We start from the raw sequence: 54,097 nt of genomic DNA on the forward strand, positions 1-54,097 counted from the left end.
CGAGCCAGGTGTGGGGCCGCCCGGCGGCGCGCGGGGGCCGGCCGGGTCGGACCGTCGGTGGGGGGCGACGGCCCGGCCCGGCCTCGGGGAGGCTGGTCCTCGTGGTTCCCGCCGGGGCCGGTGGCCCCCGCGTTCTCCCCGGGTGGTTCGGTCGGCAGGGCGCCCGGTCAGACGCCCAGTTCGTTGTCGAGGATGTCGAACAGGTCCTCGGCGGAGGCTGCTTCGAGTGCGGCCTCCGCGGCGGGCTCCGTCCCGTTCTCCTCGGCCCCCGGACCGTCGGCCCAACGGGCGCTCAGCGCCCGCAGGCGGGCGGCGATCCGGGAGTGCTCGGCGCCGTCGGGGGTGGCGGCGCCGAGCACGGCTTCCAGGCGGGCCAGCTCGTCCTCCAGGCTGGGCGCGCCGGCCGTCCCGACCAGTTCGCCACGGAGGTACGCGGCGACGGCGGCCGAGGTCGGCTGGTCGTAGATCAGCGTGGACGGGAGCCGCACCCCGCAGGCCGACCCGAGGCGGTTGCGGAGTTCGACCGCGGCCAGCGAGTCGAAGCCCAGCTCGGAGAAGCCGCGTTCGGCGTCGACCGCCTCCGGGCCCGCGTGGCCGAGGACCGCGGCGACGTGCGTCCGGACCAGGGTGAGCAGCAGTGCGAGCTGCTCCTCCCCGTCGAGCGCCGACAGCCGCTGGACGAGGTCCTCCGCCCCGCCCTGCCGACCGCTCCCGGCCGCCCGGCGGTCGCGCCGCACCGGCACCCGGACCAGTTCGCGCAGCAGGTGCGGAACGCCCTCCGCCGCGGCCCGCGCCCGGATCGGGGCGGTGTCGAGGCGGACCGGGAGCAGCACGGCGTCGTCGGAGCGCAGGGCCGCGTCGAAGAGCGCGAGGCCCTCCGCCACCGTGAGTGCGGTGACCCCCGAGCGCGACATCCGCGCCCGGTCGGTCTCGCCCAGGCCCTCGCCCATGCCGTCGCCCGACTCCCACAGGCCCCAGGCCAGCGAGACCGCGGGGCGGCCGGCCGCCCTGCGGTGCTGCGCGAGGGCGTCCAGGTAGGCGTTGGCCGCGGCGTAGTTGGCCTGGCCGGCGCTGCCGACGGTGCCGGCCAGCGAGGAGAAGAGGACGAAGGTGCGGACCGGGTGAGCAGCCGTCAGCTCGTCCAGCAGGGCGGCGGCGTCGAGCTTGGGCCGCAGCACCGCGTCGTAGCGCTCCGGCGTCAGGGACGCGAAGGTGCCGTCGTCCAGGACGCCCGCCGTGTGCAGGACCCCGGACAGCGGGTGCGCGTCGGGGACGGCGTCCAGCGCCTCGGCCAGGGCCGCCCGGTCGGTGACGTCGCAGGCCCGGACGGTGACGCTCTTGGCGCCCAGCTCCAGCAGTTCGTCGCGGAGCGCCGGAACCCCGGCCGCCCGCTCCCCGCGCCGGCTGAGCAGCAGCAGGTGCCGCACGCCGTGCCCGGAGACCAGGTGGCGGGCCAGGACGGTGCCCAGGCCGCCGGTGCCGCCGGTGATCAGCACCGTCCCGTCGGGGTCGAACGCCGGCTCGGAGTCGCCCGTGGCCGCGTCGGCCGCCGGCGGTTCCGCCCGGACCAGGCGCGGGACCAGCAGCGAGCCGTCGCGGACCGCCACCTCCGGTGCGCCGAGGGCCACGGCCGCGGGCAGCGGCCCGAAGCCGTCCGCCGGGTCGGCGTCGACGATGGTCAGCCGCTCCGGGTACTCCTCCTGGACCGAGCGCAGCAGGCCCCACAGCGGTGCGTGGGCGAGGTCCGGCACGGCGTCCCCGGCGGCGGCGGCGACCGCGCCCCCGGTGAGGACGACCAGGCGGGCGCCGTCGAGCCGGTCCTCGGCGAGGAGCCGGCCGAGCAGCTCGGCGGTGCGACGGACGACGGCCCGCGGCTCGCCGGCAGCGGTGCCCTGGTCGTGCACGACGATCACCTCGGGCGCGGTGGCGCCCTCGTCCAGTGCCCGGACCAGCTCGGCGGCGTCGGCCCAGACGCCGGCCCCGGCCCCGAGCGCCCCGGCACCGGGTTCGCCGGCGCCGAGGACGGCCCAGCGGAGGTCCGGGACGGTGGCGGGGGCGGCGGCCGTCCGCCACGAGATCCGGTACATCGCGCCGGCGGCGTCCCCGGCCGGGGCGAGCTGCTCGGCCGGAACGGCGCGGGCCACCAGGGAGCGCACCGAGACGACCGGCGCGCCGGACGGGTCGGCGGCGTCGACGGCGACCACCTCGGGCCCGGCGACCCGCAGCCGGACCCGCAGCGCCGTGGCACCCGCCGAGAACAGCGTCACGCCGTTCCACGAGAACGGGAGCCGCGGGCCCGAGGCCGGATCGTCGTCGTCCGCGGCGGCACCCGGCAGCAGCGTGGCGTGCAGGGCCGCGTCGAGCAGGGCCGGGTGCAGGCCGAAGGCCGCACCGTCCGTGTGGGCCTGCTCGGGCAGCTCGACCTCCGCGAAGACGTCGTCGCCGCTGCGCCAGGCCCTGCGCAGGCCCTGGAAGACCGGGCCGTAGCCGTAGCCCTGCCCGGCCAGTTCGTCGTAGGCGTCCGCCACGGGGAGCTCCTCGGCACCCGCGGGCGGCCAGACCGTCAGGTCCGCGCCCTCCTCGGCCGGCTGGTCGCCGGGCAGCAGGACGCCGCTCGCGTGGACGGTCCACTCGCCGTCCGGGCCGGCGCCCTCGGGCCGCGCGTGCACGCGGACCGGCCGCTGCCCGTCCTCGTCCGGCGCGCCGACGGCCACCTGGACCTGGACCGCGCCCTGTTCGGGCAGGACCAGCGGGGCGGTCAGCGTCAGCTCCTCCAGGCGGCCGGAGCCGACCTGGTCACCGGCCCGGACGGCCAGCTCCACGAACGCGGCGCCCGGCAGCAGGACGGTGCCGGCCACCGCGTGGTCGGCGAGCCAGGGCTGCGCGGCCACGGAGAGTCGGCCGGTGAGCACCACCCCGTCGGAGTCGGGGAGTTCGACGGCGGCACCGAGCAACGGGTGCGCGGTGGGGCGCAGGCCCAGGGCGGAGGCGTCCACCGCGGCGGGCGCCGCGTCGAGCCAGTAGCGCTCGTGCTGGAAGGCGTACGTCGGCAGGTCGGTGCGGCGGGCGCCGGACCCCTGGAAGAGGCCTTCGCCGTCGAGCCCCCAGCCGCTGACGTAGGCGTCCGCGACGGCGGCGAGGAACGTGCGGACCTCGTCGCGGCCCTTGCGCAGGGCGGGCACGAGCAGGGCGTCGTCGGGCTCGGCCAGGCAGGCGTGGGCCATGCCGGTGAGGATCCCGTCCGGGCCCAGCTCCAGGAAGCGGGTCACGCCCGCCTCTTCGAGGGCGCGGACGCCGTCGGCGAAGCGCACGGCCTGGCGGACGTGGCGGACCCAGTACTCGGGGTCGCACAGGTCCTCGCCGGCGGCGATCCGGCCGGTGACGTTGGAGACCACGGAGACCTTGGGCTCGGCGAAGGAAAGGCCCCGGACCACGGCCCGGAACTCCTCCAGCATCGGCTCCATCAGCGGCGAGTGGAACGCGTGCGAGACGGTGAGCCGGACGGAGGCGATACCGCGCTCCTCCAGCTTCTCCACGATCTTGCGGACCGCCTTCTCGGCGCCCGAAACCACCACGGAGGCGGGGCCGTTGACGGCCGCGATGCCCGCCTGGGCCTCGTGGCCCTTCAGCAGCGGCAGCACGTCGGCCTCGGAGGCGCGGACGGCGACCATCACACCGCCGGACGGCAGCGCCTGCATCAGCCGGCCGCGCGCGGCGACCAGCTTGCAGGCGTCAGCCAGCGACAGCACCCCGGCCGCGTGGGCGGCCGCGATCTCACCCACCGAGTGGCCGGCCAGGAAGTCCGCCCGGACACCGAGCGACTCGACGAGACGGAACAGCGCCACCTCGACGGCGAACAACGCCGACTGCGTGTACACCGTGTCGTCCAGCGAACCACCCTCGCCCGCGATCACCCCGCGCAGCGAAACACCCAACTCGGCGTCCAGCAGCGCACACACCTCGTCCAGCGCGGACGCGAACACCGGGAACACCTCGGCGAGTTCACGCCCCATGCCGACGCGCTGCGCACCCTGGCCGGTGAACAGGAACGCCGTCCGGCCGCCACCGGTCCGGCCCCTGACCGCCAGGTCCGAGGGCTTGCCCTCGCCCACCGCGGCCAGGCCCGCCAGCATCTCCGCCCGCGTCGAACCCAGCACCACCGCGCGGTGGGCGTGCGTGGTGCGCGAGGTCAGGGAGGAGTAGCCGAGGTCCAACAGCCGCGAGGGGTTGGCGGCGACGAACGCCCAGAGCCGCTCGGCCTGGGCCCGCAGCGCCTCCTCGGTACGGCCGGAGACCGCGAGCGGCACCGGAGCGCCGTCGGGCCACTGTCCCTCGGCGGCCCCGGCCTCCTCGGCCGGGGCCTCCTCCAGGATCACGTGCGCGTTGGTCCCGCTGATGCCGAACGAGGAGACACCCGCCCGGCGCGGCACGCCGTCCTTCCGTTCCCACGGCTGCGCCTGCGTCAGCAGCTCGACGTCGCCCGCCGTCCAGTCCACGTGCGAGGAGGGCGCGTCCACGTGCAGGGTCTTCGGCAGCACCTCGTGGCGCATCGCCTCGACCATCTTGATGATGCCCGCGACACCGGCCGCAGCCTGGGTGTGGCCCAGGTTCGACTTCACCGAGCCCAGCCAGAGCGGGCTGCCCTCGGGACGGCCCTGACCGTACGTCGCGAGCAGCGCCTGCGCCTCGATCGGGTCGCCCAGCGTGGTGCCCGTGCCGTGCGCCTCGACGGCGTCCACGTCCGCGGTGGACAGGCCCGCGTCGGCCAGTGCCGCCCGGATCACCCGCTGCTGCGACGGACCGTTCGGCGCCGTCAGGCCGTTGCTCGCACCGTCCTGGTTCACCGCCGAGCCCCGCACCACCGCGAGGACGGGGTGGCCGTTGCGCCGGGCGGCGGAGAGCCGCTCCACCAGGAGCACGCCGACGCCCTCGCCCCAGCCGGTGCCGTCCGCCGCCTCGGCGAACGGCTTGCACCGGCCGTTCGCGGCGAGGCCGCGCTGGCGCGTGAAGTCGATGAACGTGTCCGGGGTCGCCATCACGGTGACGCCGCCCGCCAGCGCGAGGTCGCACTCGCCCCGGCGCAGCGCCTGGATCGCCCAGTGCAGGGCCACCAGCGAGGACGAGCACGCGGTGTCGACCGAGACCGCCGGGCCCTCCAGGCCCAGGCTGTAGGAGACCCGGCCGGAGACCACGCTGCCCAGGCTGCCGTTGCCGAGGTAGCCGCTGACGTCCTCGGGGACGGCGCCGAGCCGGGTGGCGTAGTCGTGGTACATCACGCCGGCGAAGACGCCGGTCCGGCTGCCCTTGAGCGAGGACGGGTCGACGCCGGCCCGCTCGATGGCCTCCCAGGACCCCTCCAGCAGCAGTCGCTGCTGCGGGTCGAGGGCCAGCGCCTCACGCGGGCTGATGCCGAAGAACTCGGCGTCGAAGTCGGCCGCGTCGTAGAGGAAGCCGCCCTCGCGGCTGATGGTCCTGCCGGGCTTTCCCGGCTCGGGGTCGTAGATGGCGTCGGTGTCCCAGCCGCGGTTCTCGGGGAATCCGCCGATGCCGTCGCGGCCGGCGGCCAGCAGCTCCCACAGCTCCTCGGGCGAACGGACGTCGCCGGGGAACCGGCAGCTCATGCCGACGATCGCGATCGGCTCGTCGTCGTTCAGCACCACCGCCGGGCCGGCCTCGGGACCGGACTCCTCCTCGGCGCCGACGAGTTCGTCCCGCAGGAAGCGGGCCAGGACGTCGGAGGCCGGGTAGTCGAAGACGAGCGTGGCGGGCAGCCGCAGGCCGGTCTCCTGGTTGAGCCGGTTGCGCAGGCTGACGGCCGCGAGGGAGTCGAAGCCGAGCTCCTTGAAGGCACGCTGCGGCTCCACGGCGTCCTTGCCGCCGTGGCCGAGGACGCCCGCGACCTCGGCGCGGACCAGGTCGAGCAGGAAGGCGTCCCGTTCGTCCGCCGCCAGGCGGAGCAGCCGGCCGCGCAGGCCGTCGGACGCGTCGGCTCCGGCGGCGGCCCGGCGGGTGGCCACGGGGACCAGGCCGCGCAGCATCGCCGGGACCGGCTCGGCCGAACGCCGGACGGCGGCGAAGTCCCAGTGGACCGGAAGCAGCACCGGCTCGTCGGACGACAGCGCCGCGTCGAAGAGCGCCACGCCCTCGTCCTCGCCGAGCGCGAGGACGCCCGCCGCGGCGATGCGGTCGATGTCGGCCTGGGAGAGGTTGCCGCCCATGCCGGTGCCGGTGTCCCACAGACCCCAGGCCAGCGAGAGGGCCGGCAGGCCCTCCGACCGGCGCCGGCGGGCGAGGGTGTCCAGGTAGGCGTTGGCCGCGGCGTAGTTGCCCTGACCGGCGCCGTCCAGCGTGCCCGCGACGGAGGAGAAGAGGACGAAGGCCTTGAGGTCGAGGTCCCGGGTCAGCTCGTGCAGGTGCCGGGCGGCGTCCGCCTTCGGCCGCAGCACCGCGTCCACCCGCTCCGGCGTGAGGGAGGTGATGGTTCCGTCGTCGACGATGCCGGCGGTGTGGATGACGGCGCTCAGCGGGTGGGCCTCGCCGATGCGGTCGAGGACGGCGGCCAGGGCCTCACGCTCGGCGACGTCGGCGGCTTCCAGCCGGACGGATTCGGCGCCCAGGGTGAGGAGTTCGTCCCGCAGGCCGCTTGCGCCGGGGGCACTGCCACCGCGGCGGCTGACCAGGACGAGGTGGCGGACGCCGTGCGCGGTGACCAGGTGGCGGGCGATGACGGCGCCGAGGCCGCCGGTGCCGCCGGTGACGAGCACGGTTCCGGTGCCGTCGAACGGCGAGCCGGTACCGGTCTCGGCGCGGACCACGCGCGGAGCGAAGACCGCGCCGTCGCTCAGGGCGAGTTCGGGCTCGCCGGAGGCGACGGCGGCGGGCAGCAGGGACGTGTCTGCGTCGGTCGGCTCAACCAGGACGAACCGGCCGGGCTCCTCCGCCTGCGCGGAGCGCACCAGACCGGCCACGGCGCCGCCGGCCGGCGAACCGGCCTGCGTCAGCACGACCAGCTTCGAGTCCTCGAAGCGGTCGTCGGCCAGCCAGGACTGGAGCGTCGCCAGGACACGGTTGACGGCCTCCCGCACGTCACCGTCGCCCACCGGCAGCACCACCACGTCCGCACCCGCCGCGGACCCGAGGTCCGCAACCGGCTCCACACCGGACACCCCGGCGCCCAACGCCACCCAGCGGCCCTCCCGCACCACACCCGCGTCCACCGCGAGCTGCGTCCGGTCCAGCCGGAACAGCGCGTCGCGCGCGGCGGTCGGGGCGGCGGAGAGCTGCTCGGGGGTGACGACGCGTACGGCGAGGGAGTCGACGGAGGCGACGGGCGCGCCGCTCGGGTCGGCGAGCTCCAGCGAGAGCGCGTCCGTGCCCCGGGCCGTGAGGCGGACCCGCAGCGCGGCGGCCCCGGTGGCGTGCAGGCGCACGCCGCTCCAGGCGAAGGGCAGGCGCAGCTCGGTGTCCGGCGTCTCGGCGCCCTGGCCCGCGGCGTGCAGGGCCGCGTCGAGCAGCGCCGGGTGCAGGCCGAAGCGGGGGGCCTGGTCCCGGACCTCCTCGGGCAGGGCGACCTCGGCGAAGACGTCGTCGCCGCGCCGCCAGGCGGCCCGCAGGCCCTGGAAGGCGGGCCCGTAGCCGTAGCCCTGCTCGGTCATCCGCTGGTAGGCGTCCGACACGTCGATCTCGACGGCGCCCTTCGGCGGCCAGGCGGTCAGGTCGAAGGACGGCCCGCCCTGGCCCGGGAGCAGCGTGCCGGTGGCGTGGACGGTCCAGGGGCGCTCGCCCGCGGCGCCGTCGGCCGACCGGTCGTCGGGGCGGGCGTGGATGCGGACGGGCCGGCCGCCGCCCTCGCCGGGGGCGCCGACGGACACCTGGAGCTGCACGCCGCCGCGCGGGGGCAGGACCAGCGGCGCGGTCAGGGTCAGTTCGTCCAGCAGGCCGTAGCCGACCTGGTCGCCGGCCCGGATCGCCATCTCGACGAACGCGGTGCCGGGCAGCAGCACCGTGCCGCCCGCGGCGTGGTCGGCGAGCCACGGCTGGGTCTCCACGCCGAGCAGTCCGGTGAGCAGCGCCTCGTCCGCGCCGGCGATGGCGACGGCGGCGCCGAGCAGCGGGTGGTCGGCCGCCGCCAGGCCGAGCGCGGCCGGGTCGCCGGTGTCGGCCACGGACTCGGGCCAGTAGCGCTCGTGCTGGAAGGCGTAGGTCGGCAGGTCCACCCGGCGGGCGCCGCGGCCGGCGTGGAACGCCTGCCAGTCCACCGGGACGCCCAGGGTGTGGGCCCGGCCGAGCGCCCGGGTGAAGTCCTCGACGGGGGCGCCCTGCCCCGGCGGGGCGATCACGGCGGTGGGGACGTCGGCGGTGGCCGCCGCCAGGACGGTGTCGGCCGACAGCGGGGCCGGGCCGGCGTCGACGAAGAGCGTGTGGCCGTTCTCCACCAGGGTCCGTACCGCGTGGGCGAACTCCTCGTCCGTCCGGGTGAGGTGGAGCTGGACGGCGGCCGAGCCGCCGGACGCGGCCGGCGGCTCGGCGGTGGCGTCCGCGGCGAGCCGCGCCGCCTCCTCCGGCGCGAGCGCACCGGCCAGCTGGGCGGCGGCGATCGCGCCGCTGCCGTGGCCGATCACGGCGGTGGGGCGCAGGCCGTGCGCGCGCCACAGGGCGGCGAGCGCGACCTGGACGGCGTAGGCACCGGCCCGGGCGACGTCGGGGCGGTCCGGGGTCGGCGCCGTCCGGGCTCCCGCGACCACCGCGGTGAGGTCCCAGCCGGTGTGGGTGCGCAGCGCGGCGGCCACCGTCCGCAGCCGCTCGGCGAAGAGCGGGGAGGCGGCGGCCAGCGCGCGGGCGACCGGCGCCCAGGCGGCGGGCCCGGCGCCGGGGGCGCCGGCGTGGTCGGGCAGCACGAGGACGGTACGGGGCTCCCGGCCCGCCACGCCCCGGGTCAGGGCCGCGGACTCCTCGCCGTCGGCGAGGGCGCGCAGGCCGGCCCGCAGGGCCGCGTCGTCGGCGGCGGTCAGCACGGCCCGGTGTTCGAGGGCCGCGCGGGACAGGGCCAGGGAGGAGGCGGTGTCCGGCAGGGCGCGGGCGTCGGCCGCCTCCTCCAGGTGGTGCAGGAGGCGCTCCGCCTGGGCGCGGAGGGCGGGTTCGTCCCGGGCGGAGAGCACGAACGGCAGCGCGGCGGAGCCGTCGGCCGTCCAGGCCCGGGGCTCGTCGGTGCCGGCGGCCCCCGCGTCGTCGCGGGCCGGGGCGTCCTGGACGGCGGCGTCCTCCTCGGCCGGCGCCTCCTCGATGATCACGTGCGCGTTGGTGCCGCTGATGCCGAAGGACGAGATGCCGGCCCGGCGGAGCCCGCCGTCCGCCTTCTCCCACGACCGGGACTCGGCCAGCAGCTCGACGGCGCCCGCCTCCCACTCCACCTGGGAGGTCGGCGCGTCCACGTGCAGGGTCTTCGGCAGCACGCCGTGGCGCATCGCCTGGACCATCTTGATGATGCCCGCGGCGCCCGCCGCCGCCTGGGTGTGGCCCATGTTGGACTTGATCGAGCCGAGCCAGAGCGGCCGGCCCTCCGGCCGCTCCCGGCCGTAGGTGGCGAGCAGCGCCTGCGCCTCGATCGGGTCGCCGAGGCGGGTGCCGGTGCCGTGCGCCTCCACCACGTCGACCTCGGCCGCGGAGAGCCGGGCGTTGGCCAGCGCGGCGCGGATGACGCGCTGCTGGGAGGGGCCGTTGGGCGCGGTGAGACCGTTGCTGGCGCCGTCCTGGTTGAGGGCGGAGCCGCGCACCACGGCCAGCACCCGGTGCCCGTTGCGGCGCGCGTCGGAGAGGCGCTCCAGGACGAGCATGCCCACGCCCTCCGACCAGCCGGTGCCGTCGGCGGCCTCGGCGAAGGACTTGCAGCGGCCGTCGGGCGCGAGGCCGCGCTGGCGGCTGAACTCGACGAACGTGCGCGGCGTCGACATCACCGTCACACCGCCGGCCAGGGCCAGCGTGGAGGTGCCCTGCCGCAGCGACTGGGCCGCCAGGTGGACCGCCACCAGGGAGGACGAGCAGGCGGTGTCGATCGAGATGGCCTGGCCCTCCAGGCCCAGGCTGTACGACACCCGCCCCGACACGACGCTGCTGTCGGTGCCGACGACCAGGAAGCCCTCCGCGCCCTCGGCGACCGTGCCGGGCCGCGCGTGGTAGTCGGCGGCCATGACGCCGACGAACACCGAGGTCTGGCTGCCGCGCAGCGTGTGCACGTCGATCCCGGCGTGCTCGAAGGCCTCCCAGGACGCCTCCAGCACCATCCGCTGCTGCGGGTCGGTGGCGGACGCCTCGTGCGGGCTCATGCTGAAGAACGGCGCGTCGAACAGCGGGGCGTCGTGCAGGAACCCGCCCTCCTTGGCGTACGTCTTGCCCGACCGCGAGGCGTCGGTGTCGAAGACGCCTTCGAGGTCCCAGCCCCGGTCCTCGGGGAACCCGGTGACGGCGTCCCGGCCCTCGGCCACCAGCCGCCACAGGTCGTCCGCGTTCTCGACCCCGCCGGGGAAGCGGCAGCTCATCCCGACGATGGCGATCGGCTCCTGCGCCGCGGCGGTGACCTGGTCGTGCCGCCGGCGCAGCCGCTCGTTCTCCAGCAGCGACTTGCGCAGCGCGTCGGCTATCTGCTCGACAGAAGTACTCACAGTCCTATGCCTTCCTCGGTCACTCGGAGTCGCTGCGCCGGGCCGCCTCGGCCAACAGGGCCTCGACGTCCATCGCCATGATCGATTCGCTCTGGTCCGCCTGTGCGGCGTCGTCCTGCTGCTGCGCGGTCCCGCCGGGGGCGGCGAGCGCGAGCAGCGAGTCGAGCAGTCCGGCCTCCCGGACACGGGCGAGCGAGAGGGTGCCGATCGCCTGGCGGAAGGCCTCCTCGTCCAGCTCCGTGCCGGAGCCGGCGGCCACCTCGGGGATGTCCGGGAGCAGTTCGGTGAGCAGGTACTTCGAGAGCGCCACCGGGCTCGGGTAGTCGAAGATCAGCGTCGCGGGCAGGCGCTGCCCGGTGGCCTTGTTGAGCCGGTTGCGCAGTTCGACGGCCGTGAGCGAGTCGAAGCCGACCTCCTGGAAGGAGCGCGCCGGGTCCACCGTGGCGGCGTTGGTGTGGCCCAGGACGGCGGCCACGTGCGCGCAGATCAGGTTCTGGAGCAGGTGGAGCTGTTCGTCCTGCGAGAGGCCCGCGAGCTGGGACTCCAGGCTCTCGTCCGCCGCGGGCGCGGCGGCCGGACCGGCCTTCGCCGCCCGGGGCGCGCGGGGCTCGGCCGTCGGGACCAGGGTGCGCAGCATGGCGGGGACCCCGCCGGTGCGGGCCCGCAGACCCGCCGGGTCCAGCTTGACGGGCAGCAGCACCGCCTCGTCGGCGCCGACCGAGGCGTCGAACAGGGCGAGGCTCTCCTCGGCCGAAAGGCCCACCACGCCGGAGGAGTTGATCCGCTGGACGTCGGTGCGGCTGAGGTTGCCGCCCATGCCGGTGCCGGTGTCCCACAGACCCCAGGCCAGCGAGAGGGCCGGCAGGCCGTCCAGCCAGCGCTGGCGGGCGAGGGCGTCCAGGTAGGCGTTGGCCGCGGCGTAGTTGCCCTGACCGGCGCCGTCCAGCGTGCCCGCCACCGACGAGAACAGGACGAACGCGCGCAGCGGGAGGTCTCGGGTCAGCTCGTGCAGGTGCCAGGCCGCGTCGGCCTTCGGCCGCAGCACCGCGTCCACCCGCTCCGGGGTCAGCGAGCCGATCGTGCCGTCGTCCACCACACCGGCCGTGTGCACCACACCGGCCAGCGGACGCTCCTGCGGAACCCGGCCCAGCACATCCGCCAGCGCCGCACGGTCGGCGACGTCCGCCGCCTCCACCAGCACCGACTCCGCACCCAGACCCAGCAGCTCGTCCCGCAGCTCCACCGCACCCGGCGCCGCCTCACCACGACGGCTCACCAGCACCAGACTCCGCACACCGTGCCCGGTCACCAGATGCCGGGCCACCACCGCACCCAGACCACCCGTACCACCGGTCACCAGCACCGTCCCGCCGCCGTCGAACGGCGACCCCGACCCGGCCTCGGCCCGCGCCAACCTCGGCACGAACACCCCGCCCTCACGCAGGGCCAGTTCGGGCTCGCCGGAGGCCACGGCGGCGGGCAGCAGGCGCAGCGAGGAGTCGCCGCCGGCCAGCTCCACCAGTACGAACCGCTCCGGGTTCTCGGCCTGCGCCGACCGGACCAGACCGGCGACCGCGCCGCCGGCCAGCGAACCGGCGTCCGTCAGCACCACCAGCCGCGACGACTCGAACCGGTCGTCCGCCAGCCAGGCCCGGAGCACCTCCAGCACGCGGGAGGTCTCCGCCCGCACCCCGGCGGGGCTGTCGTCCGGCCCGCCGGACGGCAGCAGCACGACCTTCGCGCCGGTGACCGCGCCGAGCTCCGGGGCCGCTTCCAGGCCCCACTGGGACGCCCAGGCGTCCGCCTCGGGACCGACCACGGCCCAGCGGCCCTCCATCGGCACCGCGGGGTCCAGCGGGTCGGCCACCCACTCCGTCCGGTACACCGTCCGGCTGTCGCCGCCGCGCGCCGCCTCGATCTGCTCGACCGACACCGGCCGGGCCACCATCGAGCCCACCGTCATCACGGGCAGGCCCGCGCTGTCGGCGATGACCAGCGACGACTCGTTCGGCGCCGAGGAGGAGACCTTCACCCGCAGCCCGGTGACGCCCGGCGTGAGCAGGGAGACGTCGGACCAGGCGAAGGGCAGCGAGGCCCCGTCGGTGCCGCGCGGGGAGTTGTCGAGCAGCTCGGTGGCGTGCAGCGCGGAGTCGAGCAGCGCGGGGTGCAGGCCGAAGGCGGCCGCGTCCACGTGCGCCTCCTCCGGGAGGGCGATCTCGGCGAAGATCTCGCCGTTGCGCTTCCAGGCGGCCCGCAGCCCCTGGAAGACCGGGCCGTAGACCAGGCCGTCGCCGGCCAGTTCGGCGTAGAGGCCGTCCAGGTCGACCGCCTCGGCGCCCTTCGGCGGCCAGACCCCCAGGCCCGCGCCCGCCTCGGGCGAGGCGTTGGTCAGCGTGCCGGTGGCGTGCTTCAGCCACAGGCGCTCACCCGTCGCCTCCTCCGGCCGGGAGTAGACCGAGAACGGGCGTCGGCCCGCCTCCTCCGGGTCGCCGACGACGACCCGCAGCTGGCAGCCGGCGCGCTCCGGGAAGACCAGCGGCGCCTGGAGGGTCAGCTCCTCCAGGAAGCCGTGACCGGAGTGCAGGCCCGCGTGGACGGCCAGGTCGACGAACGCGGTGCCCGGCAGCAGGACGGCGCCGGCGACCGCGTGGTCGGCCAGCCACGGGTGCGAGTCGAGACCGACCCGGCCCGTGAACAGGTAGCCGTCGGAGTCCGGGAGTTCGACGGCGGCACCGAGGAAGGGGTGCTCCGTCGCGGCCTGTCCCAGGGACGCGGCGTCCCCGGCGGCGGCCACCGCGTCGAGCCAGTAGTGCTCGTGCTGGAAGGCGTAGGTCGGCAGGTCGGTGCGGCGGGCGCCGGTTCCCTGGAAGACGGCCGTCCAGTCGACGTCCGCGCCGGCCTCGAACACGGCGGCGAGGGCGGCCAGCAGGGCCGGGACCTCGTCGCGGCCCTTGCGCAGGGCGGGCACGAGCAGGGCGTCGTCGGCCTCGGCCAGGCAGGCGTGGGCCATGCCGGTGAGGATCCCGTCCGGGCCCAGCTCCAGGAAGCGGGTCACGCCCTCCTCTTCGAGGGCGCGGACGCCGTCGGCGAAGCGCACGGCCTGGCGGACGTGGCGCACCCAGTACTCCGGGTCGCGCAGCTCCTCCCCGGCGGCGATCTTGCCGGTGACGTTGGAGACGACCGCCAGCTTGGGCTCGGCGAACTCCAGACCGGTGACGACCGCCCGGAACTCCTCCAGCATCGGCTCCATCAGCGGCGAGTGGAACGCGTGCGAGACGGTCAGCCGGACGGAGGCGATGGCGCGCTCCTCCAGCTTCGCCACGATCTTGCGCACCGCCTTCTCGGCGCCCGAAACCACCACGGAGGCGGGGCCGTTGACGGCCGCGATGCCCGCCTGGGCCTCGTGGCCCTTCAGCAGCGGCAGCACATCGGCCTCGGAGGCGCGGACGGCGACCATCACGCCGCCGGCCGGCAGCGCCTGCATCAACCGGCCGCGCGCGGCGACCAGCTTGCAGGCGTCCGCCAGCGACAGCACCCCGGCCGCGTGGGCGGCCGCGATCTCGCCGACCGAGTGGCCGGCCAGGAAGTCCGCCCGGACACCGAGCGACTCGACGAGACGGAACAGCGCCACCTCGACGGCGAACAGCGCCGACTGGGTGTACACCGTGTCGTCCAGCGAGCCGCCGTGGCCCGCGATCACCCCGCGCAGCGAGACGCCGAGCTCGGCGTCCAGCAGCCCGCACACCTCGTCCAGCGCGGACGCGAACACCGGGAACACCTCGGCGAGTTCACGCCCCATACCGACGCGCTGCGCACCCTGCCCGGTGAACAGGAACGCCGTCCGGCCCTCGGAGCGGACAGCTCCGGCCCCGGCGCCGTTGCCGGCGGCGAGCTCCGCCAGGCTGCCCAGGAACTCCTCGCGCGTCGAGCCGAAGACCACCGCACGCCGGGCGTGCGCGGTACGCGTGGTCAGCGACGAGTAGCCGAGGTCCAGCAGGCGGGAGGCGTCGGCGGAGACGAACGCGTGCAGCCGCTCGGCCTGGGCGCGCAGCGCGGCCTCCGTGCGGCCGGAGACCGCGAGCGGCACCGGTGCACCCGACGGCCAGCCCGCAACCGGCTCCTCGACGACGTCCTCCGCCGCCGGGGCCTCCTCCAGGATCACGTGGGCGTTGGTGCCGGAGATGCCGAACGAGGAGACACCCGCACGGCGCGGCACGCCGTCCGTCCGCTCCCAGGCCCGGGCCTCGGCCAGCAGCTCGACGTCGCCCGCCGTCCAGTCCACGTGCGAGGACGGCGCGTCCACGTGCAGGGTCTTCGGCAGCACCTCGTGGCGCATCGCCTGCACCATCTTGATGATGCCCGCGACGCCGGCCGCGGCCTGGGTGTGGCCCAGGTTCGACTTCACCGAGCCCAGCCAGAGCGGGCTGCCCTCGGGGCGGCCCTGGCCGTAGGTGGCGATCAGCGCCTGCGCCTCGATCGGGTCGCCCAGCGTGGTGCCCGTGCCGTGCGCCTCGACGGCGTCCACGTCCGTGGTCGCGAGACCCGCGTCGGCCAGCGCCGCCCGGATCACCCGCTGCTGCGACGGACCGTTCGGCGCCGTCAGGCCGTTGCTCGCACCGTCCTGGTTGATCGCCGAACCCCGGACCACGGCCAGCACCTCGTGCCCGAGCCGGCGCGCGTCCGACAGCCGCTCGACGAGCAGCACGCCGACGCCCTCGCCCCAGCCGGTGCCGTCCGCGGCCTCCGCGAACGCCTTGCAGCGGCCGTCCTTGGCGAGGCCCCGCTGGCGGCTGAAGTCGGTGAAGGTCTCGGGGGTCGCCATGACGGTGACGCCGCCCGCGAGGGCCAGCGTGCACTCGCCCCGGCGCAGCGCCTGGATCGCCCAGTGCAGGGCGACCAGCGAGGAGGAGCAGGCGGTGTCGACGGAGACCGCCGGACCCTCCAGGCCCAGGCTGTAGGCGACGCGGCCGGAGACCACGCTGCCCAGGCTGCCGTTGCCCAGGTACGTCTCCAGGTCCTCGGGGACGGCCCCGAGACGGGAGGCGTAGTCGTGGTACATCACGCCGGCGAAGACACCGGTCCGGCTGCCCTTGAGCGAGGACGGGTCGATGCCGGCCCGCTCGATCGCCTCCCAGGACGCCTCCAGCAGCAGTCGCTGCTGCGGGTCGGTGGCCATCGCCTCGCGCGGGCTGATGCCGAAGAACTCGGCGTCGAAGTCGGCGGCGTCGTGCAGGAAGCCGCCCTCGTTGGAGTAGGTCTTGCCCGGCTTGCCCGGCTCGGGGTCGAAGATGCCCTTGTTGTCCCAGCCGCGGTTCTCGGGGAACCGGGTGATGCCGTCGCGGCCTGCGGCCAGCAGCTCCCACAGCTCCTCGGGCGAACGGACGTCGCCGGGGAACCGGCAGCTCATGCCGACGATCGCGATCGGCTCGTCGTTGTTGAGGACCACGGCGGGGGCCGCCTCGACGGCCGGCGTGTCGGCCCCGACCACGGTCTCCTTGATGTGGTCCGCGAGCGCCTGGGGCGTCGGGTAGTCGAAGACGAGCGTGGCGGGCAGCCGCAGGCCGGTCTCCTGGTTGAGCCGGTTGCGCAGATCGACCGCCGAGAGGGAGTCGAAACCGATCTCGGTGAAGGCGCGCTTGCTGTCGATGGCCGCGCCGCTCTCGTGGTGCAGGACGGCGGCGACGTGCGTGCGCACCAGGTCGAGCAGGACCCGGGTGCGCTCGTCCGCGGAGAGCCCGGCGAGCCGCTGGGCGATCGGGGACTCGGCCCGCTCGGTGCCGCTCTTCTCGGCGGCGCGGCGGGCCGTCGTCCGGACGAGGTCGCGCAGGACGGCCGGGACGCCGTCGGCGCGGGCCCGCAGGTCCGCCTGGTCGAGGCGGACGGGAAGGAGCACGGGCTCGTCGGTGGCCAGCGCGGCGTCGAACAGGGCGAGGCTGTCCTCGGCCGAGAGGCCCACCATCCCGGAGGAGTTGAGGCGCTCGATGTCGGTGCGGCTGAGGTTGCCGCCCATGCCGGTGCCGGTGTCCCAGAGACCCCAGGCCAGCGAGTGGGCCGGCAGGCCCTCCGACCGGCGCTGCCGGGCGAGGGTGTCCAGGTAGGCGTTGGCCGCGGCGTAGTTGCCCTGACCGGCGCCGTCCAGCGTGCCCGCGGCGGAGGAGAAGAGGACGAAGGCCTTGAGGTCGAGGTCCCGGGTCAGCTCGTGCAGGTGCCGGGCCGCGTCGGCCTTCGGCCGCAGCACCGCGTCCACCCGCTCCGGGGTCAGCGAGCCGATCGTGCCGTCGTCCACCACACCGGCCGTGTGCACCACACCGGCCAGCGGACGCTCCTGCGGAACCCGGCCCAGCACACCCGCCAGCGCCGCACGGTCGGCGACGTCCGCCGCCTCCACCAGCACCGACTCCGCACCCAGACCCAGCAGCTCGTCCCGCAGCTCCACCGCACCCGGCGCCGCCTCACCACGACGGCTCACCAGCACCAGACTCCGCACACCGTGCCCGGTCACCAGATGCCGGGCCACCACCGCACCCAGACCACCCGTACCACCGGTCACCAGCACCGTCCCGGCACCGTCGAACGGCGACCCCGACCCGGCCTCGGCCCGCGCCAACCGCGGCACGAACACCCCGCCCTCACGCAGCACCAGCTCCGGCTCACCCGACGCCACCGCGGCCGCCAACAGCGTCGCGTCACCGCCGGCCAGCTCCACCAGCACCAACCGCCCGGGCTCCTCGGCCTGCGCCGACCGGACCAGACCGGCCACCGCGCCGCCGGCCAGCGAACCGGCCTCCGTCAGCACCACCAGCCGCGACGACTCGAACCCGCCGTCCGCCAGCCAGGACTGAACCGTCGCCAGCACACCGGAGACGGCCTCCCGCACGTCACCGTCGCCCACCGGCAGCACCACCACGTCCGCACCCGCCGCGGACCCGAGGTCCGCAACCGGCTCCACACCGGACACCCCGGCGCCGAGCGCCACCCAACGACCCTCCCGCACCGCACCCGCGTCCACCGCGAGCTCCTTGAGGGAGAGGCGGTAGAGCGGGCCGGCGCCGGTCGAGGAGAGCTGGGCGGAGGAGACCGGTCGGGCCAGCACCGAGCCGACCGACATGACCGGCCGGCCCGTGCCGTCGGCGATCAGCAGCGAGGACTTCTCCCGGCCGTCGACCGCGATGCGCACCCGGAGCCTGTCCGCGCCCACCGCGTGCAGGGTGACGTCGTTCCAGGCGAAGGGCAGCAGGGTCGCGTCCTCGTCGGTCGCGGCCTCGGGGAACGCCAGGTCGGCGGCCTGGAGGGCGGCGTCGAGGAGCGCCGGGTGCAGCCCGAACGCGGCCGCGACGGGCTGCTCGCCCTCGGGCAGGGCGATCTCGGCGAAGATCTCGTCGCCGCGCCGCCAGGCGGCCCGCAGCCCCTGGAAGACCGGGCCGTAGTCGTAGCCCTGCTCGGCCATCCGGGCGTAGGCGCCGGAGAGGTCGAGCGCGGTGGCCTCCTGCGGCGGCCAGGCGGTGAGCTCCGCCGGGGCGGCCGGGCCGGCCTCCGGGGCGAGGACGCCCTGGGCGTGCTGGGTCCAGGACGCGTCGAAGGAGGCGTCGTCGCCGGCCCGGGAGTGGATCGCCAGGGTGCGGCGGCCCGTGTCGTCGGCCGCGCCGACCACGATGCCGACCGCGACGCCGCCGACCTCCGGGAGGATGAGCGGGGCCTGCAGGGTCAGCTCCTCCAGGGCCTGGCAGCCGACCTGGTCACCGGCTCGGACGGCCAGCTCCACGAAGGCCGTGCCCGGCAGCAGGACCTGCCCGCGGATGGCGTGGTCGGCGAGCCAGGGGGTGTTGCGCAGGTCCAGGCGGCCGGTGAGCACGACGCCGTCGGTGCCGGGCAGCTGGACGCCCGCGCCGAGCAGCGGGTGGTCGACGGCGAGCTGGCCGACGGAGGCCGGGTCGGTCTGGGACGTGCCCGCGTCGAGCCAGTAGCGGCGGCGCTGGAAGGCGTACGTCGGCAGGTCGAGGGCCGGGGAGAGGGCGCCGGGGAAGAACGGCGTCCAGTCCACCGCGTTCCCGCGGGTGTGGACGTGGGCGAGTGCGGTGAGCAGCTCGCGCTCCTCCGGGCGGTCCCGGCGCAGGACCGGGGCGAGGAGGGCCTCGTCGGGGTGCTGGAGGCAGGGCTGCGCCATGGCGGTGAGCACGCCGTCGGGGCCGAGTTCGAGGTAGGTGGTGACACCCGCCTCCTCCAGCGCGCGGACGCCGTCGGCGAAGCGCACGGCCTCGCGGACGTGGCGCACCCAGTACTCGGGGTCGCGCAGCTCCTCGCCGGTCGCGAGCTTGCCGGTGACGTTGGAGACGACGGAGATCTGCGGCTCGCCGAAGCGCACGGCCCGCACCACCCGCCGGAACTCCTCCAGCATCGGCTCCATCAGCGGCGAGTGGAACGCGTGGGAGACCGTCAGCCGCTTTCCGCTGATGCCCCGGTCCGCCAGCGCGGTGACGATCTCGTCCACCGCGGCCCCGGCACCCGAGATCACCACGGAGGCCGGGCCGTTGACCGCGGCGATCCCGGCCTCGTGCTCGCGGCCCGCCAGCAGCGGCAGCACGTCCGCCTCGGCGGCGCGGACCGCCGCCATGACGCCGCCGGCCGGCAGCGCCTGCATCAGCCGGCCGCGGGCGGCCACCAGGACGCAGGCGTCCTCCAGCGAGAAGACCCCCGCGACGTGCGCGGCGGCGATCTCGCCGACCGAGTGTCCGGCCAGGTGGTCGGGGCGCACGCCGAAGGACTCCAGCAGACGGAAGAGCGCCACCTCGACGGCGAAGAGCGCCGTCTGGGTGTAGGCGGTCTGGTCCAGGAGCGCGGCCTCGGGGCTGCCGGGCTCGGCGAACAGCACGTCGAGGAGGGGGGTCTCCAGCTGGAGGTCCAGGATGTCCGCGGCGTCGTCCAGCGCGTCGGCGAACACCGGGAAGGTGTCGTACAGCTCACGGCCCATGCCGAGGCGCTGGGCGCCCTGGCCGGTGAAGAGGAAGGCGAGCAGGCCGGGGCCGGTGTGGCCGGACACCACGCCGGGCACCTGGACGCCCTCGGCGAGCGCGGTCAGGCCCGCCACGAAGGAGTCCCGGTCGGCGGCGAGGACGACGGCGCGGTCGGCGTGGTGGTCACGGGTGGTGGACAGCGCGTGGCCGACCTCGGCGGGCGAGGCGTCGGAGCCGGAGGCGAAGCCCGCGAGGCGGACGGCCTGGCCCCGCAGGGCCTCGGCGCCGCGGCCGGAGACGAGCCACGGGACGAGGGTGCCGGGGTACTCGGCGGCGGGCTCGGCGGGCGCCGCGGACTCCGCCTCCTCGGCCGGCGGGGCCTCCTCGATGATCACGTGCGCGTTGGTGCCGCTGATGCCGAACGCGGAGATGCCGGCCCGGCGGGGCTGCCCCTCGGCGGCCACCCACGGCCTGGTCTCGGTGATCAGCTCGACCCGGCCCGTGGACCAGTCGACGTGCGGGCTCGGCGCGTCCACGTGGAGGCTCTTGGGCAGCATGCCGTGCTGCATGCCCATCACCATCTTGATGACGCTGGCGACGCCGCCGGCAGCCTGGGTGTGGCCCAGGTTGGACTTGATGGAGCCGAGGAGCAGCGGCCGGTCGGCCGGGCGGCCCTGGCCGTAGGTGGCGAGGACGGCCTGGGCCTCGATCGGGTCGCCCAGGGTGGTGCCGGTGCCGTGCGCCTCCATGGCGTCGACGTCGGCGGAGGTGAGGCCCGCGTTGGCCAGGGCCTGGAGGATGAGGCGCTGCTGCGAGGGGCCGCTGGGGGCGGTGAGCCCGTTGCTGGCGCCGTCCTGGTTGATCGCGGAGGAGCGGAGCAGCGCGAGGACCCGGCGGCCGTTGCGGCGCGCGTCGGAGAGGCGCTCCAGGACGAAGATGCCGACGCCCTCGGAGAAGCCGGTGCCGTCCGCCGCCGCCGCGAACGGCTTGCAGCGGCCGTCGGGGGCGAGGCCGCGCTGCGCACTGAAGGCGCTGAACATGCCGGGGCTGCCCATGACCGTGACACCGCCCGCCAGGGCGAGCGAACTCTCCCCCTGACGCAGCGAGTTGGCGGCCAGGTGGAGCGCGACCAGGGAGCCGGAGCAGGCGGTGTCCAGGGTCATCGCCGGGCCTTCGAGGCCGAGCAGGTAGGCGAGCCGGCCGGAGATGACGCTGGGGGTGTTGCCGGTCATCAGGTAGCCGGCCAGGCCGTCCGGGGCGTCCTGGATGCGGGTGCCGTAGTCGTGCACCTCCGCACCGACGTAGACGCCGGTGCGGCCGCCGCGCAGGGTCTGCGGGGCGATGCCGGCCCGCTCCAGGGCCTCCCAGGCGGTCTCCAGGACGAGCCGCTGCTGCGGCTCCATGCCGACCGCCTCGCGCGGGCTGATCCCGAAGAACTCGGCGTCGAAGAGGGTGGCCTCGGAGAGGAAGCCGCCCTCGCGCACGTAGCTCTTGCCGGGAACGCCGGGCTCGGGGTCGTACATGCCGTCGACGTCCCAGCCGCGGTCCCTGGGGAACGGGCCGATCACCTCGGCCTCGTCCATCAGCAGGCGCCAGAGGTCCTCGGGCGAGCCGAGGTCGCCCGGGTAGCGGCAGCCGATGCCGACGATCGCGATCGGGTCGTCGTGGTCGCCGATCCGCTCGGCGACCACGGTCTCCGCGACCAGGCCGAGCGCGGTGCCCCGCAGGAAGGCGGCGAGCGCCGCGGTCGAGGGGTGGTCGTAGGCGAGGGTGACCGGCAGGTCGAGCCCGGTCGCCGCGGCCAGCCGCGCGTGGAGGTCGACCGCGGCGAGCGAGTCGAAGCCCAGTTCCAGGAAGGGGCGGTTCTCGTCGACGACACGCGGCACCTCGGCGCCGGCGTGCCGCAGCGTCTCGACGACCTGCTCGCCGACCAGTGCCACCGCAGCGCGCAGCTGCTCGGCCGGCTTCAGCCCCGACAGACGGCGGGCCAGCGCGCTGCAGTCCTGCACCGGCGCGCCACCCGTCTGGTGAACCAAGTTTTCGGACTCGCTCATTCCGCGCACTCCACTACTCATCCAGTTGCTGGCAGGCGAAAGGGTCGGGCGGCAGACGCCCCGGGCTCCGGGCGGTAGGCCCTCCACGCTCCGGACGGCAATACGCCCCAAAACTAACGACAGGTATCAGGCGGGCCACACCCCTAACGGCCCCTATGCCGGGAGCCGGACCGGAGGGGCACCGCTATCCGGGCAGCGGGCTCCGGAAGACCTCGTCGTCGAAGGTGCGCTGTATGTACGTGAGCGCTTCCAGGAGTTCACGGGACGTCACCCTCCGGTTCCCCGAAGCCTCCGCGACGCGCCCGATCGGCAGGGCCCCGGTGGTCGCCCAGCGGAGCCGCCCGGTGCCGTCGATGAAACTGCGGGTGCGCCCCATGTTGTCGGGGTGCACGCAGTAGGGGACGTCGAGGTACCCGCGCTTGAAGGCGAGCAGGAGTGCCTGGCCCACGTCGTCGTGGAGGTTCAGCACCGCGTCGACGAGGGCCGCGGCCTCGGTGTAGGTCTGGGAGTCGGGCCGGGGGCCGCCGCCCTGCCGGTCACCCGCGCCGAGGGCCGGGACGGCGGCCTCGGCGGCCGCCACGTCCGAGGCGTACTCCAGCGCCGCGACGTTCTCCTCGATGGTGGGGATGCGCCGGGACTCCGCGACGGTCTTCACGATGATGCGTTCCGAGCCGGTCCGCGCCGCCAGCCGGGCCGCCTCGCCGAGCAACGCGTAGGAACCGGCGTCGGTGGTCGGGTACACCCCCATGTAGGTGTAGATCACCACGTGCCAGACGGTGTCCGGCAGCAGCTGCGCGCACAGGGCGCGCAGGGCGGCGACCGCCTCGACGTCCTGCTCCGGGTGGGTCTGCTGGGCGTAGCTGACCGAGATGCTGCGGATGCCGCAGCGGTGGAAGAAGAGCGCTTCCAGGGCGCTGATCGCCACCAGCAGGCTCGGCGGGCAGAGCTGCCCGAGCATGCAGCCGCCGAAGGACTCCAGGTGCGGTTCGACCCCGCTCTCGCGCAACTGCGAGAAGAGCCGGCTGGAGCGGTCCCACTCGCGGACCGACTGGTCGAGCGGGGTGCGCCCGTACGGCAGGCAGTAGGAGACGGGGCCGCCCTCGGTGGCGCTGAGGCCGGCCCGCACGAGCGCCTCGAAGATGTGGAACGGCTTCGCGGAGCCGTGCCGGACCTGCACCGGGAAGCCGGGGCCGTGCAGCCCGGCGAGGACCTCCCGGGTCTGCTCGCGGCTGTAGTTGACGATCGGGTAGCCGTTGATGCCGGTTCCCAGGCGCAGCGCCTCGTCGACCGCCGCCGTGTCCCCGACCCGGGTGTAGCTGTCGAGGGTGAGGGTGCCGACGGTGGTGGCACGGGCGTTCCTGGTGGCGGCCAGGCCGCGGCGCATCCGCGCGGGGTCGCTGAACCCCATGCGCGGCTGCACCACCAGCCGGCCCGCTTCGTGCGCGGCGCGCACGAAGCGGCCGAAGTCCGCGGGGACGATCTCCGTCCGGGCCTCGGGGGCTCCCGCCGGGACGGCGGGAGCCTTGGCGTTCTCCTCGGTCACGTGAGCGCTTTCTGCGGCAGTGTCACCAGGAAGCGCTCGAAGGAGCCCTGCTCCGTGCGGCCGTCCTCGAAGACGGCGTTGAAGCCGGCGTCCACCAGCTCCTGGAGGCGGGTCTCGTCACTGCCGCCGGAGATGCCCAGCTTGCCGCCGATCACCATCGGGGTGCGGGCCAGAGCGGGGACGGCGCGGAGCTTGCGGATGACCCGCACGCCGTCCTGGTAGCCGTGGCCGTTGACGCTGCTGATCACCACGAGGGCCGGGTCGTGCGCCCGGATCTCCGACTCCAGCAGCTCGTCCGGGACGGTCGGGCCGAGGTTGACGACCTCGTAGCCGAGCTCCTCGATCAGCAGCTGGAGGAAGACGAGGTTCCAGGTGTGGGCGTCCGAGGAGAGCCCGCTGACGATCACCGTCGCGCCCCGGCGGTCGGGGCCGGCGGGCAGGGCGGTCGTGCTCGGCCCGGCGGCGACCGCGGAGGTACCGGTCAGGGTGAGCTCGCTCATGCGTACGTCCTGACGTGTTCGATGCGGGAGACGGAGACGACCTCGGTGCCGCGCACCACGACCTCGGTCGGGGCCGGGCGGCCGAGGAACATCAGCAGGCTCGACGTGGGCCCGTAGGCGCCGGCGTTGGGGATCTCGACGACGTCGCCGCCGGCCAGCGGCGGCAGCTTCACGTCGCGGCCCAGGACGTCGCCGGGGGTGCAGAGCGGGCCGACCAGGCTGGCCTTGGTCCACTCGGCGGTGTCCGCGTCCTCCGGGTCGGGGCTGACGGCGACCGGGAGCAGGCGGCCGAGGCCGGACATGCCGCCGAAGGTGTTGATGCCCGCGTCGAGGATGACGAAGGTGCGGCCGCGGCTCTCCTTGATGTTGACCACCCCGGCGAGCAGGGTGCCGCCGTCGCCGACGAGGTAGCGCCCGGACTCGCAGGCCACCGTGGGGAACCCCTCCCGCCAGCGCGGGAAGTGCTCGTCGAGGATCTCGGTGAGCGCGGCGCGCAGCCGGGTGTAGACGGGGCGCCGGCCCGGCACCGCGTACGGGGCGGAGAAGCCGCCGCCGATGTCCAGGAACCGCGGTTCGATGCCGGTGTCGGCGAAGGTCTTGGCCGCGACGGCGACGGTGTTGCGGAACTCGCCGATGAGGGAGTCCTCGTCGCGGGCGTTGCTCAGCGGGAAGAAGTGGGCGCCGGCGAGGCGGACGCCCTGGACGGCGCGCAGCCGCGGCATCAGCTCGACGAGGGTCTCGCTGTCGATGCCGAACTGCGAGGGGGCGCCGGTCATCCGGATGCTGGTGGTGGCGCTCGCCGAGACGCTGTTGATGCGCAGGAGGGCGTCGGCGACGACATCGTGGCGCACGGCGACGGCGCCGATGTGCTCCAGGTCGGTGGCCGACTCGACGGAGAACATCCGCACGCCCTTGGCGATCGCCTCGTCCAGCTCGCCGTCGGTCTTGCCGGGGCCGGTGTAGAGGATCTCCGCCGGGTCGAACCCGGCGGTCAGGGCGGCGGTGAGCTCGCCGGTGGAGCTGATCTCCGCGCGGCAGGCGTGGTCGGAGCCCTCCCGCAGGGCCCGGAGGACCTCCGGGTGCGGGTTGGCCTTGACCGCGGCGAAGAGCTCGAAGCCCTCCGGGAGCGAGGCGAAGAGGTCGTCCCTGGCCGCCTGGACCCGGTCGAGGTCGTAGACGTACAGCGGAGTGCCGTAGCGCTCCGCGAGGTCGGCGTAACGGGTCACTTGGAGGTCCCCTCAAGAAGCTCGACGAGCTTCTTCTTGTCGTTCTTGCCGTTCTGGGTGAGCGGTATCGCGTCGACGACGTAGCAGGTGGAGGGCACCTTCTGGGCCTCCAGGCGGGCGTTGAGCTCGCGCAGGACCTCGGCCCGGCCGCGCTCGGTCTCGACGAACAGGACGAGGTCGCGCTCCCCCTCGGGGGGCAGCACGGCGGCGGCGCGCACGCCGTCGATGTCGGTGGCGGCGGACTCGATCTCGACGGTGCTCATCCGCACGCCCTTGCGCTTGAACATGTCGTCGCGCCGGCCGTCGAAGTACAGGTAGCCGTCCTCGTCGAGCCGGCCGTAGTCGCCGGTGTGCAGGCGGCGGTCGCCGGTGACGGGGTCGGTGCGGAACGCCCGGGCGGTCTGCTCGGGGTTGCGCCAGTAGCCGGGCATGACGTGGGGGCCCACGGCGACGATCTCGCCGGTCTCCCCGGCGGGCAGCTCGCGGCCGTCCTCGTCCAGGATGAGCACCTCGGTGCCGGGCAGCGGCAGGCCGACCGCGTCGGGACGCTCGCGCTCCTGCTCGGGCGGCATGACGGTGATGCGCTTGCACTCCGTCTGCCCGTACTGGCGGACCACCCGGCAGCCGGGGAACTTGGCCCGCAGCGCGTCGATGGTGGCCTGCGGCAGTGCGGCGCCGGTGTTGGTGAAGAGCCGGACCTTCGGCGCCGGGTCGTCCTCGCGCTCGGCGAGGCGCACGATCATCGCGGCCAGCGAGGGCACGATCGGCACGATGGTGGCCCCGGACTCGCGGATGCGGCGCAGCAGCACCAGGTCCGAGGCGCCGTCGGCGAGGACGATCTCGGAGCGGCCGAGGACGGAGAGCAGGACCTTGTAGAGGCCGTAGTCCCAGGAGATCGGGAAGCGGCAGAAGACCACGTCGTCCGGGCGGTAGCCGATGACCTGTTCGATGGCCGCGGACGCGAAGGTGATCTGGGCGTGCGGGCAGATCACCGCCTTGGGGGCGGCGGTCGAACCCGAGGTGTAGACGAGGACGGCCACGTCGTCCGGTTCGACCGCGGCGTGCTCGGTGCGGGCGCCGGCCTCGGTGTACTTCTCGATCTCGGTCCAGACCGAGTCCTGGTCGCGGACGACGGCCCCGGTGAGGGTTTCGACGTTCTCCGCGGCGGCCGCGGTCACCAGCACCAGGGCCGGCTCCGCGTTCTCCAGGACGGGCCCGAGGTGGAAGTTCTTCATCCCCGGGTTGAGCGGGACGAAGACGACGCCGCGCATGGCGGCGCCGAAGAACATGGCGACCAGTTCCCTGGTGGTGGGGACCTGCACCACGAGCCGGTCGCCGCGGCGCAGGCCCTGGTCGGCCAGCCAGGCGGAGAACGCCTGGGCGTGGGTGTCCAGCTGCTCGTACGTCCAGCTGCCGGCGGTGTCGCTGACGGCCGTCGAGCCGGCCGAGTCGGCCACCGCTTCGGCCAGCAGTTCATGAACGAGTCCGGTGCGGCCGGAATTCCCCGCAGCGGTTATTTCTGCGGTTATTCGATCCCCGTAGGAAAGGGTGTCCAACGCCATTCTCCTGTCGCCGAATCCGGGACCCGCGCCGGCCGGGCAAATCGGCCGGCGCGGACCTCGAATGGGGGATTCAATCCCCAACGACGCTACTTAGCGGAGGGCCGGACACACCACCCCTAGTTCCCCCTACTGCCGCCGGCTTCTTTACCTGCGGCAATCAGGGCGACCGCGCGAATCCTCAGTTCCTTGCGGTCGACTTTCCGGTTGGCGTTCAGCGGCAATTCACCGAGCAGTACATACCGCTTGGGCAGGAGCCCTTGCGGAATGATCTCTCCCAGTTGTTTCGCGAACGCGGCGGGGCGGACCGCCTCGGGGCCGGTGTAGAAGACGACGAGCTGGGTGCCGTCGTCCGTCACCGCGTCCACCGTTACGGCCTCCGTGACGCCCTCGACGGTGCTCAGCGCGTGGTCGATCTCGGCGAGCTCGACCCGCCAGCCCTGGAGCTGGACCTGCGCGTCCATCCGGCCGAGGTAGGCGAGCTGGCCTGCGGCCGGATCACCGACCCGCCGGACCCGGTCGCCGGTGAGGTACCAGGTCCGGCCGTCGCGCTCGACGAAGCGGCCGGCGGCGTCGGAGGGGTCGAGGTAACCGGGGGCCATCTGCGGTCCGGAGATGCAGAGTTCGCCCTCGTCGGGCACCACCCGGCCGTCCGCGTCCAGCAGGGCGTACTCGTGGCCCTCGTGGACGGCCCCGATCGGCACCACGCCGTTGACGGCCAGGCCCGGCGAGAGCTGCGGGTCCCAGCGGTGGGCGGCGATGGTGACGGTGAACTCGGTGGGGCCGTACAGGTTCTCGACGACCGAGCCGGGTGCCGCCTGCTGCCAGTCGGCCGTGTCCTGGCACTTCAGCGCCTCGCCGGCGAAGAAGCTCCAGCGCAGGCCGGACAGCGCGCCCGGGGTGAGGGCGCCGGTGCGGCGGGCCAGCGAGATGCCGCTGGGGGTGGAGAACCACACCGTCATCCGGTGCTCGGCCAGGTAGCCGGGCAGGTCCCGGTAGCCCTGGGGCGGCACCCAGTGGGCGGTCGCCCCGGCGCCCCAGGCGCAGAACAGGTCGAACAGCGAGCAGTCGAAGTTCAGGTCGAACGTCTGGGAGAACACGTCGTCCGGGCTGAAGTCGTAGCGCCGGTCGAGCAGGTCGAAGTAGTGCGCGGTGTTGCCGTGGGTGAGCGGCACGCCCTTGGGCCGCCCGGTCGAGCCCGAGGTGAACAGCAGGTAGGCGCGGTCCTCCGGGGCGACGGCGACGGGCGCGTCGAGCGCGTGCCGGCCCTGGACGTCGACCCGGCGCAGGCCGGTGCCCAGCACCGCGTCGTCCGGGACGAGCACCGGGACGTCGCTCCCGGGCCCGAGCAGTCCGGGCAGCGCGGCGCTGCCCGGACCGTCCGCGATGACCGCCGACAGCGGCGCCGCGTCCAGCATCGCCCTGGTCCGGGCCTGCGGGAAGTCGGGCCGCAGCGGCACCACGGCGGCGCCCGCGTAGAGCGCCGCCAGGATGCCGGTGTAGGCGGTGACGCCCTTGCCCGCGAGGACGCCGACGGCCGCGGGCCGCCCGTCCGTCGCGGCGAGCAGCGAGCCGGCCCAGCGCAGGGCCAGCTCGTGGGTCTGCTCGTACGTGCGCGTCTCGGCCCCGGCCCGGAACGCCGCGCGCTGCGGCGAGAGGGCCAGACCGCGCAGGAACCGCCCGGCGAGCGTGTGCGCAGACGGCCCGGCCATCACGCGGCCGGCTGGAGCAGCGAGGAGAGCGCCGCCCACAGGACGCCCGGCGACCGGAAGGTCTCCAGGCTCAGCGCGTCGTCCTGGAAGCGCACGTCGTAGGCGTTCTCCAGCGAGGCCAGCAGCTCGACGGTGCCGAGGGAGTCGAGGCCGAGGTCACGCAGCGGCGTGTCGGCCTCGAGCTTCTCGTCCTCGTCGAGGAACGGCAGGTAGGTGAGCAGGATCTCTTCGAAGGTCTCGTCCCACATGGGTGGTCTCCCTGGTCGGTGAGGTGGAGGCGGATGAGGGGGGTGCCGGGCGGTGCCCGGGTGGAACGGGCTCAGGCCGCGTCCGCCGCCGCCCGGCGGGCGCGGGAGCGCGGACGCATGGCGGCGGCGGGCGAGGCCGCGACGACCTCGAAGTTGTCGCGGGTCACCGGGACGCGGCCGAACAGCGAGTCGGGCCCCGACACGCAGACCCTGCTCACGCCGAGGTCCTTCAGCGAGGCGACGACCGCCGGCCACCGCATCGGCGTGACGAAGCTGTCGAGCAGCATGGCGCGCACCTCGGCGGCGGTCGTCAGGACCCGGCCGTCCTGGTCCGCGACCACCGGGAGCTTCGGGTCCTGGAACGCGAGCCGGCCGAAGACCTCCTGCTCGACCCGGTCCCGGAGCGCGCCGAAGGCCGTGCAGTGCACCGGGGGCCGCATCGTGTAGAGCGACATGCCGCCCAGCGAGCGCAGCCTCGGCAGGAACCACTCCAGGCTCGGCTCGCGCATCGACACCATGTGGAAGTCGTGGTCGACGTAGCACGACACCTCGTGGAACTCGCCGCGCTCGTCGAACTCGGTGAACAGCTCCTTCAGTTGCTCCTGCGGGGTGCGCAGGAAGGAGTGCGTCACGACGTCCTGGTGCTCGGTGCGGAACCAGTCCTCCATGCAGCGGGCGACCTCGGCCGTCATCACGACGGCGTCCTCGAAGGAGAGCGCGCCCGAGTACGCGGCGAGGACCTTCTCGCCGAAGCTGGGGCCGGTGCACACCTCGGGCACGAAGCCGAGCTGTCCGGCCGCCCACTCCGCGGAGGCCAGGCAGTTCACCAGGAAGGCCACCTGGGAGGCCTCCGAGTAGTCGCCGCGGTCCTGGTCGTCCCGGAACCGGTCGAGCAGGTCGTAGCCGAGCGCCTCGTCCGCCCGCGCCACGAGCTCGCGGGCGGCCGGGTTGATCAGCATGAACTTGCCGACCTCGGTGAAGGGGGAGGCGCTCATGCCGGGGAAGACGATCGCGGTCTCCGCTCTGATCGCGGTGTCCGCTCTTGTCACGGTGTTCATGGAGGTACCTCTCAGGCCTCTGGGGCCAGTTGACGGCCGGTCTCTGCGTCGGTGACCGTGATGGCGAGGGCCGGACAGGTCTCGGCCGCGTCGAGCACCGCCTGGTCGGGGCCGACCGTGCCGGCCAGCGCGACGGCCTTGTCGGCTTCGTTCATGACGAAGTGACGCGGCGCCGCGGCCACACACATCGACGAGCCGATGCAGGCGACCGTGTCGACGGTGATGTTCCAGCGTGTTCCGGGCAGTTCGCTCACCAGGTCACCCGCAGACCGAGCGGGCCGCGCACCAGGCCCTGCTTCCAGGGGACGCTCTCCGGATCGTCGGCCAGGGCCAGCTCCGGGAAGCGCCGCACCATCGTGCCGAGCATCACCTGAAGCTCCAGCCGGGCGAGTTGGGCGCCCACGCAGTGGTGCGCGCCGTGCCCGAAGGCGATGTGCGGGTTGTGCTCACGGGTGATGTCCAGCCGCTCCGGGTCGGCGAAGACCGCCGGGTCGCGGTTGGCCGCCGACAGCGACGGCAGCAGGTACTCGCCCGCGCGGACCGTCGTGCCCCGCAGCTCCACGTCCTCCCTCGCGCAACGGGGGAAGAGCGCGGCGGAGTTGAACGGGATCCAGCGCAGCAGCTCCTCGACCGCCCGCGGCACCAGCGCCGGGTCCTCGCGCAGCAGGGCGAGCTGGTCGGGGTGGGTGAGGATCGCGTACAGGAAGTTCGGGATCTGCGAGGAGGTGGTCTCGGCGCCGGTGGTGATCAACCCGACGATGTGGGTGGCGAGTTCCTCCTCGCTGAGGCGCTGCCCCTCGTCCCGGGCGTCGACCATGATGCCGACCAGGTCGTCGGTGGGGTTGGCCCGGCGGGTCGCCACCAGCTCGGCGACGTACCCGAACAGCGCCTCGAAGCCCTCGCGGACGGAGTCCTCGCTGCCCTCGGCCGTGGACATGATGGCCTGGGACCACTCCTTGATGTTCTGCTGGTCCTTGTCCTCCAGGCCCATCAGCTTGCCGATGACCGCCGAGGGGATCTGGAAGGCCAGCGACTCGACCACGTCGAAGACGCGGTCCCCGGAGCCGGCGACCAGGTCGTCGAGCAGCCCGTCGACGGTCTGCTGGGTCGCCTCCCGCATCGTCTCGACCCGGCGGGCGGTGAACACCTTCGCCATGATCTTGCGGACGCGGGCGTGGTCGGGCGGGTCCATGCCGAGCAGACCGGTGCCCGAGACGTCGACCTCGCGCAGCCGGGGCGGGTCGCCGGCGTTCGCGAGCTCCCGGCTGAACCGGGGGTCGCTCATCACCAGTCGCACGTCCGCGGCCCGGGTGACGAGCCAGCCGGGCTCGCCGAACGGCATCCGCACCCGGCTCAGCGACTCCTCGGCGCGCAACTGCGCGTAGGCGGGGTCGAGCTCAAGGGCACGGGCAGGACTGAACGGGTACGCGTGTACCCGTGATGTGCTCGCCGTCATCCACGACCTCCGGGTGGTATCTCGTCGCCGGGGGGCAGCCCGGCGCCGGGGAGCAGTCCTTCGAGGTAGCCGAGCAGGATCTCCTTGAACCGCTCGGGCTCCTCCAGGTGGGGGAGGTGGCTGGAGTCCTCCAGGATCTCCCAGCGGACCTCGGGGATCCGGTCGAAGTACGGCTGCACCGTGGCCGGCGTGGCCTCGTCGTGCCGACCCGTGACCAGCAGGGTCGGCACCTTGATGCGGTCCAGCTCGTCCTCGACGGACCAGTCCTTGAGCGTCCCCACCACGTGGAACTCGTTGGGCCCGTTCATGGTGTAGTAGACGGTCGGGTCGTCGTAGATCTCCATGAAGGAGGCGACGAAGTCCCGTGGCCAGGGCACGACCCGGCAGACGTGGCGGTCGTAGAAGACCCGCATCGCCGCGAAGTACTCCTCGTTGTCCGTCGTGCCGGCCGCCTCGTGGTGGCGCAGCGTCTCCTGGATGTCCGCGGGCAGGGCGGCCCGCAGCACCTCCATCTCCTGGAGCCACAGGACGTAGGAGGCGGGCGAGTTGGCGATGACCAGCCCCCGCAGGCCGGCCGGCTGCTCGGCCGCGTGGGAGGCACCGAGGATGCCGCCCCAGGACTGGCCGAACAGGATGTAGTCGTCCGCCACGTTCAACGTGTTGAGCAGGTTGTCCAGTTCGTCCTTGAAGAGCTGGACGGTCCAGAAGTCCTTCCCCCGGTCAGGGAGATGGGTGGAACCGCCATTGCCGATCTGGTCGTAATGGATGACCGGCCAGCCGGCGTCGGCGAGTTCGGTGAGCGCCAGCAGGTAATCATGGGTACTGCCGGGGCCCCCGTGCAGTACCACCACCGGGGGCCTGCCGGAAGTCAGGTCCCCGGTCACGCGGTACCAGGTCTTGTATTTCCCGAAGGAAACAACACCCTTGGCACTCGGCGGTCTAGACATCGTTGTATTCCTCTCCGATTTGTCCGGCGAAATTACCCACCTCCGGGCTGAACTGCCTGGGTCCACCGGGGAGGACGTGCCCGTACTGACGGCGTCACGGGACCTGTGTCCTGTGGACGCACGCTATACGAGCCGCCTTCCCCGGACAGACCCCTAAGCAGCCCCTACGAACCCCAGAGCCCGGCAATTCCTCAACGGCCGGACGCAAACTGACGGCACGTCACCGACACCCAGTCCTCGACGACCGCGGCAGCGTCCGCCGCATAGGCCTCGATGATGGTGAAGTGCGTACCCGGAATCTCGGTGAGGGTGTGCGTGGTCGGCCAGACCGCCCGCCACTCCTCCTCACCGGCCTTGGGTACGGCCACGAAGGACTCCGTGGGCCGTACGAACAGCACCGGGGTCTTCATCTCGGCGGGCCGCAGACCGCCGATCAGTTCGACGTAGCGGCCCATGGCGCCCAGGCGGGTCACGTTGAACCCCCCGAAGTCGTCCTCCCGGTCGAACATGCCGACCATCATCTGCCCCCAGAACCCGTGCGACTGGTTGTCGTCGTCGCCGGTGTTCGGCAGGTAGGAGTCGAGGAGCACCACCCCGGCCGCGGGGGTCCCCGCGGCCTCCAGGTGTTCCGCCGCGGCGTGCGCGAACTGCCCGCCGGACGAGTAGCCGACGATCACGAACGGCTGCCCGTCGGCCGCCTGGAGGATCTGCGCGGCGAAGGCCTCCACGGCCGCCGCCGCGGTCGCCGGCAGCCGGTCGTCGGCGTGGAAGCCGATCACGGGCAGGGCGACCACGTCCCGCACGTCGCGGAAGCCCGCCGCGAACCTGGCGTACTGCTGGGCGCCGCCCATCGCCATCGGCGACGGCAGGCAGACCAGCGCCGGGCCCTGCGTCCCGCGCGCCAGCCGCACCGGCTCGGGGAGCGCCGGGCCCTGACCGCCCTCGGCGGCCGCCTTCTCCAGGTCGGCCAGCGAGTGGAACCAGGGCCGGATGTGCCCGGCCGCCTTCAGCAGCCGGATGCCGCCCGGCAGGTTCTCGTTGAGGACCGCCTGGCGGAACAGGCCGCGGAAGGACTCCGGGTCCTCCCCCGGGCTCTCCGCGGCCGCCGCGGCCGGGCCGGGCCGCGCGGCCCGCTCTCCGACGGCGGCCAGCCGCTCGCGCAGGTGGGCGGCGAGCGCCACCGGGTTGCGGTGGTCGAACAGGGCGCTGGTGGTCAGGTCCGCACCGGTCGCCTTGTTCACCACGTTGCGGATCTCCGTCGCGGACAGCGAGTCCACGCCGGCCTCCAGGAAGTCCCGCTCCGGCTCCACCTCGTCCGCCGAGGCGTAGCCGAGGACGACGGCCGTGCGGCTCAGCACGACGCCCAGCAGGATCCGCTCCTGCTCGGCGGCGTCCAGAGCGGCGAAGTCGGCCGGCAGACCGCCCGTGGCGCCCGCCCCCTGGGACCGGCGCACCGGCACCCGCACCAGCTCGCGCAGCACCGCCGGCACGTCGATCACGGACGCCATGGCCCTGATCGGCGCCGTGTCGAGCCGCACCGGCATCAGTGCGGCCCGGTCGGCGCGCAGCGCCGCGTCGAAGAGCTCCAGGCTCTCGTCGGTGGAGAGCGGCAGGATGCCCGAGGCCGCGAGGCGCTGCCGGTCGGCCTCGCTGATCGACTCGGCCATGCCGAGGGTCGCGCTCCACAGGCCCCAGCCGAGCGAGACGGCGGCCAGGCCGGCGGCCCTGCGCCGCTGCGCAAGGGCGTCCAGGAAGGCGTTGGCCGCGGCGTAGTTGGCCTGCCCCGCGCTGCCCATGGTGCCGGCCAGCGAGGAGAACAGGACGAACGCGGCCAGGCCGGCGTCCCGGGTCAGCTCGTCCAGGGCCACGGCGGCGTCCACCTTCGGACGCATCACCCGCTCCAGCCGCTCGGGGGACAGCGTGGCGATGGTGCCGTCCTCCAGCACGCCGGCCGAGTGCACCACGGCGGTCAGCGGGTGCGCGGCCGGCACCGCGGCGAGCAGCCCGGCCAGGGCCGAACGGTCGGCGACGTCGCAGGCGGCGAGGGTGACGCCCGCGGCGCCCGCCTCGAGCAGCTCGTCGCGGAACTCCACGGCGCCCGAGGCGTGTTCGCCGCGGCGGCTGACCAGCAGCAGGTGCCGCACGCCGTGCGCCGTCACCAGGTGCCGGGCGACGACCCGGCCGAGCCCGCCGGTGCCGCCGGTGATCAGCACGGTGCCCTCGGGGTCGAACACGGGCGTCCCGCCGTCCGCGTCGATCTGCGACGCCCGGCGCAGGCGGGGGGCCAGCAGCCGGCCTGCGCGGACCGCGAGCTCGGGCTCGTCCAGGGCCACCGCGGCCGCCAGCAGGCGCGGCGCGGTCCCGGCGATCTCGGCGTCGACCGTGGTGAAGCGGCCCGGGTACTCCTGGTGCACGGAGCGCAGCAGGCCCCAGACCGGGGTCTCGGCGAGCCCCGGCACGGCCTCGTCGGCGGAGACCGCCACCGCGCCCTCGGTGAGGACCAGCAGGCGGGAGGCGTCGAGGCGCGGGTCCACGACCCAGCGCCGGAGGACCTCCAGGGTGTACCGGGCCGTCGCGTGCGCGTGCTCCGCGGTGCCCGCGCCGGCCGCCGGCGGCTGCCGCAGGACGACCACCTCGGGAACGGCGTCACCCGCGTCCAGCGAAGCGGCCAGCGCGTCGAAGTCCGGATGCACCGGCGTGCCGGCCCCGAGCGCGGGCACGTCGCCGCCCAGCACGGCCCAGCCCGCCGTACCGGCAACGGACTTGGGCGTGGGGACGACCAGCCAGTCCAGCTGGAACAGCGCGTCGCCGGTGCCGGACGGCCTCAGCCCGCCGGCCGGCACCGGGCGCACGGCCAGGGAGCCGATCGAGGCCACCGGGCGGCCCTCGCCGTCGGCCAGGTCGAGCGTCACGGCGCCCGGCTCGTCCGCCGCCCGGACCCGCACCCGAAGGGCGGTCGCGCCGGTCGCGAAGACCTCGACGTCGGACCAGGCGAACGGCAGGCCGCCGTCGCCCACGGCCGGGGACAGGCCCACCGCGTGCAGGGCCGCGTCGAAGGCGGCCGGGTGCAGGGAGAAGGACTCGGCGTCGGCCTGCGCGCCGTCCGGCAGGACGACCTCGGCGAACACCTCGTCGGCCAGCGTCCAGGCGGCGCGCAGCCCCTGGAAGACCGGCCCGTAGACCAGACCGCTCTCCGCCAGGTCCGCGTACAGCTGCGCCACGTCGGCGGGCTGCGCGCCCGGCGGCGGCCACGCGGCGCCGTCGGCGGCCGGCGCGCCGTGGGCCGCCGCCACCACACCGGTGGCGTGCCGCGTCCACTCGGTACCGTCCTCCGCGTCGCCGGCCCGTGCGTACACCCGGGCCTCGCGCTCGCCGTCCTCGTCCGCGCCGGTGAGCACCACCTGGAGCACGACGGCGCCGCTCTCGGGCAGCACCAGCGGGGCGGTCAGGGTCAGGTCCCGGATCCGCTCGCAGCCGACCTGCCGGCCCGCCCTGAGCACCAGGTCGGCCATGGCCGCCCCCGGCAGCAGGACCGTGCCCGCGACCGTGTGGTCGGCGAGCCAGCGGTGGGTGTCCAGCCCGATCCGCCCGGTCAGGACCAGCCCGTCGGAGTCGGGGAGTTCGACGCCGGCCCGCAGGAACGGGTGCCCGGCATCGACCTGTCCGAACGCGGCCGCGTCGCTCAGGTCGGCCGCCGCGTCGAGCCAGAAGCGCTCGTGCTGGAAGGCGTAGGTCGGCAGGTCGGTGCGGCGGGCGCCGGTGCCGTCGAAGAGGGCCGTCCAGTCGACGTCCACGCCGGCCTCGAACAGGGCGGCGAGGGCGGCCAGCAGGACCGGGGCCTCGTCGCGGCCCTTGCGCAGGGCGGGCACGATCAGGGCGTCGCCGGGCCTGTCCAGGCAGGCGGGGGCCATGCCGGACAGGATTCCGTCGGGGCCGAGCTCCAGGTAGCGGGTGACGCCGGCCTCCTCCAACGCCCGGATGCTGTCGGCGAAGCGGACGGCCTGGCGGACGTGGCGCACCCAGTAGTCCGGGTCGCACAGCTCCTCGCCGGCGGCGATCCGGCCGGTGACGTTGGAGACCACGGCGGCCCTGGGCTCAGCGAAGGAGAGGCTCCGGACCACGGCCCGGAAGTCCTCCAGCATCGGCTCCATCAGCGGCGAGTGGAAGGCGTGCGAGACGGGCAGCTGCCTGACGGCGACACCCTTCGCCTCCAGCCGCTCCACCACCTCCCGGACCGCCTTCCCGGCACCCGAGATCATGACGGAGTCGGGGCCGTTGACGGCCCCGATGCCGATCTCGGCCTCCCGGCCCTCCAGCAGCGGGAGCACCTCGGCCTCGGAGGCGCGGACGGCGACCATCACGCCGCCGGCCGGCAGCGCCTGCATCAGCCGGCCGCGCGCGGCGACCAGCTTGCAGGCGTCGGCCAGCGACAGCACCCCGGCGACGTGCGCGGCGGCGACCTCGCCGACCGAGTGGCCGGCCAGGAAGTCCGCCCGGACACCGAGCGACTCGACCAGGCGGTACAGCGCCACCTCGACGGCGAACAGCGCCGTCTGCGTGTAGACCGTGTCGTCCAGCGAACCGCCGTCGCCGTCGATCACCTCGCGCAGCGAGACGCCGAGCTCGGCGTCCAGCAGCGCGCACACCTCGTCCAGCGCGGACGCGAACACCGGGAAGGCCCCGGCCAGTTCACGCCCCATGCCGACGCGCTGCGAACCCTGCCCGGTGAACAGGAACGCCGTGCGGCCGCTCCGCAGCTCCGGGGAGCCGCCCTCGGCCACCGCGGCCAGGGCGGCCAGCAGCTCCTCGCGCGTCGAACCCAGCACCACCGCGCGCCGGTCGAACACCGTCCGCGAGGACGCCAGCGAGAGGCCGACGTCCGGCAGGCGGGGGGCGTCGGCGGCGACGAACGCGTGCAGGCGGTCCGCCTGGGCCCGCAGGGCCTCCTCCGTGCGGCCGGAGAGCGCGAACGGCACCGGCACGCCCGACGGCCAGCCCGCACCCGGCTCCTCGGCGGCCTCCTCGGCCGCCGGCGCCTCCTCCAGGATCACGTGCGCGTTGGTCCCGCTGATGCCGAACGAGGAGACGCCGGCCCGGCGCGGCGCACCGTCCTTCCGCTCCCACGGCTGTTCCCGCGTCAGCAGCTCGACGTCGCCCGCCGTCCAGTCCACGTGCGAGGACGGCGCGTCCACGTGCAGCGTCCTCGGCAGCACCTCGTGCCGCAGCGCCTGGACCATCTTGATGACCCCGGCGACGCCCGCCGCGGCCTGCGTGTGCCCCAGGTTCGACTTCACCGAGCCCAGCCAGAGCGGGCTGCCCTCCGGCCGGTCCTGGCCGTACGTCGCGAGCAGGGCGTCCGCCTCGATCGGGTCGCCCAGCGTCGTACCCGTCCCGTGCGCCTCCACCACGTCGACGTCGGCCGGCGCCACCGCGGCGTCGGCCAGCGCCGCCCGGATCACCCGCTGCTGCGAGGGGCCGTTCGGCGCCGTCAGGCCGTTGCTCGCACCGTCCTGGTTCACCGCCGAACCCCGTACCACCGCCAGGATGCGGTGGCCGTTGCGCCGGGCGTCCGAGAGGCGCTCCACCAGGAGCACGCCGACGCCCTCGGCGAAGCCGGTGCCGTCCGCCGCCTCGGCGAACGCCTTGCAGCGCCCGTCGGGTGCCAGCCCGCGCTGGCGGCTGAACTCCACGAAGGTGCCCGGGGTCGCCATCACGGTGACACCGCCGGCCAGCGCGAGGTCGCACTCGCCCCGGCGCAGCGCCTGCACGGCCAGGTGCAGGGCGACCAGCGAGGACGAGCACGCGGTGTCCACCGACACCGCCGGCCCCTCCAGGCCGAAGGCGTAGGCGACCCGGCCGGAGACGATGTTCCCGCTGCCGAAGCTGTTCGGGTAGTCGTGGTACATCACGCCGGTGAAGACGCCCGTCCGGGTGCCCTGGAGCGTGGCCGGACGGATCCGGGCGTGCTCCATCGCCTCCCAGGAGGTCTCCAGCATCAGCCGCTGCTGCGGGTCCAGGCCGGCCACCTCGCGCAGGCCGATGCCGAAGAACCTGGCGTCGAACTCCCCCGCGTCGTGCAGGAAGCCGCCCTGGTCGCTGTAGCTGGTGTTGGCCCGCTCGCTCTGCGGGTCGTGGAGCCGTTCGAGGTCCCAGCCGCGGTCGGCGGGGAAGCGGCTGATGCCGTCCCGGCCGTCCCGGACGAACTCCCAGAGCTCGTCCGGGCCGGCCGCGCCGCCGGGGAAGCGGCAGGCCATGCCGACGATCGCGATCGGCTCACGCGTGGCCGTCACGAGCTTGCGGTTCTGCTCCCGCAGGCGCTCGGTCTCCTTCAGCGAGGACCGCAGTGCCTCGACCAGCTTCGAATCGTTCTGGCCCATGTCGGCCTCACGCCTCCCGCGTCGTGTCGTTGAGCGCCATCGAGATGAGGCTCTCGGCGTCCATGTCGTCAATGTCCTCGGCGTCGCCGCCCCGGTCCTCCGCCGCGTCACCGGCGGGCTCGCCGAGCCCGGCCAGTTCGAGCAGGCTCTCCATCAGCCCGGTCTCCCGCAGCCGTGCCAGCGGGATCGACTGGAGGGCGAGCCGCACCCGTGCCTCCGGGTCGGCGGGCAGCCCGTCGGCGGCGGCCACCGGAGTCTGCGGGGCGAGCTGCTCCCGCAGGTGCCGGGCGAGGACCCGGATGCTCGGGTAGTCGAAGATCAGGCCGGCGGGCAGCCGCAGACCGGTCTCCTCCCCCATGCGGTTGCGGAACTCCACCGACGTCAGCGAGTCGAAGCCCAGCTCGCCGAAGGCGCGCTCGACCTCGATCGAGTCCGTGTCCTTGTGGCCGAGCACCAGCGCGGCCTGACCGCGCACCAGCTCGACGAGGACCGCCTCGCGCTCGTCGTCGGACGAGGCCGCGGCGAGCCGGCCCCGCAGGGCGTCGGCACCGGAGGCGGTGGTCCCCGCCGTGCGCCGGGCGACGGCCGGGCGCACCAGCCCCTGGAACAGGGACGGCAACTGGTCGGCGCCCGCGCGGCCGAGCGTCCTGAGGTCCAGGGCCACCGGGACGAGGGCCGGCAGGCCGGTCCCGAGCGCCGCGTCGAAGAGCCGCGTGCCCTGCTCCTCGGTCAGCGCCGCGACGCCGGAGCGGGCGGCGCGCCGAACGTCGGCGTCGGAGAGGCCGCCGCCCATGCCGCCGGTGCCCCAGAGGCCCCAGGCGAGCGAGGTGGCGGGGAGTCCGGCCGCGGCCCGGTGCTGGGCGAGGGCGTCCAGGAAGGCGTTGGCGGCGGCGTAGTTGCCCTGGCCGGGGCCGCCGAGGACCCCGCCGACCGACGAGAACAGGACGAAGGCCTTCAGGCCGAGGTCCCGGGTCAGCTCGTGCAGGTGCCAGGCCGCGTCCGCCTTGGGGCGCAGGACGGCGTCCAGTCGCTCCGGGGTGAGGGAGGCGACGGTCGCGTCGTCCAGCACACCGGCCGCGTGCACCACCGCGGTGAGCGGGTGCCCGGCGGGGATGCCGTCGAGCGCCCCGGCCAGGGCGGCCCGGTCGGCGACGTCGGCGGCCGCGAAGCGGACCGACTCGGCGCCCAGCGCCTCCAGCTCGCGCCGCAGCTCCGGCGCGGACGGCGCGTCCGCGCCCCGGCGGCTGAGCAGCAGCAGGTGCCGGACGCCGTGCTCGGCCACCAGGTGACGGGCGAAGACGGGCCCCAGCCCGCCGGTCGCCCCGGTGATCAGGACGGTGCCCTCGCCGTCCCACGGTGACTGCGGCTCCGTACCGGCCGGCTCCTCGGCCACCCGGACCAGGCGCGGCACCAGGGCGGTGCCGGCCCGGACGGCGGCCTGCTCCTCACCGGAGGCGAGCACGGCGGGCAGCGCCCGCAGCGACGCCTCGTCGCCGTCCACGTCGACCAGGACGATCCGGCCGGGGTTCTCCGCCTGGGCGGAGCGCACCAGACCGCCGACGGCCGCGCCCGAGGGGTCGGCCCCCGGGCCGTCGCCCTCGGTCGGGCCCGCCGCGCCGCCGGTCAGGACGACCAGCTTGGCGGCGGCGAAGCGCTCGTCCGCGAGCCACTCCTGGAGCACCTCCAGGACGCGGTGCGTCTCGGCGCGCACGGCCTCCGGCGAGGCCGTGGCCGGGGCGTCCGGACCGGCGGCCAGCGCGCCCGCCGGCAGCAGCACCACATCGGCGCCGACCGCGGCGGCCGCCTCCTTCGCGGGGACGGCGTCCAGGCGGCCCGCCAGCTCGTCCGGCCGGTCGGCCAGCAGCGCCCAGGTGCCCGTCCGCCGGACGGTGCCGGCCGGGGCGGGGGTCCAGGCGACCCGGTAGAGGGAGTCGTGGAACGCCCCCGTGCCGACCTCGCCGGCGGACACCGGCCGCAGGGCCAGCGAGCCGACCGAGGCCACCGGCAGTCCCTGGGCGTCGGCGACGTCGAGGGCCACCGCGCCCTGGCCGGCCACCGGGCGCAGCCGCACCCGCAGCAGGGTCGCCCCGGTGGCGAACAGCTCCACGTCGGACCAGGCGAACGGCAGCTCCGCCCGCTCCGACTCCCGCGCCAGTCCGATCGCGTGCAGGGCCGCGTCGAGTGCGGCCGGGTGCAGACCGAACCCGTCCGCGCCCGCCGTCGGCTCCTGCGGCAGCGCCACCTCGGCCAGGACGTCGTCCCCGTGCCGCCAGGCGGCCGTCAGGCCCTGGAACGCCGGGCCGTAGAGCAGCCCGCCGTCCGCGAACGTCTCGTACATGCCGGCCAGTTCGATCGGCTCGGCGCTGGCCGGGGGCCACGCCGCCAGGTCGAACGACGGCCGGGTGGCCGCCGCCGCGAGGGCGCCCGTCGCGTGCCGCGTCCACGGCACCTCGGCCGGCGCACCCACCTGGCGCGCGTGCACGGTGAAGCGGCGCGAGCCGTCCGCGTCCGGGCCGGCGACCGACAGTTGGATGTCGGCCGCGCCCTTCTCCGGCAGGACCAGCGGCGCCTCCAGCACCAGGTCGGCGACGCGCCCGCAGCCGACGCGGTCGCCGGCGTGCAGGGCCAGGTCGACGAAGCCCGTGCCGGGGAAGAGCGTCGCCCCGCCGAAGGCGTGGTCGGCCAGCCACGGCGTGGTCTGGACGGAGAGCCGGCCGGTGAACAACCCGCCCTCGTCCCCGGCCAGTTCGACCGAGGAGACCAGGAAGGGGTGCTCCGGGGAGACGAATCCGGCGGCGACCGGGCCGGCGTCCAGCCAGTAGTGCTCGCGCTGGAAGGCGTAGGTGGGCAGGTCGACGCGGTGGGCGCCGGTTCCCTGGAAGACGGCCGTCCAGTCGACGTCCGCGCCGGCCTCGAACACCGCGGCGAGGGCCGCCAGCAGGACCGGGACCTCGTCACGGCCCTTGCGCAGGGCCGGCACCAGCAGGGCGCCGTCGGCCTCGGCCAGGCAGGCCTGGGCCATGCCGGTCAGCACACCGTCCGGGCCCAGCTCCAGGAACCGGGTCACGCCCGCCTCCTCGAGGGCGCGGACGCCGTCGGCGAACCGCACCGCCTGGCGGACGTGGCGCACCCAGTACTCCGGGTCGCGCAGCTCCTCGCCGGCCGCGATCCGGCCGGTCACGTTGGAGACGACCGCCAGCCTGGGCTCGGCGAACTCCAGACCGGTGACGACCGCCCGGAACTCCTCCAGCATCGGCTCCATCAACGGCGAGTGGAACGCGTGCGACACCGTGAGCTGCTTGACGCCGGTACCCGCCGCCTCCAGCTTCTCCACGATCTTGCGAACCGCCGCCTCGGCACCCGAAACCACCACCGAGGAAGGACCGTTGACCGCCGCGATGCCAGCCTCGGCCTCGTGGCCCTTCAGCAGCGGCAGCACATCGGCCTCGGACGCCCGGACCGCGACCATCACACCACCGGCCGGCAGCGCCTGCATCAACCGACCACGCGCCGCCACCAACGTGCACGCGTCCGCCAGCGACAACACCCCGGCCACGTGCGCGGCCGCAATCTCACCCACCGAGTGCCCGGCCAGGAAGTCCGCCCGCACACCCAGCGACTCCACCAGGCGGAACAGCGCCACCTCGACGGCGAACAACGCCGACTGGGTGTAGACCGTGTCGTCCAGCGAACCACCCTCGCCCGCGATCACCCCGCGCAGCGAAACACCCAACTCGGCGTCCAGCAACGCACACACCTCGTCCAGCGCGGACGCGAACACCGGGAACACCTCGGCAAGTTCACGACCCATACCGACGCGCTGCGCACCCTGGCCGGTGAACAGGAACGCCGTCTTTCCCTCCAGCCGGCGCCCGGCCTGCACCCCCTCCAGGGCGGCCGTCAGCTCCTCCAGGTCCGAGCCCAGCACCACCGCCCGGCGGTCGAACACCGCCCGCGAGGACGCCAGCGAGAACCCGGTGTCCAGCACCGACGCCGAACCGGCCGCCGCGAACTCCCGCAGGCGCTCGGCCTGCGCCCGCAGCGCGGCCTCCGTGCGGCCCGACACCACCCACGGCACCGGCACACCCGACGGCCAGCCCGCACCCGGCTCCTCGACGACGTCCTCCGCCGCCGGGGCCTCCTCCAGGATCACGTGCGCATTGGTGCCGGAGATGCCGAACGAGGAGATGCCGGCCCGGCGGAGCACGCCGTCCGTCTTCTCCCACGGCCGGGACTCGGCCAACAGCTCGACGTCGCCCGCCTCCCAGTCCACGTGCGTGGACGGGGTGTCGGCGTGCAGGGTCTTCGGCATCACCTCGTGGCGCATCGCCTGCACCATCTTGATGATCGCCGCGACGCCGGCGGCGGCCTGGGTGTGGCCCAGGTTCGACTTGATGGACCCGAGCCAGAGCGGCCGGCCCTCCGGCCGGTCCTGGCCGTAGGTGGCGATCAGCGCCTGCGCCTCGATCGGGTCGCCCAGCGTGGTGCCCGTGCCGTGCGCCTCCACCACGTCCACGTCCGCCGTGGACAGGCCCGCGTTGGCCAGCGCCGCCCGGATCACCCGCTGCTGCGACGGGCCGTTCGGCGCGGTGATGCCGTTGCTCGCACCGTCCTGGTTGATCGCCGAACCGCGGACCACGGCCAGCACCTCGTGCCCGAGCCGGCGCGCGTCCGACAGCCGCTCCACCAGGAGCACGCCGGCGCCCTCGCCCCAGGCCGTGCCGTCGGCCTCCTCCGAGAAGGCCTTGATCCGGCCGTCCGGGGCCAGGCCCCGCTGGCGGCTGAACTCCACGAACACCTCGGGCGTCGCCATCACCGCCACGCCGCCGACCAGGGCGAGTTCGCACTCGTTCCGCTGGAGGGCCTGGATCGCCCAGTGCAGCGCGACCAGCGAGGACGAGCACGCGGTGTCGACCGACACCGCCGGGCCCTCAAGGCCGAAGGTGTAGGAGACCCGGCCGGAGACCGCACTGCCCATCGCGTGGCTGGTCGGGTAGTCGTGGTACATCACGCCGGTGAAGACGCCGGTCCGGCTGCCCTTGAGCGAGGCCGGGTCGATGCCCGCCCGCTCGATCGCCTCCCAGGACGCCTCCAGCAGCAGCCGCTGCTGCGGGTCGAGGGCCAGCGCCTCGTTCGGGCTGACCCGGAAGAAGGCCGCGTCGAACTCCGCCGCGTCGTGCAGGAACCCGCCCTGGTTGACGTAGGTGGTGTCGGGGCGCTCCCGCGTCGGGTCGTGCAGGCGCCCGGTGTCCCAGCCACGGTCCTCGGGGAACTCGGAGACCGCCTCCCGGCCCTCCACGACCAGGTCCCAGAGCTCGTCGGGCGTGGTGACGCCGCCGGGGTAGCGGGCGGACATGCCGACGATGACGATCGGGTCGTCGGACGAGACGGCGGTCGCGACGGCGGACCGCTGGTCCGCGGCGTCGTCGGCCGAGCCGACCAGCGACTCGTAGAGGTGCCCCGCGAGCGCCGAGGACGACGGGTAGTCGAACACCAGGGTCGCCGGGAGCCGGAGGCCGGTGGCGGTGTTGAGCCCGTTGCGCAGCTCGACGGCGGAGAGCGAGTCGAAGCCCAACTCGCTGAACGCGCGCTCGGGTTCGATCGCGTCCGGCGAGCTGTGGCCGAGCACGCCCGCGACCTGGGCCCGGACGACCTGGAGCAGCAGGCGCTCGCGCTCCTCCCGGTCGAGGCCGGCGAGCCGGCCGGCGAGGGTGTCGGCGCCGCCCGCCGGCCCACCGCGTGCGGCCGTGCGCCGGGCCACCGGGACGACACCGCGGAACAGCGCGTCGAGGTCCTCGCCCTGGGCGCGCAGGGCCGCCGTGTCGATCCGGATCGGGGTGAGCGCGGCCTCGCCGGTCGCGCGGGCGGCGTCGAAGAGCGCGAGGCCCTCCTCCGCGCCGAGCGGCACGATGCCGCCGCGCGCCATGCGGGCGCGGTCGGCCTCGCTCAGGGTGCCGACCATGCCGCCGCCCTCGGCCCAGGGGCCCCAGGCGAGCGAGGTGGCGGGCAGACCGGCCGCGGCGCGCCGCCCGGCGAGCGCGTCCAGGAAGGCGTTGGCCGCCGCGTAGTTGCCCTGGCCGGGGACGCCGAGGACACCGGCGGCCGAGGAGAAGAGGACGAACGCGGTCAGGCCGAGTCCGGCGGTCAGCTCGTGGAGGTGCCAGGCGGCGTCGACCTTGGGGCGGAGCACGGCGTGCAGCCGCTCGGGGGTCAGCGACGCGATGGTGGCGTCGTCCAGGAAACCGGCCGCGTGCACGACCGCGCGCAGCGGCCGGTCGGCCGGGACGGTGGCGAGCAGCGCCGCCAGGGCGTCCCGGTCCGAGACGTCGCAGGCCTCGACGGTGACGCTCTCGGCGCCGGCCTCGGTCAGGGACGCGCGCAGCTCCTCCGCCCCGGGGGCGGCGGCGCCGCGCCGGCTGACCAGCAGCAGGTGCCGGACGCCGTGCTCGGTGACGAGGTGGCGGGCGAGAAGGGCGCCGAGCCCGCCGGTCGCGCCCGTGAGCAGCACGGTGCCCGTCGTGTCCCAGCCCTGCCCGGCCGTCCCGGTGGAGCCCTCGGCGGACTCCCCGGAGGAGACCGCGGGGACGGCGACGCGGGCGAGCCGGGCGGTGGTGACCTCGCCGCCGCGGATCGCCAGGTGGTCCTCCCCGGCGGCCACCGCGGCCGGCAGGGCACGGGCCGACGCGGCGTCCTCGTCGAGCTCGACGAGGACGATCCGGCCCGGGTTCTCCGCCTGGGCCGAGCGGATCATCCCGCTGACGGCGGCCCCGACCAGCGGGAGGACACCGTTGGACGCACCGGCCCCGGGGACCACCACGACCAGCCGCGACCCCTCCGCCCCGGCCTCGGCGAGCCTGGCCTGGACGGCGGCGAGCACCCGCTCCGTCTCGGCGTGCACGGCGCCCACCGGGTCCTCGTCGGATGCGACGGTCCAGCCGGCCGGGAGCAGTACCTGGTCGGCCTGCTCGCCGTCCGACACCGGGACGACGCCGAGGCGCCCGGCCCAGTCCGCCGCGTCCGTCCCCGACACCGCCCAGGTGCCCCGGGCGGCGCCGCCCGTGACGGGCGTCCAGGAGACCCGGAAGAGCGAGTCGTGGTGCGCGGCCGCCGCGGCCTTGATCTGCGCGGCCGAGACCGGCCGGACGGCGAGCGAACCGACCGAGGCGACGGGGCTGCCGGTGGCGTCCGCGAGATCCAGGGCCGCCGCGTCCCGGCCCGGCACCTGCCGGACCCGGACCCGCAGGTGCGTCGCACCGGTCGCGAACACCTCGACCTCGGACCAGGCGAACGGCAGGCCGCCCTCCGAGACCGCGTCGGAGACGCTCACCGCGTGCAGGGCCGCGTCGAAGGCGGCCGGGTGGAGGGCGAACAGTTCGGCGTCGGCCTGCGCGCCGTCCGGGAGGACGACCTCGGCGAACACCTCGCCGTCGCGGCTCCAGGCGGCCGTCAGCCCCCGGAACAGCGGCCCGTAGGCCAGGCCGCCGGCGGCGAAGTCGTCGTAGACGGAGTCGATCGCGACCGGCTCGGCGCCCTTGGGCGGCCACGCCGCGAAGTCGAAGGCGGCGGTGCCCCGGCCGGGGGCGAGGACGCCGGTGGCGTGGCCGGTCCAGGCCGTCTCGGTGTCGGCGTCGGCGTCGCGGGAGTAGATCCGCACGTTCCGGACGCCGCCGTCGCCCGCCGCTGCGAGCAGGACGAGCACCTGGACGGCGCCGCGCTCCGCGAGCACCAGCGGCGCTTCGAGGACCAGCTCCTCCACCCGGTCGCAGCCGGCCTGCCGGCCCGCGCGGAGCACCATCTCGATCAGTGCCGTGCCCGGGACCACGACGGAGCCGGACACCACGTGGTCGGCCAGCCAGCCGTGGGTGTCGAGGGAGAGCCGGCCGCTCAGCACGGTGCCGCCGGAGTCGGGCAGTTCGACGGCCGCACCGAGCAGCGGGTGCTCGGTGGCGACGAGCCCGAACGCCGACACGTCGCCCGTGTCCTGCGTGGCGCTGAGCCAGTAGTGCTCGTGCTGGAAGGCGTAGGTGGGCAGGTCGACGCGGTGGGCGCCGGTGCCGGTGAACAGCGCCGTCCAGTCGACGTCCGCGCCGGCCTCGAACACGGCGGCGAGGGCGGCCAGCAGGGCCGGGACCTCGTCGCGGCCCTTGCGCAGGGCGGGCACGAGCAGGGCGTCGTCGGCCTTGGCCAGGCAGGCCTGGGCCATGCCGGTCAGCACACCGTCCGGGCCCAGCTCCAGGAACCGGGTCACGCCCGCCTCCTCGAGGGCGCGGACGCCGTCGGCGAAACGCACCGCCTGGCGGACGTGACGCACCCAGTACTCCGGGTCGCGCAGCTCCTCCCCGGCCGCGATCCGGCCGGTCACGTTGGAGACGACCGCCAGCCTGGGCTCGGCGAACTCCAGACCGGTGACGACCGTACGGAAGTCCTCCAGCATCGGCTCCATCAACGGCGAGTGGAACGCGTGCGACACCGTGAGCTGCTTGACGCCGGTACCCGCCGCCTCCAGCTTCGCCACGACCTCGCGCACCGCCGCCTCGGCACCCGAAACCACCACCGAGGAAGGACCGTTGACCGCCGCGATGCCCGCCTCGGCCTCGTGGCCCTTCAGCAGCGGCAGCACCTCGGCCTCGGACGCCCGGACGGCGACCATCACACCGCCGGCCGGCAGCGCCTGCATCAACCGGCCACGCGCGGCGACCAGCTTGCACGCGTCGGCCAGCGACAGCACCCCGGCCACGTGCGCGGCCGCGATCTCACCGACCGAGTGCCCGGCCAGGAAGTCCGCCCGCACCCCGAGCGACTCGACCAGGCGGTACAGCGCCACCTCGACGGCGAACAGCGCCGACTGCGTGTACACCGTGTCGTCCAGCGACCCGCCGCTACCTGCGATCACCCCACGCAGCGAAACACCCAGCTCGGCGTCCAGCAACGCACACACCTCGTCCAGCGCGGACGCGAACACCGGGAACACCTCGGCGAGTTCACGCCCCATGCCGACGCGCTGCGCACCCTGGCCGGTGAACAGGAACGCCGTCTTGCCCTCCAGCCGGCGCCCGGCCTGCACGCCCTCCAGGGCGGCCGTCAGCTCCTCCAGGTCCGAGCCCAGCACCACCGCCCGGCGGTCGAACACCGCCCGCGAGGACGCCAGCGAGAACCCGGTGTCCAGCACCGACGCCGAACCGGCCGCCGCGAACTCCCGCAGGCGCTCGGCCTGCGCCCGCAGCGCGGCCTCCGTGCGGCCCGACACCACCCACGGCACCGGCACACCCGACGGCCAGCCCGCACCCGGCTCCTCGACGACGTCCTCCGCCGCCGGGGCCTCCTCGATGATCACGTGCGCATTGGTGCCGCTCAGACCGAAGGAGGAGACACCCGCCCGGCGCGGCCGCTCGCCGCGCTCCCAGGGGGTGCGGGCCAGCAGCAGCTCCACGTGCCCGGCCGACCAGTCGACGTGCGTGGACGGGGTGTCGACGTGCAGGGTCCTCGGCAGCACCTCGTGGCGCAGCGCCTGCACCATCTTGATGATCCCGGCGACGCCGGCGGCGGCCTGGGTGTGGCCCAGGTTCGACTTCACCGAGCCCAGCCGGAGCGGCTGTTCGGCGGTACGGCCCTGGCCGTAGGTGGCCAGCAGCGCCTGCGCCTCGATCGGGTCGCCCAGCGTGGTGCCCGTGCCGTGCGCCTCCACCACGTCCACGTCCGCCGTGGACAGGCCCGCGTTGGCCAGCGCCGCCCGGATCACCCGCTGCTGCGACGGGCCGTTCGGCGCGGTGATGCCGTTGCTCGCACCGTCCTGGTTGACCGCGGAGCCCCGCACCACCGCGAGGACGGGGTGGCCGTTGCGGCGGGCGACCGAGAGCCGCTCCACCAGCAGGACGCCGGCGCCCTCGCTCCAGCCGGTGCCGTCGGCGGCGTCGGCGAACGCCTTGCAGCGGCCGTCGGCCGCCAGCCCGCGCGCCTTGCCGAAGGCGATGAACGGGTCGGGGGTCGCCATCACGGTGACACCGCCGGCCAGGGCGATCGAGCACTCGCCCCGGCGCAGCGCCTGCACGGCCAGGTGCAGCGCGACCAGCGAGGACGAGCACGCGGTGTCCACCGACACCGCCGGCCCCTCGAAGCCGAACGCGTAGGAGACCCGGCCGGACAGCACCGCGCCGTTGGTCCCGGTGGTCATGTAGGCCGCCGACTCCTCCGGCAGCTTCATGCCGAAGTAGGACTGGCCGTTGGTCCCGACGTAAACACCGACCGGGCCGCCCTTGAGCGAGTCCGGCGAGATCCCGGCCCGCTCGAACGCCTCCCAGGACGCCTCCAGCAGCAGCCGCTGCTGCGGGTCCATGGCAATGGCCTCACGCGGGCTGATGCCGAAGAACTCGGCGTCGAACCGGGCGGCACCGTGCAGGAAGCCGCCGCTTCGGGTGTAACCGCTGGCCGCCTGCTCGGCGTCCGCGTCGTACATGCCGCCGACGTCCCAGCCACGGTCCTGGGGGAACCCGCCGATGGCGTCCGTCTCGTTGAGGACCAGGTCCCAGAGGTCTTCCGGGGAACGCGTGTCACCCGGGAAGCGGCAGGCCATCCCCACGATCGCGATCGGCTCCGCCTCGATGTCGCGCAGCCGCTCCCGCGTCTGGGCGAGGTCGGCGGTCGTCCGCTTGAGGTAGTCGAGCAGCTTCTTTTCGTTCCCCATCAGGGCCTCACCAATTCTGTTGAGAAAGAGTCCAGGAACCTGGTCACGCGATCCCGAGTTCTTTGTCGATGAAGTCGAAGAGTTCGTCGGCCGAGGCGTCCTCCAGCTGGTCCGCGACCGTGCCGGCCCCTCGGGTGCCCTGGGCCTCGTTCACCCGGGCCACCAGGGCCTGGAGGCGGGAGAGGACCTGCGTCCGCTCGATCTCCTCCGGGGCGAGGGAGGCCACCACGGCCTCCAGCCGGTCGAGTTCCGCCGCGACGCCGGCTCCGCCGCCGCTGCCCGCCGGTGCCAGCTCGCCGTGCAGGTGCTCGGCCAGGGTGGTGGGGTTGGCGTAGTCGAAGAGCAGCGTCGCCGGGAGCTTCAGCCCGGTGGCCGCGTTCATCCGGTTGCGGAACTCGACGGCGGTCAGCGAGTCGAATCCCATGTCCTTGAAGGCGCGGCCCGGTTGGACGGCGTCGGGGCCGTCGTGGCCGAGCACCGTGGCCACCTGGCCGCGGACCAGCCCGAGGATGGTGCTGCGCTGCTCGCCACCGGTGAGCGCGGCCAGCTCGCGGGCCAGCGCGGAGGCGTCGGCCGGGCCGCCCGCCGCCGGGCCGCCCGCCGGACCGGCCGTCGCGGCCTTGACCTCGGGCAGCGCGCCGATCAGCGGGCTGGGCCGGCCGGCGGTGAAGGCGGGTGCCAGTTCCGCCCAGTCGGCGTCGACCACGCCGATGACGGCCTCGCCGCGCTCCAGCACCTCGTGCAGGGCGTTCACGGCGAGCTCCGGGTCCAGCTCGGTCAAGCCGCGCCACCAGGCGCGCTCCTGGATCTCCTCCTGGGTGGCCATGCCGCCGCCGCCCCACGGGCCCCAGGCGACGGAGGCCGCCAGCAGGCCCTGCGCCCTGCGGTGCTCCGCCAGCGCGTCGAGGTAGGCGTTGGCCGCGGCGTACGAGGCCTGGCCGGCGCCGCCGAGCAGGCCGGCGATCGAGGAGAACGACACGAAGGCGGTCAGGTCGAGGTCCCGCGTGAGGTCGTGCAGGTTGCGGGCGGCCTCGATCTTGGGCCGCAGCACCCCGGCGATCCGCTCCGGGGTGAGCGAGCCGACCGTCCCGTCGTCGAGCACGCCGGCCGCGTGCATGACGGCGGTCAGCGGGGCGTCGGCGGGCAGCTCCTTCAGCAGCACGGCGAGCGAGTCGCGGTCGGCGGCGTCGCAGGCGGCCACCGTGACGCGGGCACCCATGCGGGTGAGCTCCTGGGCGAGCTCGCCGGCGCCGGGGGCCTCGATGCCGCGCCGGCTGGTGAGCAGCAGGTGCTCGGCACCGGCCCGGGCCAGCCAGCGGGCGACGTGCGCGCCGACGGCGCCGGTGCCGCCGGTCACGAGCACCGTGCCGGTGGGCCGCCAGGCGACGCGCGGCGGGCTGGTGTCGGCGGTGGCCCGCTCCAGGCGGCGGACGAAGGTGCCGGAGGCCCGTACCGCGAGCTGGTCCTCGCCCGCCGGGTCGGCGAGGACGTCGGCGAGGCGGGCCAGCAGCGCGGCGTCGGGGGCCCCGGTGGCGGGGAGGTCGACCAGACCGCCCCAGAGGCCGGGGTTCTCCAGGGCGACGACCCGGCCGAGGCCCCAGACCAGGGCCTGCCCGGGGTTCGGCAGCTGCTCGGAGCGGCCCGCCGCGACGGCGCCGCGCGTCACGCTCCACACCGGCGCGGCCGTGTCCAGGTCGGCGAGGGCCTGGACGAGCGCCACGGTGGTGGTGAGGCCGCGCGGGGCGGCGGGGGCGCCGGCGTCCGGCTCCGCGTCCTGGCCGAGCAGCGACACCACGCCGTTCAGCGGCGCCGCACCGGCGAGTACCCCGGTGAGCTGCGCGGTCAGCGCCTCCCGGTCGGCGCCGGCCCCGGCGACGCGCAGCGTCAGGAGCCGGGCGCCACGCGCCTCAAGGGTCCGCGCGACGGCGCCGGCCCACTCCTCGTCCACGCCCTCGGCGGGCAGGACGAGCAGCCAGCCGCCGGTGAGCGCGCCACCGGCGGCGCCGGTGTGGGGCCGCCAGCCGATCCGGTAGCGCCAGCCCTCGACGGTGGCGTGCTCGACGCTGCGGGTGCGCCAGTCGGCGAGCAGCGGCAGCAGCGTCTCCAGGGAGGAGCGGCTGTCGCCGTCCGCGTCGAGGACGGTGGCGAGGTGGTCGAGGTCCCGGTGCTCGACGGCGGACCAGAAGGCGCCGTCGCCCGCCCCCGGGCCCGGGCGGGCGCCGTCGGCGCCGTCCTCGGGCTCGGCCCAGTAGCGCCGGCGCTGGAACGGGTAGGTGGGCAGGCCGACCCGGCGCCGCCCGGTGCCGGCGAGCGGCGCGGCCCAGTCCACGTCGACGCCGCGCAGGTGCAGGGCGGTGAGCGCGGCGGTCAGGGCGCGCGGCTCGGGGGTCCCGGCGCGCAGCAGCGGGACGGTGAGGACGTCCTCGTCGAGGGTCTCGCCCGCCATCGCGGTGAGGGTGGCGCCGGGGCCGATCTCCAGGCAGGTGGAGACGCCCAGGGCGGCCAGCGCGCGCAGCCCGTCGTGGAAGCGGACGGTGCCGCGGACGTGGCGCAGCCAGTAGTCGGGGGTGCGCAGGTCCTCGCCCTCGGCGAGCGCGCCGGTCACGTTGGAGACGACGGGCACGGCGGGCTCACGGAAGGTCAGCCCGGCCAGCACCGCGGCGAAGTCGGCCAGCATGCCGTCCATCCGCGGGGAGTGGAAGGCGTGGCTGACCCGCAGCCGGCGGGTGCGGGCGCCGCGGTCGGCCAGCAGGCCGGCGACCTCGGCGACGGCGTCCTCGTCGCCGGAGAGGACGACGGCGGACGGCCCGTTGACCGCCGCGATGCCGAGCCGCTCCGCGCGGCCCTCCAGCAGCGGCAGCACGTCCTGCTCGGCGGCCTGGACGGCGGTCATCGCACCGCCCTCGGGCAGGGCCTCCATCAGCCGGCCGCGGGCGGCGACCAGGGCCGCCGCGTCGGCCGTCGAGAGCACCCCGGCGACGTGGGCCGCGGCGATCTCGCCCACCGAGTGGCCGATGAGCACGTCGGGGCGGACCCCGAAGGACTCGACCAGCCGGTAGAGGGCGACCTCGGTCGCGAAGAGCGCCGCCTGGGTGAAGACCGTGCGGTCGAGCAGCGCGGCCTCGGGCGAGCCCTCGGGGGCGAACACCACCTCGCGCAGGGGTCTGGGCAGTCGGGTGTCCAGCTCGGCGCAGACCGCGTCGAAGGCCTCCGCGAAGACGGGGAAGGCCTCGTACGCCTCGCGGCCCATGCCGGGGCGCTGGGCCCCCTGGCCGGTGAAGAGGAAGGCCGTCCGGCCGCCGCCGCGCACCGCGCCGCCCGCGTCCTCGCCGGTGGCGATCCGCTCCAGCGCGGCGAGGAGCTCGCCGCGGTCCGCACCTGCCGCCACGGCCCGGTTCTCGAACAGCGAGCGGGTGGTGGCCAGGGAGTACGCGACGTCGGCGGCGTCCAGGCCGGCGCGGTCGAGCAGGTCGGCGTGCAGCCGCGCGGCCTGGGCCCGCAGCGCGTCCTCGCCCCGGGCGGAGACCGGCCAGGCCAGGTACGGCGCGGGGGCGGGCCGCGGCTCGTCGGCGGCGTCCTCGGCGTCGGGGAGGGACTCCTCGATGATGGCGTGCGCGTTGGTCCCGCTGATCCCGAAGGAGGAGATGCCGAACCGCCGGGGCCGCTCGCCCCTCGGCCACGGCACCTCGTCGTTCAGCAGCTGCACCCGGCCGGCCGACCAGTCGACGTGCGGGGTCGGCTCCCCGGCGTGGATGGTTCGCGGCAGGGTCTCGTGCTGGAGCGCGAGGACCATCTTCATCACGCCCGCGACACCGGCCGCGGCCTGCGGGTGCCCCATGTTCGACTTGATCGAGCCGAGCCAGAGCGGCCGGTCCTCCGGCCGGTCCTGGCCGTAGGTGGCGAGCAGCGCCTGCGCCTCGATCGGGTCGCCCAGCGTCGTGCCGGTGCCGTGCGCCTCCACCGCGTCCACGTCGGCGGCGACCAGCCCGGCGTTCTTCAGCGCGGCCCGGATCACCCGCTGCTGCGCGGGCCCGTTGGGCGCCATCAGGCCGTTGCTGGCGCCGTCCTGGTTCACCGCGGAGCCGCGCACCACCGCGAGGACGGGGTGGCCGTTGCGGCGCGCGTCCGAGAGCCGCTCCAGGACGAGCATCCCCGCGCCCTCCGACCAGCCCGCGCCGTCGGCGTCGGCGGCGAAGGACCGGCAGCGGCCGTCCGGGGAGAGCGCCCGCTGCCGGCTGAACTCGATGAACAGCTGCGGGGTCGCCATCACGCAGACGCCGCCGGCGAGGGCGAGCGAGGAGTCCCCGGCGCGCAGCGACTGGCAGGCCAGGTGCAGCGCCACCAGCGAGGACGAGCAGGCGGTGTCCGTGGTGACGGCGGGCCCCTCCAGCCCGAAGGTGTAGGAGACGATGCCGGAGACGATGCTGCCCGCCGTGGTGCTGCGCGGGTAGTCGTGGTGCATCAGCCCGGCGAAGACGCCCGTCCGGCTGCCGCGCAGCGTCTGCGGGTCGATGCCGGCCCGTTCGAGCGCCTCCCAGGACACCTCCAGCAGCAGCCGCTGCTGCGGGTCGGCCTCCGGCGCCTCGCGCGGGCTGAGCCCGAAGAAGCCGGCGTCGAACTCGGCGGCGTCGTGCAGGAAGCCGCCGCGGCGGACGTACGTCCGGCCCGGCTTGCCCGGCTCCGGGTCGTACACCGCCTCGGTGTTCCAGCCGCGGTCGGTGGGGAAGTCGGACACCACGTCGGCGCCGTCGGACACCAGCTGCCAGAGGTCCTCGGGGGTGGTCACCCCGCCGGGGTAGCGGCCGCTCATGCCGATGATCGCTATGGGTTCGTGCCGGGCGTCCTCCGCCTCCCGCAGCCGGCGACGGGTCTCCTGGAGGTCTGCCGTCGCCCGCCTGAGGTACTCGCGGAGCTTGTCGTCGTGCGCCATCGCTGTCTCAGCCTTCTGGGAGGGGTCGGGAGGGGCGAACGGGAGGGGCCGGGGCCCGGGCCGGGTCCCGGCGTGCGGGCGGCGGACCGGGTCCCCGGCCGCCGGGTGGGGGGCGGGGGCCCCCGGGGGGGTGGTGGTGCCCGGCAGCCCATGCCCAGCGCGTTGTAGAGGCGGTGGCTTATAAACAACAGAACCAG

At 75.1% G+C, this 54,097-nt stretch carries 13 protein-coding genes and 2 pseudogenes; all 15 read right to left on the minus strand.

The genetic code is table 11. From position 1 onward, the window contains the following. Nucleotides 1–167: 167 nt before the first annotated feature. A pseudogene (locus ACFC1F_RS08120) lies at nucleotides 168–10,637 on the minus strand (SDR family NAD(P)-dependent oxidoreductase); the annotation flags it as partial. Between the two features lie 40 nt (nucleotides 10,638–10,677). After that, nucleotides 10,678–21,663 carry an SDR family NAD(P)-dependent oxidoreductase gene (locus ACFC1F_RS08125; RefSeq protein WP_376156501.1) on the minus strand — a complete coding sequence of 3,662 codons (10,986 nt, stop codon included), beginning with the start codon at nucleotides 21,661–21,663 and terminating at the stop codon, nucleotides 10,678–10,680. A 184-nt stretch (nucleotides 21,664–21,847) separates the two neighbouring features. Further along, complete coding sequence (locus tag ACFC1F_RS08130; protein ID WP_376156563.1) at nucleotides 21,848–23,143, minus strand: methylaspartate mutase; 1,296 nt, start codon at nucleotides 23,141–23,143, stop codon at nucleotides 21,848–21,850. A 59-nt stretch (nucleotides 23,144–23,202) separates the two neighbouring features. After that, complete coding sequence (locus ACFC1F_RS08135) at nucleotides 23,203–23,706, minus strand: cobalamin B12-binding domain-containing protein (RefSeq protein WP_209413533.1); 504 nt, start codon at nucleotides 23,704–23,706, stop codon at nucleotides 23,203–23,205. Next, on the minus strand, nucleotides 23,703–24,932 hold the full coding sequence (locus ACFC1F_RS08140) for a type III PLP-dependent enzyme (RefSeq protein ID WP_376156504.1): 1,230 nt from the start codon (nucleotides 24,930–24,932) through the stop codon (nucleotides 23,703–23,705). The genes ACFC1F_RS08135 and ACFC1F_RS08140 overlap by 4 nt, the downstream gene beginning before the upstream one ends. Then, nucleotides 24,929–26,404, minus strand: a complete 1,476-nt coding sequence (locus tag ACFC1F_RS08145) for an AMP-binding protein (RefSeq protein WP_376156564.1) — start codon at nucleotides 26,402–26,404, stop codon at nucleotides 24,929–24,931. Before ACFC1F_RS08145 ends, ACFC1F_RS08140 begins: the two co-directional genes overlap by 4 nt. A gap of 206 nt (nucleotides 26,405–26,610) precedes the next feature. Next, on the minus strand, nucleotides 26,611–28,203 hold the full coding sequence (locus ACFC1F_RS08150) for an AMP-binding protein (protein ID WP_209413536.1): 1,593 nt from the start codon (nucleotides 28,201–28,203) through the stop codon (nucleotides 26,611–26,613). Further along, nucleotides 28,203–28,451, minus strand: a complete 249-nt coding sequence (locus tag ACFC1F_RS08155) for a phosphopantetheine-binding protein (RefSeq protein WP_148643474.1) — start codon at nucleotides 28,449–28,451, stop codon at nucleotides 28,203–28,205. The genes ACFC1F_RS08150 and ACFC1F_RS08155 overlap by 1 nt, the downstream gene beginning before the upstream one ends. 71 nt (nucleotides 28,452–28,522) lie before the next feature. Continuing rightward, complete coding sequence (locus tag ACFC1F_RS08160; protein WP_376156507.1) at nucleotides 28,523–29,509, minus strand: ACP S-malonyltransferase; 987 nt, start codon at nucleotides 29,507–29,509, stop codon at nucleotides 28,523–28,525. A gap of 11 nt (nucleotides 29,510–29,520) precedes the next feature. Next, nucleotides 29,521–29,763 (minus strand): ferredoxin, encoded by a 243-nt coding sequence (locus tag ACFC1F_RS08165; RefSeq protein ID WP_307853212.1) that lies wholly within the window; start codon nucleotides 29,761–29,763, stop codon nucleotides 29,521–29,523. Then, nucleotides 29,760–30,965: a cytochrome P450 gene (locus ACFC1F_RS08170; protein WP_376156509.1), complete on the minus strand. Its 1,206-nt coding sequence runs from the start codon at nucleotides 30,963–30,965 to the stop codon at nucleotides 29,760–29,762. Before ACFC1F_RS08170 ends, ACFC1F_RS08165 begins: the two co-directional genes overlap by 4 nt. Continuing rightward, on the minus strand, nucleotides 30,962–31,912 hold the full coding sequence (locus tag ACFC1F_RS08175; protein ID WP_209413538.1) for a proline iminopeptidase-family hydrolase: 951 nt from the start codon (nucleotides 31,910–31,912) through the stop codon (nucleotides 30,962–30,964). The genes ACFC1F_RS08170 and ACFC1F_RS08175 overlap by 4 nt, the downstream gene beginning before the upstream one ends. 191 nt (nucleotides 31,913–32,103) lie before the next feature. Further along, on the minus strand, nucleotides 32,104–38,289 hold the full coding sequence (locus ACFC1F_RS08180) for a type I polyketide synthase (RefSeq protein ID WP_376156511.1): 6,186 nt from the start codon (nucleotides 38,287–38,289) through the stop codon (nucleotides 32,104–32,106). Nucleotides 38,290–38,296: 7 nt separating this feature from the next. After that, nucleotides 38,297–48,985: a type I polyketide synthase gene (locus tag ACFC1F_RS08185; protein ID WP_376156566.1), complete on the minus strand. Its 10,689-nt coding sequence runs from the start codon at nucleotides 48,983–48,985 to the stop codon at nucleotides 38,297–38,299. A 28-nt stretch (nucleotides 48,986–49,013) separates the two neighbouring features. Then, nucleotides 49,014–53,885, minus strand: a pseudogene (locus ACFC1F_RS08190) (type I polyketide synthase); the annotation flags it as partial. Nucleotides 53,886–54,097: the final 212 nt, after the last annotated feature.

This window comes from Kitasatospora sp. NPDC056181, assembly GCF_042266225.1.
GTDB lineage: Bacteria > Actinomycetota > Actinomycetes > Streptomycetales > Streptomycetaceae > Kitasatospora.

Coding starts and splice junctions, on each gene's coding strand:
- ACFC1F_RS08125 (WP_376156501.1), bottom strand. CDS start 21,663: ATGAGCGAGTCCGAAAACTTGGTTCACCAGACGGGTGGCGCGCCGGTG.
- ACFC1F_RS08135 (WP_209413533.1), bottom strand. CDS start 23,706: ATGAGCGAGCTCACCCTGACCGGTACCTCCGCGGTCGCCGCCGGGCCG.
- ACFC1F_RS08150 (WP_209413536.1), bottom strand. CDS start 28,203: ATGGCCGGGCCGTCTGCGCACACGCTCGCCGGGCGGTTCCTGCGCGGT.
- ACFC1F_RS08155 (WP_148643474.1), bottom strand. CDS start 28,451: ATGTGGGACGAGACCTTCGAAGAGATCCTGCTCACCTACCTGCCGTTC.
- ACFC1F_RS08160 (WP_376156507.1), bottom strand. CDS start 29,509: ATGAACACCGTGACAAGAGCGGACACCGCGATCAGAGCGGAGACCGCG.
- ACFC1F_RS08170 (WP_376156509.1), bottom strand. CDS start 30,965: ATGACGGCGAGCACATCACGGGTACACGCGTACCCGTTCAGTCCTGCC.
- ACFC1F_RS08175 (WP_209413538.1), bottom strand. CDS start 31,912: ATGTCTAGACCGCCGAGTGCCAAGGGTGTTGTTTCCTTCGGGAAATAC.
- ACFC1F_RS08180 (WP_376156511.1), bottom strand. CDS start 38,289: ATGGGCCAGAACGATTCGAAGCTGGTCGAGGCACTGCGGTCCTCGCTG.